General features: G+C 60.0%; 51 protein-coding genes and 2 pseudogenes (2 of these 53 cut by a window edge). 27 read left to right on the top strand and 26 right to left on the bottom strand.

Features of this window, described 5'->3' with window-relative positions; genetic code table 11:
- The 3 genes from AB4M76_RS05000 to AB4M76_RS04990 form a co-directional block, all read right to left on the bottom strand.
- On the bottom strand, window positions 1-505 hold the 5' portion of the coding sequence (locus tag AB4M76_RS05000; protein ID WP_368440705.1) for a LysR family transcriptional regulator. Its footprint begins 374 nt before the window's first position; 505 of the gene's 879 nt are visible here — the first part of the coding sequence; its start codon is at window positions 503-505; its stop codon lies off the left edge, out of view.
- A gap of 765 nt (window positions 506-1270) precedes the next feature.
- Window positions 1271-1888, bottom strand: a complete 618-nt coding sequence (locus tag AB4M76_RS04995; protein ID WP_368440704.1) for a glutathione S-transferase — start codon at window positions 1886-1888, stop codon at window positions 1271-1273.
- A gap of 17 nt (window positions 1889-1905) precedes the next feature.
- Entirely contained in the window at window positions 1906-2667 is a 762-nt protein-coding gene (locus AB4M76_RS04990; RefSeq protein ID WP_368440703.1) for a GntR family transcriptional regulator, read from the bottom strand.
- Window positions 2668-2796: 129 nt separating this feature from the next.
- Between AB4M76_RS04990 and AB4M76_RS04985 the strand changes: the two genes are divergently transcribed.
- The 8 genes and pseudogenes from AB4M76_RS04985 to AB4M76_RS04950 form a co-directional block, all read left to right on the top strand.
- Window positions 2797-3555, top strand: a complete 759-nt coding sequence (locus AB4M76_RS04985; RefSeq protein WP_368440702.1) for an SDR family NAD(P)-dependent oxidoreductase — start codon at window positions 2797-2799, stop codon at window positions 3553-3555.
- The gene (locus AB4M76_RS04980) at window positions 3552-4064 is read left to right on the top strand and encodes a TRAP transporter small permease subunit (RefSeq protein ID WP_368440701.1); all 513 of its coding nucleotides are present in this window, start codon (window positions 3552-3554) and stop codon (window positions 4062-4064) included. Before AB4M76_RS04985 ends, AB4M76_RS04980 begins: the two co-directional genes overlap by 4 nt.
- Before the next feature lie 12 nt (window positions 4065-4076).
- The gene (locus AB4M76_RS04975) at window positions 4077-5378 is read left to right on the top strand and encodes a TRAP transporter large permease (RefSeq protein WP_368440700.1); all 1302 of its coding nucleotides are present in this window, start codon (window positions 4077-4079) and stop codon (window positions 5376-5378) included.
- 53 nt (window positions 5379-5431) lie between these two features.
- A complete protein-coding gene (locus AB4M76_RS04970) occupies window positions 5432-6550 on the top strand; it encodes a C4-dicarboxylate TRAP transporter substrate-binding protein (RefSeq protein ID WP_368440699.1) in 1119 nt (372 codons plus the stop codon).
- 61 nt (window positions 6551-6611) lie between these two features.
- Window positions 6612-7346, top strand: coding sequence for an SDR family NAD(P)-dependent oxidoreductase (locus AB4M76_RS04965; protein WP_368440698.1), 735 nt, complete (start codon window positions 6612-6614; stop codon window positions 7344-7346).
- 9 nt (window positions 7347-7355) lie between these two features.
- Complete coding sequence (locus AB4M76_RS04960) at window positions 7356-8114, top strand: SDR family NAD(P)-dependent oxidoreductase (protein WP_368440697.1); 759 nt, start codon at window positions 7356-7358, stop codon at window positions 8112-8114.
- A complete protein-coding gene (locus AB4M76_RS04955) occupies window positions 8111-9808 on the top strand; it encodes an FAD-dependent oxidoreductase (RefSeq protein ID WP_368440696.1) in 1698 nt (565 codons plus the stop codon). Before AB4M76_RS04960 ends, AB4M76_RS04955 begins: the two co-directional genes overlap by 4 nt.
- Before the next feature lie 153 nt (window positions 9809-9961).
- A pseudogene (locus tag AB4M76_RS04950) lies at window positions 9962-10088 on the top strand (transposase); the annotation flags it as partial.
- A 156-nt stretch (window positions 10089-10244) separates the two neighbouring features.
- Here AB4M76_RS04950 and AB4M76_RS04945 read toward each other — a convergent pair.
- Both AB4M76_RS04945 and AB4M76_RS04940 read right to left on the bottom strand, forming a co-directional pair.
- The gene (locus AB4M76_RS04945; RefSeq protein WP_368440695.1) at window positions 10245-11576 is read right to left on the bottom strand and encodes a cytochrome P450; all 1332 of its coding nucleotides are present in this window, start codon (window positions 11574-11576) and stop codon (window positions 10245-10247) included.
- Window positions 11577-11628: 52 nt separating this feature from the next.
- The gene (locus tag AB4M76_RS04940) at window positions 11629-12000 is read right to left on the bottom strand and encodes a hypothetical protein (protein WP_368440694.1); all 372 of its coding nucleotides are present in this window, start codon (window positions 11998-12000) and stop codon (window positions 11629-11631) included.
- 393 nt (window positions 12001-12393) lie between these two features.
- Between AB4M76_RS04940 and AB4M76_RS04935 the strand changes: the two genes are divergently transcribed.
- The 4 genes from AB4M76_RS04935 to AB4M76_RS04920 all read left to right on the top strand — a co-directional run bounded on the left by AB4M76_RS04935 (window position 12394) and on the right by AB4M76_RS04920 (window position 15313).
- Window positions 12394-13482: a LuxR C-terminal-related transcriptional regulator gene (locus AB4M76_RS04935; RefSeq protein ID WP_368440693.1), complete on the top strand. Its 1089-nt coding sequence runs from the start codon at window positions 12394-12396 to the stop codon at window positions 13480-13482.
- 183 nt (window positions 13483-13665) lie between these two features.
- A complete protein-coding gene (locus AB4M76_RS04930; RefSeq protein WP_368440692.1) occupies window positions 13666-14460 on the top strand; it encodes an alpha/beta fold hydrolase in 795 nt (264 codons plus the stop codon).
- Window positions 14461-14673: 213 nt separating this feature from the next.
- Window positions 14674-14931, top strand: coding sequence for a hypothetical protein (locus tag AB4M76_RS04925; protein WP_368440691.1), 258 nt, complete (start codon window positions 14674-14676; stop codon window positions 14929-14931).
- Complete coding sequence (locus AB4M76_RS04920; RefSeq protein WP_368440690.1) at window positions 14921-15313, top strand: hypothetical protein; 393 nt, start codon at window positions 14921-14923, stop codon at window positions 15311-15313. The genes AB4M76_RS04925 and AB4M76_RS04920 overlap by 11 nt, the downstream gene beginning before the upstream one ends.
- Before the next feature lie 414 nt (window positions 15314-15727).
- On the opposite strand, the gene AB4M76_RS04915 is transcribed toward AB4M76_RS04920, so the two are convergent.
- The 4 genes from AB4M76_RS04915 to AB4M76_RS04900 all read right to left on the bottom strand — a co-directional run bounded on the left by AB4M76_RS04915 (window position 15728) and on the right by AB4M76_RS04900 (window position 21496).
- Window positions 15728-17653: a TniQ family protein gene (locus AB4M76_RS04915; RefSeq protein WP_368440689.1), complete on the bottom strand. Its 1926-nt coding sequence runs from the start codon at window positions 17651-17653 to the stop codon at window positions 15728-15730.
- Between the two features lies 1 nt (window position 17654).
- Window positions 17655-18515, bottom strand: coding sequence for a TniB family NTP-binding protein (locus tag AB4M76_RS04910; RefSeq protein ID WP_368442382.1), 861 nt, complete (start codon window positions 18513-18515; stop codon window positions 17655-17657).
- 131 nt (window positions 18516-18646) lie between these two features.
- Window positions 18647-20707, bottom strand: coding sequence for a Mu transposase C-terminal domain-containing protein (locus AB4M76_RS04905; RefSeq protein ID WP_368440688.1), 2061 nt, complete (start codon window positions 20705-20707; stop codon window positions 18647-18649).
- 111 nt (window positions 20708-20818) lie between these two features.
- The gene (locus tag AB4M76_RS04900; protein ID WP_368440687.1) at window positions 20819-21496 is read right to left on the bottom strand and encodes a hypothetical protein; all 678 of its coding nucleotides are present in this window, start codon (window positions 21494-21496) and stop codon (window positions 20819-20821) included.
- 931 nt (window positions 21497-22427) lie between these two features.
- Between AB4M76_RS04900 and AB4M76_RS04895 the strand changes: the two genes are divergently transcribed.
- Window positions 22428-23243: a thymidylate synthase gene (locus AB4M76_RS04895; RefSeq protein ID WP_368440686.1), complete on the top strand. Its 816-nt coding sequence runs from the start codon at window positions 22428-22430 to the stop codon at window positions 23241-23243.
- Window positions 23233-24177 (top strand): hypothetical protein, encoded by a 945-nt coding sequence (locus AB4M76_RS04890; RefSeq protein WP_368440685.1) that lies wholly within the window; start codon window positions 23233-23235, stop codon window positions 24175-24177. Before AB4M76_RS04895 ends, AB4M76_RS04890 begins: the two co-directional genes overlap by 11 nt.
- Window positions 24178-24382: 205 nt before the next feature.
- On the opposite strand, the gene istB is transcribed toward AB4M76_RS04890, so the two are convergent.
- The 4 genes from istB to AB4M76_RS04870 form a co-directional block, all read right to left on the bottom strand.
- Window positions 24383-25111, bottom strand: coding sequence for an IS21-like element ISPkr1 family helper ATPase IstB (gene istB, locus AB4M76_RS04885; protein ID WP_317388941.1), 729 nt, complete (start codon window positions 25109-25111; stop codon window positions 24383-24385).
- The gene (gene istA / locus AB4M76_RS04880) at window positions 25041-26609 is read right to left on the bottom strand and encodes an IS21 family transposase (protein ID WP_368440053.1); all 1569 of its coding nucleotides are present in this window, start codon (window positions 26607-26609) and stop codon (window positions 25041-25043) included. The genes istB and istA overlap by 71 nt, the downstream gene beginning before the upstream one ends.
- A 73-nt stretch (window positions 26610-26682) precedes the next feature.
- The gene (locus AB4M76_RS04875; protein ID WP_368440684.1) at window positions 26683-26997 is read right to left on the bottom strand and encodes an ImmA/IrrE family metallo-endopeptidase; all 315 of its coding nucleotides are present in this window, start codon (window positions 26995-26997) and stop codon (window positions 26683-26685) included.
- A 243-nt stretch (window positions 26998-27240) separates the two neighbouring features.
- A complete protein-coding gene (locus AB4M76_RS04870; protein ID WP_368440683.1) occupies window positions 27241-27723 on the bottom strand; it encodes a hypothetical protein in 483 nt (160 codons plus the stop codon).
- 529 nt (window positions 27724-28252) lie between these two features.
- On the opposite strand from AB4M76_RS04870, the gene AB4M76_RS04865 reads away from it, so the two are divergent.
- Complete coding sequence (locus AB4M76_RS04865; RefSeq protein WP_368440682.1) at window positions 28253-28504, top strand: hypothetical protein; 252 nt, start codon at window positions 28253-28255, stop codon at window positions 28502-28504.
- A gap of 144 nt (window positions 28505-28648) precedes the next feature.
- Window positions 28649-30007 (top strand): hypothetical protein, encoded by a 1359-nt coding sequence (locus tag AB4M76_RS04860; RefSeq protein ID WP_368440681.1) that lies wholly within the window; start codon window positions 28649-28651, stop codon window positions 30005-30007.
- Between the two features lie 132 nt (window positions 30008-30139).
- On the opposite strand, the gene AB4M76_RS04855 is transcribed toward AB4M76_RS04860, so the two are convergent.
- Window positions 30140-30478 (bottom strand): hypothetical protein, encoded by a 339-nt coding sequence (locus AB4M76_RS04855; RefSeq protein ID WP_368440680.1) that lies wholly within the window; start codon window positions 30476-30478, stop codon window positions 30140-30142.
- Between AB4M76_RS04855 and AB4M76_RS04850 the strand changes: the two genes are divergently transcribed.
- The 6 genes and pseudogenes from AB4M76_RS04850 (at window position 30471) to AB4M76_RS04825 (ending at window position 34707) form a co-directional block, all read left to right on the top strand.
- On the top strand, window positions 30471-30806 hold the full coding sequence (locus tag AB4M76_RS04850) for a hypothetical protein (protein WP_368440679.1): 336 nt from the start codon (window positions 30471-30473) through the stop codon (window positions 30804-30806). The two genes, AB4M76_RS04855 and AB4M76_RS04850, sit on opposite strands and share 8 nt — an antisense overlap.
- Window positions 30807-30832: 26 nt before the next feature.
- Complete coding sequence (locus tag AB4M76_RS04845) at window positions 30833-31393, top strand: hypothetical protein (RefSeq protein WP_368440678.1); 561 nt, start codon at window positions 30833-30835, stop codon at window positions 31391-31393.
- Entirely contained in the window at window positions 31390-32442 is a 1053-nt protein-coding gene (locus AB4M76_RS04840) for a hypothetical protein (protein ID WP_368440677.1), read from the top strand. The genes AB4M76_RS04845 and AB4M76_RS04840 overlap by 4 nt, the downstream gene beginning before the upstream one ends.
- Before the next feature lie 63 nt (window positions 32443-32505).
- A pseudogene (locus AB4M76_RS04835) lies at window positions 32506-33695 on the top strand (IS256 family transposase).
- A 214-nt stretch (window positions 33696-33909) separates the two neighbouring features.
- Window positions 33910-34239 (top strand): hypothetical protein, encoded by a 330-nt coding sequence (locus AB4M76_RS04830; RefSeq protein WP_368440676.1) that lies wholly within the window; start codon window positions 33910-33912, stop codon window positions 34237-34239.
- A 72-nt stretch (window positions 34240-34311) separates the two neighbouring features.
- Window positions 34312-34707 carry a hypothetical protein gene (locus AB4M76_RS04825; RefSeq protein WP_368440675.1) on the top strand — a complete coding sequence of 132 codons (396 nt, stop codon included), beginning with the start codon at window positions 34312-34314 and terminating at the stop codon, window positions 34705-34707.
- Between the two features lie 492 nt (window positions 34708-35199).
- Here the strand turns inward: AB4M76_RS04825 and AB4M76_RS04820 are convergent, their stop codons facing one another.
- Entirely contained in the window at window positions 35200-37479 is a 2280-nt protein-coding gene (locus AB4M76_RS04820) for an adenosylcobalamin-dependent ribonucleoside-diphosphate reductase (protein WP_368440674.1), read from the bottom strand.
- A 157-nt stretch (window positions 37480-37636) separates the two neighbouring features.
- Between AB4M76_RS04820 and AB4M76_RS04815 the strand changes: the two genes are divergently transcribed.
- Window positions 37637-38068, top strand: a complete 432-nt coding sequence (locus AB4M76_RS04815; RefSeq protein WP_368440673.1) for a DUF1489 family protein — start codon at window positions 37637-37639, stop codon at window positions 38066-38068.
- 6 nt (window positions 38069-38074) lie between these two features.
- Here AB4M76_RS04815 and AB4M76_RS04810 read toward each other — a convergent pair whose 3' ends face one another.
- The 9 genes from AB4M76_RS04810 to hisS all read right to left on the bottom strand — a co-directional run bounded on the left by AB4M76_RS04810 (window position 38075) and on the right by hisS (window position 48515).
- Window positions 38075-39892, bottom strand: coding sequence for a long-chain fatty acid--CoA ligase (locus AB4M76_RS04810; RefSeq protein WP_368440672.1), 1818 nt, complete (start codon window positions 39890-39892; stop codon window positions 38075-38077).
- Between the two features lie 10 nt (window positions 39893-39902).
- On the bottom strand, window positions 39903-40697 hold the full coding sequence (locus AB4M76_RS04805; protein WP_368440671.1) for an ABC transporter ATP-binding protein: 795 nt from the start codon (window positions 40695-40697) through the stop codon (window positions 39903-39905).
- A 73-nt stretch (window positions 40698-40770) separates the two neighbouring features.
- Window positions 40771-41979 (bottom strand): ABC transporter substrate-binding protein, encoded by a 1209-nt coding sequence (locus AB4M76_RS04800; protein ID WP_368440670.1) that lies wholly within the window; start codon window positions 41977-41979, stop codon window positions 40771-40773.
- A gap of 33 nt (window positions 41980-42012) precedes the next feature.
- Window positions 42013-43083, bottom strand: a complete 1071-nt coding sequence (locus tag AB4M76_RS04795) for a branched-chain amino acid ABC transporter permease (RefSeq protein ID WP_368440669.1) — start codon at window positions 43081-43083, stop codon at window positions 42013-42015.
- Window positions 43080-44072, bottom strand: coding sequence for a branched-chain amino acid ABC transporter permease (locus tag AB4M76_RS04790; protein WP_368440668.1), 993 nt, complete (start codon window positions 44070-44072; stop codon window positions 43080-43082). Before AB4M76_RS04790 ends, AB4M76_RS04795 begins: the two co-directional genes overlap by 4 nt.
- An 82-nt stretch (window positions 44073-44154) precedes the next feature.
- Complete coding sequence (locus tag AB4M76_RS04785) at window positions 44155-44970, bottom strand: ABC transporter ATP-binding protein (RefSeq protein WP_368440667.1); 816 nt, start codon at window positions 44968-44970, stop codon at window positions 44155-44157.
- A 211-nt stretch (window positions 44971-45181) separates the two neighbouring features.
- A complete protein-coding gene (gene hisG / locus AB4M76_RS04780) occupies window positions 45182-45871 on the bottom strand; it encodes an ATP phosphoribosyltransferase (protein ID WP_067260848.1) in 690 nt (229 codons plus the stop codon).
- Complete coding sequence (locus tag AB4M76_RS04775; protein ID WP_368440666.1) at window positions 45868-46950, bottom strand: ATP phosphoribosyltransferase regulatory subunit; 1083 nt, start codon at window positions 46948-46950, stop codon at window positions 45868-45870. The genes hisG and AB4M76_RS04775 overlap by 4 nt, the downstream gene beginning before the upstream one ends.
- Window positions 46950-48515, bottom strand: a complete 1566-nt coding sequence (hisS, locus tag AB4M76_RS04770) for a histidine--tRNA ligase (protein ID WP_368440665.1) — start codon at window positions 48513-48515, stop codon at window positions 46950-46952. The genes AB4M76_RS04775 and hisS overlap by 1 nt, the downstream gene beginning before the upstream one ends.
- Before the next feature lie 166 nt (window positions 48516-48681).
- Between hisS and AB4M76_RS04765 the strand changes: the two genes are divergently transcribed.
- Entirely contained in the window at window positions 48682-48888 is a 207-nt protein-coding gene (locus AB4M76_RS04765) for a SlyX family protein (protein ID WP_368440664.1), read from the top strand.
- Window positions 48889-48897: 9 nt separating this feature from the next.
- Here AB4M76_RS04765 and AB4M76_RS04760 read toward each other — a convergent pair whose 3' ends face one another.
- Both AB4M76_RS04760 and dnaE read right to left on the bottom strand, forming a co-directional pair.
- Complete coding sequence (locus tag AB4M76_RS04760; RefSeq protein WP_368440663.1) at window positions 48898-49482, bottom strand: hypothetical protein; 585 nt, start codon at window positions 49480-49482, stop codon at window positions 48898-48900.
- A 66-nt stretch (window positions 49483-49548) separates the two neighbouring features.
- Window positions 49549-53085, bottom strand: coding sequence for a DNA polymerase III subunit alpha (dnaE, locus tag AB4M76_RS04755; RefSeq protein WP_368440662.1), 3537 nt, complete (start codon window positions 53083-53085; stop codon window positions 49549-49551).
- A 215-nt stretch (window positions 53086-53300) separates the two neighbouring features.
- Here dnaE and xdhA point away from each other — a divergent pair, with 215 nt between their 5' ends.
- The 3 genes in view from xdhA to xdhC are tightly spaced (each overlapping or abutting the next) and all read left to right on the top strand, a layout consistent with a single transcriptional unit that may run on beyond the window.
- Window positions 53301-54692, top strand: a complete 1392-nt coding sequence (gene xdhA / locus AB4M76_RS04750; RefSeq protein WP_368440661.1) for a xanthine dehydrogenase small subunit — start codon at window positions 53301-53303, stop codon at window positions 54690-54692.
- The gene (gene xdhB, locus AB4M76_RS04745) at window positions 54689-57103 is read left to right on the top strand and encodes a xanthine dehydrogenase molybdopterin binding subunit (RefSeq protein WP_368440660.1); all 2415 of its coding nucleotides are present in this window, start codon (window positions 54689-54691) and stop codon (window positions 57101-57103) included. The genes xdhA and xdhB overlap by 4 nt, the downstream gene beginning before the upstream one ends.
- Window positions 57100-57391: the beginning of a xanthine dehydrogenase accessory protein XdhC gene (gene xdhC, locus AB4M76_RS04740; protein WP_368440659.1), read on the top strand. 464 nt of this gene lie beyond the right edge of the window; the window shows 292 of its 756 coding nt (coding positions 1-292); the start codon lies at window positions 57100-57102; its stop codon lies beyond the right edge, outside the window. The genes xdhB and xdhC overlap by 4 nt, the downstream gene beginning before the upstream one ends.

The following is a 57391-nucleotide window of genomic DNA, read 5'->3' as shown; positions in this document are numbered from 1 at the left end:
GGCCGAACCAACCCATCGCCAGCGGCGGAAGCTCGGCACAGACACAGGTCTCATCGTGACGGTCATCGGTGGTCAGCAGCATATCCAGCCCGCCACGTTCAAAGGCTGCGGCGATGTTGGGCGTCGGTTCTACGGTCAGTTCCAACTCCAGCCGGGGATAGCAGCGCGCCACCTCCTCAATCAGATCGCACAGCCAAGTGTGCACCACCGAGGACACCAGCCCAAGCCGCACCCGCCCGACCGGCGTGGCCGGGTCCGACAGGGTCTCGCGCAGATTGCGCTCGGTCGCGAGTATGTCCTGCGCCTTGTCCAAAATCATCGCCCCCGCCGCGGTGATACGGGTGACGTGGAACTCGCGGTCAAAAAGGTGAACCTGCAACTCCGTTTCCAACGAGGAAATCCGGCTCGATACGGTAGCTTGGCTTACATTCAACTGCTGCGCGGCGGCGCGAAAACTGCCCAGATTGGCAACCATGACGAAGGTTTCCAAGAACCGTGTGTTCATAAGGATCTACTCTCATTCAGCTTTCGTGGGAAAATAGGCTTGGGGGCTTGGCTTGGCCTACCCTGCCCCTCCATAAGGCGTCATCTCGACCGGCGTGAAGCCCCTATGCGTCCAAGGCGGTTTGCTGTGCTGGGGGGATCGGCCCCCTCCCCCGGCCCGTTGAGCACCGACAAATGCTTCCGACCGACTATCGCGCGATATGATAAGGGCTGCAAGCGCGGTAGAGGGAGCTGAACGAGCCGAACCTTTCAACACTACGTGTTTTCACGAACGTGACAGGCACCCGGTATCCCACGGGGCGCGTCACAGTAGCGTGCAAAAAATTTTCGATGGCCCGCTGCGGTGGAGTGGGTTGGTACGGAAGATAGGCTCTAAAGCGTTCGCGAAGCCCTAACAGAAAAGGCTGCTCGAACCCCGTGAAAACTTGATCGATTGACGCTGGAGTTTTCGGCTAAGCTTTTTGGGCTGGGCAAGGAGCGGAAACGTGAAGGCGTCGAAAATTTGGAAGCGCAGAAAGCGTTCATCCTGAAGCGAGGCACGCCGTCGGTCGCGGAGCCATATCTAAACAGATCTGGCCCCCTAACGCTTCGAGCCGACCTCAACGTCTTGCACAATGCGCGCTATCCCGGGCCATTAGCGCCCGGGAGATCTTTGGGCCTCATCGTCCGAAGCCCCCTGGTGTCATGTCGACGCACTCTACCACGACCACCTCCGTGCAAAATTGTCACGTGATCTCAGTACGATGCAAGCGGGGGCCGTGTTGAACTATTCGGGCATCGTTGCGACCATCGATGGGCGCGTTACAAATTTGTCGTACCAGGCTGCGAGTTTCGTCCTTCCGTTCCGCCAGTCTTTATCAGCAAAGCGGAAGTTGAGATAGCCGAGCGCACAGCCGATCGTAATCGTACCGATGGAGACCGGACCGTTTAATGTCTCTATCCAGCGGTCTTCCAGATCGTCGAGCGCGCTGCCGATCTTTTCCATCTGGCTCTCATGCCACAAATCCCAGTAAAATTCCGACGGACGCAGCACGCTTTCATAACGACATAGTAGGGCCGCGCCCATCAACGTATCGCCGAGCGCCTCCAGCGTCATCGCGGCGAAACGGGCTTTGGCCTCGGCAGGAAGCAAAGGCGCGTTGTCGCTCATCGTGTCAACATAGGCACAGATCACCCGGCTGTCGAACAGCGGCGAACCGTCCTCCAGGATCGCGGAGGGCACCTGCCCCGAAGGGTTCTCGCGCACAATTTCTGGATCGCGTTTCACCGGCCAGGCTTTGGACGCCAGAAGTTCGACGTCACTTTCCACACCCTTTTCATGAGCGCAGACTAGCACCTTTCGCACGAAGGGAGAGGCCGCAGAATGGAACAGTTTGATCGTCATAATAATGGTTTCCTTGTTTATTTTCCGCCTGAAGCGGCGTTCGAAAGCAAATGTTGCAATGCCCCTTCGGGATCTTGGCGCAGCCGCTCGATCAGCAGATCGCCGGCAAAATTAACATGTTCATTCATAATCGCGGCGGCGCGCTCGCCCTCACCAGCTCGCAGGGCGCGGGCGATGCGGTGATGGTCATCGTGGGACCGGTGGATGATGGTATAGTCATCCCAAAGGATTACCCGGTCCGACACCATGGGCACGTTATGGGTGCGCGCGACAAATTCGCCCAATAGCGGATTGTTGGTCTCCCGCATGATCGCGTCGTGAAACTTCACATTCATTTGGCGCCAGGCTGGCAGGGCTGCGGGGTCAAGCTCGCCTGAGGCCAAGATATCATCGCCCGTCTGTAAAAGCGCATCCAGCTCATCAAGCATGGCATTAGAGCATCCAATCCGCGCCGCAATGCGACAGGCTTGGGCTTCGAGCACCGAACGGATCTCAAACACGCTGCGGATTGTATCCACGGAAAATTCCCGAACCCGGTATCCGCGGTTGGATTCGTAATCCAGCAGCCCGTCATTCGCGAGCGTGGCCAACGCGGTGCGGAGCGGCGTTCGCGACAGGCCCAAAAGCTCTGCCAGGTGGTCCTGATGCACCCGCTCGCCGGGACGAAGCGCGCCGGACAAGATCATTTCCCTTAGCGCATTGGTAGCCCCGTCCGCCACGGTGATTCCGTTCACGATCATCGCACACTCCTTGCCTCTCGCGGTCGGATTGTCACCCAATTACAAATCTACCGCAAGTGGCCAAGCCGCTGATTTTATCCAATGCAGCGATTTATAGGATAAATATGTTGACTTCGCTGCGAGATTGTATCCATTTTGCGGAGAGGAATTAACCGAAGGGACATAAGCGTGAGCAGATTCGCATTAGTTACCGGCGCCAGCGGCGGAATTGGCAAAGCCGTATGTGAGCGCTTGGCCTTAGACGGCTTTAGTGTCATCGCGACCGATCTGTCGGCAGAGGACGCGCAGCGGGTAGCGGCAGGTTTGCCGGGCGAAGGCCATTGCGGCTACGCTTTGGATGTCTCTGACGAAAAAGGCGTTGGGGATTTAATGAAACAGATTGAGGCCGCGCATGGCGCCCTCAGTGTGCTTGTGGCAGCCGCGGGGATTTTGATCCTTGATGACAGTGGCCAGCGCCGCGCGATCACGGAAACCTCAATCGAGGAATGGTCCGTGACCCAACAGGTCAATAGCACGGGTACCTTTCTGCTTCTGCGTGAATTTCTGCGCGCGCGCCGCGCGCATAAGATCAAAGGCGCCCGGTTCATCGGTTTTTCATCCGTCGCGGCACAATTGGGCGGCTACCGTTCCAGCTCGGCCTACATTGCCAGCAAATCTGCGGTTCTGGGCCTCATTCGCGCCGGAGCGCGCGAGGGCGCGGCCCTCGATGTGGCCGTCAATGGCGTGGCCCCCGGCCTGATTGACGCGCCGATGTTGCGCTTGTCGCTCAACCCATCACAGGACGCCGAGATCGCTCAATCGATCCCGCAGGGACGCATCGGCTCGCCTGAAGATGTGGCAGGCGCAGTGGCCTTTTTGGCCGGTCCTGACAGCGCCTATATCACAGGAAGCATCATTGACGTGAACGGCGGATACCGGATGCAATGATCACACGCATTTCCCATTTCCTCGCGCATATTCTTGTCATGATAGCAGCCTTCGCGCTGTTGTTGATGATGGTGCATGTCACGGCGGATGTAATCGGCAAATATGTCTTCAATGCCCCAATACCCGGCACTGCCGAAGTGGTCGCGAGCTATTATATGGTCGCGGCGGTGTTTCTGCCGCTGGCTTGGGTGGAGGTCACCGAAGGCTCCATCGTTGTCGAGCTTCTTTACAATATGTTCGGCCGCCGCGCGAAAACCTTGGCGCTGCTGAGCGGAACGGCCTTGTCAGCTCTATTTTATGGCGGGCTGGCCTGGCTGTCATGGTCGCCTGCGATTAAGGCCTGGCGCATCGGCGAGATCGTCGAAGGCACTTGGCGGGTGGTGATCTGGCCGACGAAATTTCTGCTGCCTTTAGGTCTCGTGCTGGCCTGTCTCATTATGGTTTTGCGACTGATCGAGATCGCCGCGAACCGCCACCACCCCGACCCTCATCCCGCAGATCCCAGCTGATAGGACCCCAACATGGAACGTCTCGAAATAGGTTTGTTCGGCGTCATCGTCATGCTGCTGGCCATTGTGCTGCGGGTGCCAATTGCGGTGGCCATGGGGCTGACATCCTTTGGAGGCATCTGGCTAATGATGGGCCCAATGCCCGCGATCGGAATTTCCAAAGCGATACCCTATGAAATGATTGGCAACTGGAACCTGTCGGCGGTGCCGATGTTCCTTCTGATGGGCTATCTTGCCTCTGGCGCAGGATTGACCGCGGGCCTGTTCAACGCCGCTCGTGTATTCTTGAACCGGGTACCTGGCGGGTTGGCCACAGCCTCGGTCGCGTCCTCCGCGCTGTTTGCCTCAGCGAGCGGCTCTAGCGTCGCAACCGCGGCGGCGTTTTCGCGGATCGCCATCCCGGAAATGCTAAAAGCAGGCTATGCTCCGTCACTGGCCACAGGTTCTGTCGCGGCGGCAGGCACGCTTGGCTCACTGATTCCGCCATCGGTGCTACTGATCATCTACGGTCTGATGATGGATGTCTCCATCGCCACGCTGTTTCTCGCGGCGGTCATCCCCGGCATCCTATCCGGTGTCGTCTTTGCCGCCATGATCACGATCCGCTGCGCATTGAACCCGTCACTCGCGCCACGCCTAAACGAAGTGAATACTTGGCGCGAAAAACTGGCGCTTCTGCGCGAGACATGGCCGCTGCCGCTGTTGATCGCCGGTGTTCTGGGGGGGATATTTTCCGGCATTTTTACCGCGACTGAAGCCGGCGCAGTCGGTGCCTTCCTTGCGGGGATCATTGCCCTGACCCGCGGCACGCTGACCTATAAGATGATGCGCTGTGCGCTGATCGACACAGCGGTGAGCACTGCGGCGATCTTTATTATCGTCGTGGCGGCGGCACTGTTTTCGCGCTTTATTGCGCTGTCCACCCTGCCGGTCTGGGTGACCGGACAATTTGCCGGATTGGATACGATCTGGGTCATCATCCTGATCTGTCTGCTCTATCTGGTGCTGGGCTGCTTTTTGGAAAGCATCTCTATCATCCTGTTGACCGTGCCGGTGCTAGCGCCGCTTTTGCACAACCTCGACATCAACCTGATCTGGTTCGGGGTGCTGGCGGTCAAATTGCTGGAGACTGGGCTGATCACGCCGCCCGTCGGGATGAACGTCTATGTCATCAAATCCAGCCTCGGAAGCAAAGTCTCGCTCGGCACGATCTTCAAAGGCGTGTCGTGGTTCATCCTCGCAGATGCATTCACGATTACACTGATTGTCGCCTTTCCGCTCATCACGCTCTGGCTGCCCGGGCTGACCGGCTAGTCAATAACAATAAAGGCTGCGGGATGGTCCCGCGGCACATCAAGGAGGAAAAAATGAAACATCTTAGCCTTTCCGCTCTGGCCCTTACCGGCCTGATCGCGGCCCCCGCGGTGGCGGACAATTATATCGCGTCCAACTGGCTGGCCCCGGTTCATATTCTGAATGAACAGCCCTACCAGAAGCTTGCGGAGGAACTGAAAAATGACCCGAACGCAAACCTGACTTTCGAAGTCTATTCCAGCGGCTCGCTGGTGCCGGCGAAATCAACGATGCAGGGTATTCGCGACAATGTGGCACAACTCGGCGTTGTCTATCCGGGCTACTCCCCGTCAGAGCTTCCCATCAACAACGTGCTGAACGATCTGGTCTTTACAGCGGATAACGCGCTGGCGGCGGCCCTGGCTTATACCGAAGTCGGCATCACCAACGCGTCGGTACAGGAAGAATGGAACAACAACGGCGGCGTCTTTTTGGGCGGATATTCCACGCCGGTCTATAACTTTATTTGCATGGAGCCGATCCGTACTCCCGAAGACGCAAAGGGCAAGAAAATCCGCACCGCCGGCGGCGCTCAGACCAATTGGGTCGAAGCCCTAGGCGGGGTGCCGGTTTCGGTGCCAATCGGTGACGTCTATTCCGGGCTTAGCCGCGGCTCGCTTGACTGCACGATGTCCGATCCCACCAATCTCGACAAAGGCAACAAGTTTTGGGAAGTCGCCAAAAGCGTGACAACCTTGCCGATGGGCGTGGTCATGGGTGCGACCTATGTTGCCAATACCGATTTCTGGCAGGGGCTTGACGCGGACCAGCGCAGCGCGCTTCTCGACCGCATGGCCCTGGGTCTGGCCCGCACGCAGATCGTTTACGCAGCCGATGTCGAAGCTGCCTTTGCCGGTTCGCGCGAACGCGGCCTTGAGATCGTCGCGCCTGATGCCAGCCTCACGGAACAACTGGCTTCCTTCCAATCCGACTTCGTAGTGAACCTGCCCAAAAAATCCGCCGATGAACGTGGGATCGCAGACCCCTCTGCCCTGATCGCAGAGTTCCAATCCGCCGAAGCGGCATGGAAAGAGCGCCTGTCCGGAATCGACAGCAACGATCCCGAAGCGGTGGCGCAGCTGATCCGCGACGAGATCTACGGCAAAGCTGATATGGCAGCCCTGGGCCAGTAACCCTGACGCAGGGGCCGCCTTTACACGGCCCCTGCCTTTTTTTCGATGAAGGGCGATTCAAATGGCTCAGGCTGAAAATTCAATTGTAACCGGCGGCGGCGCCGGCATCGGGCGCGCGATTGCCCTGCGACTGGCCGCGGCGGGCGACAATGTCATCATTGCCGATCTGGATGCAGCGCGAGCCGAGGAAACCGCTCGGCTAATCCAAGATGCTGGCGGGCGTGGTCGTGCCGCGGTTCTGGATGTGACCGACATGGGCGCAGCCGAGGCGCTGATCGCAGAGACCGGCACCCTGCGCTGCCTTGTGAACAACGCCGGGGTCTTCAATGTCAAAGCTTTCGACACACTAACCTCCGATGATTTTCGGTCCATGTACGAGGTCAATGTCGTGGCCATGTTCGGGCTTTCTCAAAGAGCCGCGCGCGCCATGCCAGCTGGTGGCGCCATCGTTAATATCGCTTCCCGGGCGATGCTGGGCGCCGCGCAATACATTCACTACGCCACATCCAAGGCCGCGGTCAGCGGGCTCACACGCTCCTTGGCGCTGGAACTGGCGCAAAAGCAGATCACCGTGAACGCCGTTGCCCCCGGTGTCATCGAAACAGAAATGTTGCGCGCGCGGTCCGACACCAATCTTGATGCGCTGCGCGCCATGCAGCCGGGCGGCAGCCTCGGCGCCCCCGAAGACATCGCTGCCGCGGTGGCCTTTTTGGCCTCCGCCCAGGCACGGTTCATCACCGGTCAGGTGCTGTTGGTCGACGGCGGACGCTCCTTGGGCGGTTCATTAGGGATTTAAGGGATAGTCATGACATTGAACAACAAAATAGCCGTCATCACCGGGGCAGCCGCCGGGATCGGCCGTGCGACCGCTGAGGTGTTTGCAAGCCGCGGTGCCTGCGTCATCGCAGTGGACCGGGACGCCGAAAGGTTAAAACCACTGGCAGAAGCCGGCATGGTCCCCCTTTGCGGCGATATGACCGACCCGGACTTGCCAGAGGCGGTGATGGAGGCGGTTGAGGGCCTCGGCGGTCCACTGGCCGTGCTCATCAACAACGCCGGGATCGGCGGCGGCGGGCGAATGGAAGACACCACCGACGACGAATTACGCCGTTATCTCGAAGTCAATGTCGTTGGGCTCTTTCGTCTGGCACGCTTTGCCGTTGAGCAGATGCAGGCGGCAGGCGGCGGAAGCATCGTCAACGTAGCTTCGATCTATGCTGAGATCGGCGCGCAGAAATCGTCAGGCTATTCCGCCTCCAAAGGGGCCGTCGCCGCGCTGACGCGGCAGATGGCTACGGATTATGGACCGGTCGGCATTCGGGTCAACGCCGTCGCACCCGGGCTGATTGAAACACCGCTGACGCTTGAACGCATCCGCACCGAGAAATGGCGGCATCAGATCTTTGTCGAACAAAGCCCTCTCAAACGGGTGGGCCAGCCCGGTGATGTAGCCCGCGCCATCGCCTATCTGGCCAGCGATGAGGCGTCTTTTGTCACCGGTGAAATCTTGCGAGTCGATGGTGGCTGGGCCATCGGGCGCTACCCGCGCGAGGGGGAAATATGACCAACTTGACCTATCCCTCTGAGACCTATGACCTGATCGTCGTCGGCTCGGGAGCGGCCGGCATGGCCGCAGCCCTGACCGCGCGCATCTCCGGTCTGGAGGTCGCGGTTTTTGAGAAAGACCAATATTTCGGCGGTTCCACCGCCGTGTCCGGGGGTGCGATCTGGGTGCCAAACAACCCGCTGATGCGCGCTGCCGGGATGGACGACGATGCCGAGGCGGCATTTGAATATCTTTCGGGCGAGGTTGGCAACCTGATTGATACGGATCTGGTCCATGCCTTCATTGAGACCGGCCCAGAGATGGTGCGGTTCTTTCAGGATAATACCGAACTGCAGTTCGAATACCGCGATTTTTCGCCGGATTATCACCCCGACCGCCCCGGCGCATCAATGGGCGGTCGCGTGCTTGACGCGCAAACCTTTGACGGCCGCCGTCTGGGAGATGAGTTCAAGCGTCTGAAACCGCCAATTGACGATTTCACCTTGTTTGGCGGTATGATGCTGAACCGGTTCGACATCGGGCATTTCATGAACATGACGCGGAAGCCTGCTTCGGCAATTCATGCCACACGGCTGTTGGCGCGCCAAGCCCGCGACCGGCTCAGCCATCCGCGCGGCACACGGCTCACCCTCGGGCAAGCGGTTGCCGGACGCCTTGCGCTGTCAGCGATCCAGCGCAAGATTCCCATCTTCACCAATCTCGCGCTGAAACGCCTGGTGATGGACGGTAACCGCGTGTCAGGTATCGAAACTGAAAAGGGCATACAGATCAGGGCGCGACGCGGTGTCATTCTGGCGACGGGCGGGTTCCCCGCCAACGCAAAGCTGCGCAAGCAGGTTATGCCCCATGTAGCACGTGGAGCTCCGCACCATTCTATGTCTCCCAAACCCGCCACCGGCGCGGCGATCACTGCAGCGCAGGACGTCGGAGCAAATTTCATCACCAGCAACCGAAACGCCGGCTTTTGGGCACCGGTCTCGCTGATCCCCGAACCAAACGGCGGCAGCCGTCCTTTCCCGCATCTTTTTCTCGACCGAGCCAAGCCGGGCGTTATCGCCGTCTCTCCGGAGGGCAAGCGATTTGTGAATGAGGCCGTTTCCTATCACGATTTCGTCTCTGCCATGCACGACGCGAACCTCTCCGAGGCCTGGCTGATCTGTGACCACCGCGCACTGCGACGTTACGGTCTTGGACCTGTGCGCCCCGCGCCGGCACCCTACCGGCACCACCTCCGGTCAGGCTATTTGAAAAGGGCAGGTTCCCCGGCCGAACTAGCCGCATTGATCGGGGTCCCGGAGGCGGTACTTGTTCAAACTATTGACCGCTTTAATGCCGATGCAGCACGGGGCCACGATTTAGAATTTGGCAAGGGGTCGACGGCCTACCAGACCTACCTCGGCGATGCCGAAAACAAGCCGAACCCATGTTTGCGTCCTCTCGATAGGATGCCCTTATACGCGATCCGTATTTATCCCGGGGACATCGGCACTTCGATGGGCCTGGCAGTAGATGTTAATGCACGTGTCCTACGCCAGGATCGCTCGGTAATAGAGGGGCTGTATGCTTGTGGCAACGACATGAATTCGATCATGGCTGGCACTTACCCCGGGGCGGGGATAACCCTTGGTCCCGCGCTCACCTTTGGATATATCGCTGGATTGCACGCGTCGGGACAAGACGACAAGCCGTAACACAGATTGGGTTTGCTGGCGAACCATAGCCCGCAGGGAAACAAGCCTTGCAGACTATACGAGATACTCGTACCACCTTCCTCTTTTAGTTGACCAGCTTGCGAATAGAAAGAAGTAAATGCGGATACCCAGCGATAAATAGTAAGACAGACGATCAAGAGATGCCGTTTCAGCGAAGAACAGATCATTGGCAACCTGAAGGAGCATCAGGCTGGGCTCGGTGCGAAGGAGGCGTGCCGGAAGCACGGCATCGGCGATAAGACCATTTTATGAATGGTGCTGAATGTATGGCGGCATAGAGGTATCTGAAGGACTTACCCTGCGGAAGTATCATTAGAGATCAATAGAGGACCAAAACCTGAACGGAGCGAACTAAGATCCGAGGACTCTTCGGGGAGCAAGTCAGTCTGGTTACCTACCATCTCCGCCAAAGCACCTAATGCCCCCTGATCCCATGCACCTTCACAAGAAGCCCGCCCTTCGGTTTCGGGATGGGCAGCCGCTGCCAATCCGTCACAGACGAACGGACTAATTCAACCCTTCGTTCACGCAGCAAAGTTACGAAGAATATCTTCGCCTGCAAGCTAGCGAAATGCATGCCGATGCATTTGTGAGCGCCGCCACCAAATGGCGCCCATGCGAACTTATGAGCCTGATCTTCGGCACGGTCGGGGGCAAAGCGCGCAGGATCGAATTTTTCCGGTTCGCTGTAGAATTCAGGCGACAGCATCGTCACGCCCGGGTTCAAGGTGATCGTCGTGCCGGCGGGAAAGTCAAATCCATTCCAGCTGAAACTTGATATCGCGCGACGTGGAATGAAGGGAACCGGCGGCACCAAGCGCAGCGCCTCTTTGAACACCTGCTCTGTCTGCGTCATTCGGGAAAGACCATCGCTGGTAAATACGGCATCACCGATCTCTTCGTATTCCGCGGCGAGCACCTCCTGCCATTCGGGATGCGCGCCAAGGGCCCAGATCATGGTCGTAAGCGCGGTCGCTGTCGTATCATGGGCAGCCATCATCAGAAAATTAAACTGATCAAGGATTTCATCTTCGCTCCAGCCCTTGCCATCTTCATCCGTGGAAAGGCACATCTGCGAAAAGAAATCATTCCCCGGTGCGGCGCGCCGTTCCTCGATCATCTGACGAAAGGTGTTACGCAGAAATGCGCGGCCGCGGACGCCATGCCACATGGGCGTGAAGGGCACAGGATAGCGGACGACAGAGAGCGCGGCCCGTATTTCGGCGATTAGGGCGCTGTTCACCTCGCTTGCCAGCTCGTCGTCTGGGGGCAGGCCCATGAAGACCGCGCAGCCCAGCCGGAGCGTCAGTTCCTTTATGGCGTCGTAAAAGCGAAACTCCTGGTCGAGAGGCCATGCCCGGACAAGCGATTGCATCGCTTTCGCCATCTGCTCGGTATACTCCTGTAGCGCAGACGCCCGAAAGGCCTGTTGCATGATCCGCCGGTTCTGGCGATGCTCCGCGAAATCCTGCAACATCAGGCCCCCGGGGAAAAGCCGGGCAAGCGACTGCCACCCCATCTTCGATGAAAACATCTGCTGTTTGTCCAACAGCACCATCTCCATTGCATCCGCGCCGCACAGGTTGACGCGCCAGATCCCGAGCAATTTGACTTTGTAGACGGGGCCGTAGCTGGCGATGCATTCTTGCTGAAATCCATATGAATCGCGCAGGATCTGGAGTGTATGGCCAAGCACCGGGGGTTCGGATGGTCCTGGAATAAGGCAGAGTTCTGACTTTGTTGCCATGCCCGAGATCTCCTTTGCGAATGACGACTGCACGCGCAGCAGATTTTCGATTTCAGTCCAGAATGTGGAACAGGCCGCTCTCTCCCCGACCCTGATCTCGAATGAATTCAGCCTGGTTGCCGCTTATTCCGATCTCTTGGCAATCGGTCCCCTGCTCGGGGCGCTTTCCAACCCGAACATTTCGGCACCAGAACCGGCCTTGCCAGTTCCAGGCGCCCACCAATTTCTCGCTGCCGACTTGGCCTGAAATCTTACCGTCGGAATGAATGACGATAGCCCCCCAGTCGGTAACCAGTTTTCTATCGGCCACCAGTTGCAGGAATTTACCCTTCGAGTCTATTCGGCTGAACGTATTGGCTGCGGTCCCCGTAGGGATTGAAAGAACGCCGATGACACAAGCGGCCATCGCATGTTTCATGTTCATCTCCGACTCCTCCCGTTTGGTATGAATCCGGTTTGGTTGCGGCTGCCTTCAAGCGTATTCACGGCGGCCCCCAAATAAGACTATGCAAATGCAGAAGGGTCGCGTTCGTCAAACGCCGGGGATCAAGGTACATTAGAAAGGGGGTTTGACGCCGACAAATCCCCGAACGCGCTGTTGCCAAAGCATTAGAGCCTGTCTTGATCGCAGGGGCACCCCCCATCCGGGGGAGCTATCGAGAAGAACTCTTCCGGCTCAACTGCCCGAAATCCGCTCATCCCGTGATTTTCTCCCCCCGGCAGGGCTTTTGGGGCTATTATTTGCTGTATGGACGTATCGCAGAAAATAAGAGCGATTTACGATATGGCCTACTCCAGTCGCAGATGGAGCGACGGATTGGGCGCTTTGCTGCGGGGCACGCAAGCCCAGCACATGCTTGTGTATGACACGGGTGACCGCAGGGCGATCAACTATAGCGTTCAGGCAGCGGATGTTGTGCTTTCGAACCAGCCATCGACGTTATCCGACTATAATGACCTTATCCGGCAGCGCGGGGAACAAAGTTTGGACGCTCAGGGGTCACCGGTGATACATGCACAGCCCCCCTTTGCGCCTATCCTGGATGAGGATTTATGGCAGATTGACGCGGCGCATGAACAACGCCCCGAAATTCAATTCACGATTGACCGGCTTAACGTTTTCAGGCGGTTTTACGTGAATCTTTCAGAAGATCCTCAAAGCTACGCGGCCTTGATCACCCTATATCCCGACAGCATGCGCGGCAGCCCCCCACGGGGCGACCTGAATGCCGTCGCAGCCCTTGCACCGCATCTGGGAAAAGCGATGGAGATCTTTCGCACCCTCTATGGTTTGCGGCAAAAATATCAGGCCGTTCTCACTGTGCTGGACATGATTGCCGTGCCGATCTGCATCGTGGACAGGCGGGGGCATGTGCTTTTGCAAAACCGCTGCGCTGTCGAATTGCTCGGGTCCAAAGATGGACTTTGGGCCGATGCCAAAGGGCGTCTTGCCTGTGGATCGGACCGCGCACATCGCGAATTGCATGACGCAATCCGCCGAATAAGTGACACCTCCCGGGGCGAACGCGATGAACGATCGAGAGAGTTGGTCATTCCACGCTCCGGCGCAAAGGTCCCGATCTATGCGATCGCAAGCCCGCTTCGAGACGCCGATATCGAATTGGAAGCAGGGCTGACCGGTGCGCTTTTGACCCTTATCGATGGCACACGTCCGGTAGAGGGTAACATCGAGCTTGTCGCCGCAGCATATGGTTTGACACCCGCCGAAACGCAGGTTGCCGGGCTTATGGCATCCGGGCTTTCTAATCCGGAGATTTCAGACCGGCTTAATATCAGCCCCGAGACGGTAAAGACCCATGTTGCGTCGAGCTTGTTGAAGACGCAGTGCCGGAACCGCCTCGCATTCACCTGGCGGGTCATCCAGTTCTCGCCTCCGATCCTTTGACCCCCAAGCTCGGCCAATGCTCCCCCATTCGGGGGACGCGCAAAAAGGGGCATCGCGCTAGCCTCGCGTGGCCTGCGTCGATTGAAAGCCTCAAGGTATCCTTCGCTCGTGCCTCATGACCGAGTTCTAAGGATGTAAGTTGTATGGTGGAACGAGATCATCTTTCGTAACGGGGGCACGGCTATGGACATCCATGAGACAGATTTCATTGAAGCGGGAAGTGGTGAAAAGGTCATCCTGATCCATTCGAGCGTTGCCGGTGCCAAGCAGTGGCGAAGCTTGATGGAAGCGCTCGCTGGCGATTTCCACGTCATTGCGATCAATCTATTCGGCTATGGAAAAACGCGCGCTTGGGAGGGGAATGGCAGGTTACAACGGTTGGAGGATCAGGCCAGATTGATCGAACCATTCCTGCCCCCGGCTGGGCAACAAGTCTCGATCGTCGGGCATTCATTTGGCGGGAGTGTCGCAATGAAGGCCGCTGCCTTGTTCAAGGGTCAAGTGAGACGGCTGGTGCTCATAGAGCCAAACCCTTTCTACCTGCTAAAGGAGCATCGCCGCGCCGCTGCTTACGAAGAGGCCGTCGCGCTGCGCGATCTGATCAAGACGCACGGCAAGACGGGATCATGGGAGGTCGCGGCGGAGAGATTTGTCGATTATTGGAACGGTGCGGGCAGCTGGAGCAGCATGCCCGACGACCGGAAGCAGAAGTTCTGTCATGCCTTGCAGCCAAATTTTTATGAATGGGATGCGGTGATGCAGGAAGGAACGACCTTGCGCGAGTGGGAAAGAGATTTACCCGCAGACACGACGGTTCTTGCCGCTGCCGATACAGTCAGAACCATTGATGAGATATACGAACTGCTCAAAGAAAACGTTTCCGGGTGGGGGTTTCAGCGGATCGAGAGGGGTGGCCACATGGCGATCATGAGCAGCCCGGGGCAGGTCAATCCGATGGTGATGGCCGCGTTGAGCTGAATAGGCGGCGGGGCGATGAGCTGCGGTTCGTTATATAAGCTCTGGAGGTCGGCTTTGGGTCGTTTGCGGCAGGCTCCAACCCATGGAGGGCGTGCGGGATGCGATGAGTTCAGCCGGCATGGGATTGCACCTGCACTGCGATGTCATACAGGAAGGTTTCGAACGCATAGGTGCCGCGACCGAAAGACATCCGCCTCGGAATGGTGCCGGTCTGTGCGATTTTTCGCGACGCTCGACGATCCGGCAGGCTTCGAGGCGTTATGCCGTCTGCATAGCGCATTCAGCAATCCTTTCCCGGACGCGGATGCCGTCGAAGACGCGGTGCACGACATCAGCCGCTTTCTTGCGGATCAGTCGCCATCCTCGCTCGACCGGATAGGGGCCGAGCGCAACTTTGCTGAGTCCGATATGGCGCGGTGGCATGGGGCCAGGATCAGCCAAATCTACGGCAAGTTTCGTTATGCCCGATGATCTGCGTTGTGTGTTGCAGATCATCAAGGAAAAGCGTCTGAGGGATTACCCTGACACGTTTGGGCCAGAGCAAGACATTTGCGATGTCACGCTCTGGCTGAACCAAAAGTTTACCGTATCAAAGGCGCGCCTGCTGGTAGATCGGCTTTATACCCAACGTAGCCGCGAAATCGTTGGCCTTTCGGTCACCGAAATGGCCTCACAATCCTTGTCGATGACCCCAATCGCCTTGGAGGCGTTCCTGGCTTTGGGATATTCGATCCAGGAGGCGAGCGGAGATAGCTATCGATGCCCCTCGTGTTTTGGGCATCACTCAAATCATGAAGCAATCAAAGCCTTCGCACGCAACGAAAGCGCGCTACGCGCTCAGCGATCACGGTAGAAACACTGGAAAATGGTATCAAAGGGCGGCGCGAGCCGCCCTTTTTTGTTGAAACACGGGGACTGGGTTCAGGGCGCAATCTCTGGGCATGGTGATGTTCTGAAGCTCCTTGGGATACTCCGCAGAGCTTTCACCAAGCACTCGCCATAGATTGATCTGTCTGGCTGTGCAGCCACATATTCGGATAGCTGTGGTAGACGTGAAACTGAAAAATTGTTTTTGGTCGCCCAAGCACAGCTCTATATCCCCGCTAACAGGCGCGCCCCCCATTTAGCCCATAAGGGGGCCTGAAACGCGAGAATCGGGCGTTTCCGCCCGATTGACTTATTTTGCTTGCGAAATGGCCATTTCAGCACGGCCGCTGGCTATTTATTGGTGGTCAGATCAACTGTAAGGTTAAGCATATAAAGTCCACTACCCCCCGTAACCTGTTGATTTTCCGTGCGCGCCTTTGCCGAACGCCGTTAGTTTTGTCCACTCTGATACCATATGCTGGCCATAAAACAGGCGGAAATGCTGTTCCGCCTCAGACACTTTTGCTATGTCGGAAACCAAGTAGATATCCGCGCCTACCGCTCCCCAAGGAAGCACGGGCTTCAGGGAGACCTTCATCAGCGACCGCTTCAGTTCCTTCACCCCTGACCCATGTATTTCTGCGGCACGAGCCAGCGTAGTGAACCCCCTGTCGAAATCTGCGATTGCCTCAGGGAGAAATCGCGAAATCGCGCGGTCTCCACGATTGCCGACAATCTTGTGCGGTTCCAGAGACACCTCTTCAGGATAGCGAGCTACGAGTTCCCACCCAGCGTCCTTAGTAAGCTTGAGTGCCGCAAACGCCTCTGACGCAGTCATGCCGCGCAGTGCTGACCGCGCCACAGACTTTACCTCGAACGGGCAGACCCGCAGCCCTTTGATGCCAGAGACGTCATCGATGCGGGCGACGTTTCGCAAAAGACCTGCGAGGATCAGTTGCACTACGCATACGGCCGGGATCTTGGCTTTTTCCGCGGCTTTCGCGATCGGAACCTGGCTCGGCCGCGCTTCGTTCGAGGTAACTTTGGCGGAAAGCGCGGCAGCAATGGCCACACACTCATCACCATTCACTCCTTTTTGGAGCTTACCGTTGATGCCCGGCGTTCCGTAATAGACCGGCGTCAAGATACGCTCGTCACAAAGTTGTTCGACCATCGGCCGGGTGCAATTTAGAACCTGGCTCAGTTCAGTCATCTTTACAATCCGCTGCACACTTGCGGCGAAAGCGCGCCCGACACCTACCGGAATGGCGAAGTGCGAGGCAGCTCCGGGAGGAACAACCCCCGCGCCGACCAGCAGGTTATACAAGCGCCGCGTGTCGTGGCCCGTTTCTTGTGCCAGTGACCCGACTGTATGAAGGCGACGCTCGGGCAGTTCCTGACCGAGCACCTTTGTCCCCCCTGGCATCGCGATCCGATCCCAGATGAACTCGCGCAGAATGCGCGCTACATCGCCTGGGTCCTTCAGTGATTTCGAGTATGCCAGCGCCTTATAGAAGCACCCAAAGATCTTCTGCGCGCCGGGCGTGCCCCTCGAGGATGCGAACCCATCAAATTGCCTTTGCAGCGCATCAAGGATGCCAGCCTCGCCTACGGCGGTGAACGTAAAGCCCGTGCGCCCTGCCCGGTCCCAATCGTCCGGGGTTAGCTCCGGCAAACTCTGCTCCGAACCAAATTCGAGAAGCACACCGAGCAATTCCGTCGTGCGGACCGCCTGCTCCAAGCTCTGAGCATCAAGCCATTCGGGACCCTTTCGACCCTCGAGGCGGTCGAGAACGTAATTCTGGAGCGCGGAGGGATCACGCCGGGTCCGAGACGCTACGATGGCTTGCAATGCCTCGCCTCGTTCCGGAACAAGGTGCTCGAGGGGCTGGAGACGATCATTCCAGCTGGTTGCTGTTTGGTGCTGAAGAGCGTCTCCATGCCGCGGACATGTCCGCACCACCGCCAGCCCCCATGACCAATGCACACGGCGTCCGCCGCGTTGATCGTCCTCAAGAAGACAGGCCGGACAAAACACAATGTGCGGGCTGGACAGAAACTCCGCACTGACGATTTCGCCTCGCAGATTATACTTGCGGTGATCCAGCGGGATCGGCGTATTGCGACGCAACGCCTCGATTGAGACGCCGCTGACTTGAGCAATCCGCTCCAACGCCTTGGGTTTGTGCGCGACCATGTCGTTTTGCAGGACGTCGATATCTTTGAGGACCTCGGGAAACGGGCGTCCGGCGTGAAATTCGCTCATCCGGTTCCCGTAAGAAATCGGCATTTCAGCGGTATCAAAGGGCAAATGGGGGAAAAGCATGTCAGCGGCCCCCCTTGGGATTAGCCTTGCTGCTGGCGCTCAGGTTTATTTGCGCCCAGTTAGCGGCGAGAAAGACGTTCTTCCCGGACTCGCAACCCTCTTTCTGTTCCCATGCAGATGCAAAATGCCGGGTATCGAGCTCGCTCGCTCCGTCGCGTGCTGCGACTTCCAGCGCAGCCAGAACGTTCTCAATGAACCGGCCGAACCGTCCTCGGCTCGCATGAACGATGCGACCGATCAGGTCGGGTCGGGCGGGAGCCTTTACTCCGACTTCAGCGCAAAGAGCTCGCAAGATGAGTTTCAACAGCTTCTCATCTGCCACCGCCGAGATCGAAGCGAGCGGCATCTTGGCATAGCGGCGGTTGACCTGCTCGTCGCAGGAAGTCAGAGCCCAAAGAGTGTCGATCCCACTCAGGATCACGCTGACCGCCCCTGGGCCTTGCATAAGGTTCTTGAGCGCCTTCTGCGTTTCCTCAATCTGCCCCTGCTTACCATCGCAGAACAGGTCGTGCGCCTCATCAATCCAGAGGAAGACGACACCCAGCAACTGAAGGAGATGCCGCACGATCTTCCAGATTTCCTGCTCGGAGTTCTTCCGAGAGACTTTTTTGTATCCGCTCGTGTCCAGGATCTCGATGCCGAGGCTCTTGGTGGTCGCCGGGCTGGGCGCGAGAACCTGCAACCATGGACGGTGGTCACCATGTTTCGGCTGGAGAAGCGGGTGTCGAGAAAGGCCGCGCTCGATGAGCGAGGACTTACCGCCGCCCGCCGCTTCGATCACAGCAAGGCCTTTCGCATCACCTGTCGCGGCATCCTTCCGGGGAGAGGCGATAGAATGGCCTGTTTCGTCTCGGGCGAACAGCCGTTCCAGCTGCTGCTAAAACCGCAGATCCCGTTCAGTAGGAATGTATTTGCTTGCGGCCCGGTCCACGGCTGCGAGAGCCTGTGCCGGGGTCGATGTCATCATGGTCATAAGTTACTTGTCCCAAAGTGTCAGAAGTTCCCATCATCTTCACCGGAGTCAGACGGGTCAGATTGATGCTCGACGGGAAATTGGAACGTCTCCCCCCGGCCGGAAGCAATTTCTTCCAGATCGTGCATTTTCTCGCTCGGGTCAGATGCGAGGTCACTCGCAGTTGGCAGGACTTCTCCCCAAAGCCCTTCGTTCGCAGTCTCCGGTAGTTCATCGTCGCCATCCGCAACCCGAAAGCCAGTGAACATCGCTTGTTCTTCCCGCTCGATGCGCTCGGTGGACCAGTCTTCCTGAACCAATCCGACAAGTTTCATGGCAGCGTTGTTTTGCTCCGCGATGAAGTCGAGAGCTTTTTGGACGATCGGCGCTTTCACTTGCGCGTCATGTGCGTGCTTATTGCGTAGCTGGCGCCGTGCGATAAGCCACTGGTTGGCGGATGTTCCATGGAAGCAATTTTGGACAGCGTTCACCGGACACCATGCCTCGCCGATCTTTACCCAAATCGCGCCGATGTCTTCGGGATACCAACGAATTTCCATATCTGTATCCGGGCTGTGCATCATATGCTGCGCCAGCTGCTTCGAGTGGTAGCGCACACCCATCACCGTGACCCCATCCTTTTGAAGCACACGTTTGATCTCCTGGCCAAAGATGAGCCGTCGGCGAGGCAACGAAGGCGGCGGCGTAACGCCGTAATCATTTGTCAGGCGCTGCCAGCAGTTCCGGGGAGTTTCACCGTCCAGCCCCTCGTGCGGGGTATTGTGGTAAACATCGACGATCCAGCGCACCAGGACCGCAGAAAGTTGCTCGCAAGTGATGGCAGCTTTTTTCTCAGGGTCACTTGTGCCGCGACGCAGAATATCTCCGAACGTGCAACCGGACAGCCGCGGCATCAAACGAGTCGAAAAGGTGCGAAACACGCGCTCAATGTAGGGTTTTAGCCATGGGGCGGCCGCGGGCGTATGAAGCACACTCACACCCAAATCATGCATCCGTGCCCGGAACTCGTGGCTGACGAATTGCTTGCCGCAATCTGTAACAAGGGTGCCGATCATCCCGGCTTCGGCCCAAGGGTCGAGAGCTCCTGCGGCATCGGCCCATACACCCTTGTCCCGCAGAGCCATCTCCACAGTCTTGAGCGCGCTTCGAGAGGTGGGTGTGCGCGAGAGGGTCAGACCTACGATACAACGGGTCCGAACGCACAGGGCGACGGTGATCCACCACCGAGCACGTTCGCCATCCAAACCGAGCTCCAGTTTTTCTTGGTGGGTTAGGAGATTGAGAAGCCCCGAATCTCCCATTAGCGAAATTAGGTCGATCTTTTGCTCGTCCATCTCGATGCGCTGCATCGGGCGTTCGACTTCGATCCCGGCGCCTACAGGCGTATATGCGCGCCGGGCAGCATCCTTGCCTTCCCGCGCCAGCTTCACCCGATGCGGGTCAAGCGAGGCAATGGCTTGCCGGATAGTGATCCGAGAGGGGCAAGCAAGCTCGGGCTCGCCTTTCGCTTTACGGGCTTCGTTCTCCGCGGTGAAGGCAGAGTTGACGTCAGTAATGATGTTTGCGGGGGTTTTCCTCAGATCGCTAAGGTATCCTAAAACCGTCTTATACATCAGCAAGCGTTCATCATCCGTGAGAACGCGATCATAGTTCCCGCGTTCGCAGACACGGTCATAGAGCCCTGGTAGTCCATGATACTCGTAGGCCTTCAACCACCGCCGAACAGAACGTGCGCTAATTTTCTCTGGAATCTCTCGCTTTCCCAGGAGTTTCGGTGAGTTTTTTGTCTCCATGATTTCGCCCGCACGAAGACAAAGCGCCCCCATGTTTTCGGTAATGGAGTGATCCGTGCGCTTTACCGTTTTCGCTTTATAGCCCTCGAGAAACGCGAAAACGAAGGCCTCTCGAAATTCGGCCCGCTCTTTTTCCGCCGCACTGAAAAAGCTAAGCATCTGTGGTGGGATCGAGGCAAGAGGCTCGTAAGCTTGGACAGGCTTGTGCTCAAATTTCCCCTTCTCCAGCCAACGTGCGATTTGACTGTTGTTGAACGACTGAAGACCGCCATTCTCGTCGGCAGGCATGAACGAATGTTCATTTCCCCGAGTTTCGAAATACTGATACTGACGCCCGTCGATGAAAATCTTATCGCTCGGGCTGAATGCGTATCGGGCGCATGCGGGCTCAGTTTGATTTCAAGCGTCATGTTTGCTCCGGGAAACTTTAGCGTCGGGGGAAATTTTGACTCCGGTCGGAATCGTGAGATAACGATTACGGATCAAGCGAACGACGGCCCGAAAACCTTGTCCCCCGTGCCCAATCGCCTCCACCAGGTCCCTGATCCGCACTGCACCGACGATTGACTGGATGACCCGAAGAGCCGCACTATCCACTGCTGGATCGGGCCGACGCATTTCGTGCATCATCTCCGCATTATAGAATTCGGCGGGAGAGACATTCTTCTCGGTCATGACCACTACCCGGTCAGCGAAGTCGGCATTGACCTGACTTGCGACCAAACGCAATGCCTGGGAGACCTTCGACGAACGAAAACGGTAGTCAGACTTTACCATAATCGCGTGGCGGGCCCCATCGACGAGCGTTGCACGAAAATCGAAAAAGTGCTTTGCAGGCTTGCCGTCGGCGTTCACGTAGGTGAAAGGCACTTGGTTTTCGACATGCGCCACTTCGGGCCGAGCAAGCAGCGTCAGGACAACCTGGAACTCCGTATAGCTTTCGATGTCCATGCACGTGCCCTCGTCGGGTCCGACATTCTGCTGCCCGATAAAGTGCTCCCGACGGCCCTTGGCGACCTTCCGGGGGACAATCGAAGGCCGTGGAAGGCAGATGCTGCCATCCGGCAATTCAAACATGTGATGCTCCTTCTCGACGGAGCGCGACCGCGCTCCCTGGTAGGGTGAGCCGAGACGCCTCTACGCACCCGGTGTATCGAGAAGATTGGCTCTTTTTCAGAATGCAGAAGAAATTCGAGGGCGCGAGGTAACACGCTGGATTTATTTACAAATAGCAGACGGGCCATCGGGGACGCAGCCAGCCTCGACCGAAGCCCTTCATCTAACGAGCGCTGATCAGTGGACTGGAGGATGGCCATCGCAGGCGAGGTGGGCATACTTCGCGGATGGCCTGCTCGTAAGCGCTGAAGGTAGAGCCAAGGTCTCTTCGCTACCGGCGTAGTGCTGCGGCTCGTTCCCGCGGGGGCAGCCAGTTCGGGAAGATCCGCCATACCAGATGAAGCAAGCGACGCTGCCACCAAGGCCGCGAGCGGAAGACTGCGAGCTCGGGTCGGGCCGCATGCAACTTGGCGCGGAAGCTATCAGCATTGTGGTCCATCCGGTGAACATAGCATGAATCGAGACGCACGTCTCTCCTCCACCAGGTCGTCTCGGTTTGAAATTTCGCCAAACCACGGCGGCGCAGGACCTTTCAGCTACCAGGCTTGCGCTACACGTTTAACGAGCTACTCTGGCGCAAATTTCCAGTCGTAGGCTACCATGGATGAACGACTTCTTTTCGAGAGCAATACTTACCACAAACTTATTCGCCAGGCGTTGACGAAGATGAGAGACGCCCGATCAGACATTCAGGAAGGACTAACGCCTTGAGTTACGTAGGCGCCAACAATCTCGATGACTTAATGAGAAAAGTCTTCGAACTCCTTCTGGATGGGAAGAAACGCGTTGTTGCGACAAAGGGAGCAAGCTACGAGGAATTCGGCGTGATCCGCGGCCTAAGAAAACCCACGCTTCAGATTAAGTCGAGCCGAGGCAGATATTAGTGTCATGCTTGGGTGAATTGCTTTGGTATCTCAGTGGCAAAGACGATTTAGCGTTCATACAACATTACCTGAAAAGATATGATGAATCCGCTGAACCGAACGGAAAAATCCACGGCGCCTACGGGCCAAGACTATTCAACAGCCAGGGCATCAACCAAGTTGAGCAAGTCATCTCTCTCCTGAAAAGGAAATCCTCATCAAGAAGAGCCGCGATTCAGATATTTGAGGCGAGGGACCTGACATCCGATTACAAAGACATCCCCTGCACATGCACATTGCAATTCACGATCAGAAACAGCCGCCTCAATATGATTGTATTTATGCGATCGAACGATGCATACCGAGGCCTTCCTCACGACATTTTCGCATTCACAATGTTGCAGGAAATCATCGCTCGTAGTCTTGGAGTCGAGCTGGGAACTTACAAGCATTCAGTTGGTAGCCTCCACCTATACGACTATGACGCCAAGAAAGCTCAAAGATATCTGGATGAAGGATTTCAAGACGCACGTCCGATGCCGAGGATGCCAGACGGTGACCCATGGCCAGCAATCAGAAAAGTTCAAGAACTGGAAGAACAAATTCGTCTCGAAAAAGCTGGCCCACTCCTATTGGAGGATCTGCCAGAGTTCTGGACAGATCTAGTCAGAATCCCAAAAATATATGCCTTGGGCGAGAATGGAGCTGAAAAGAGGGAGATCGTTGCCCTAAAAAAGGCGATGTCCACTGACGTCTACGACTCCTACGCTCGGAAATTTGAACGCAGGGCCACAATCAAGCCCACACAACAAGAACTACCATTGGAGGGCAATAATGAGCGGTAAGTTCCGCAACAGAATGCAAGATTTTGAGAGGAGAATTGCGAACTTTCAATATAGAAACTCCCCAGCTCTCGGAGTGCAAACCCCTGCAAGACAGCATACCCTTGCGCGACAAATCATCGATAGCCTACGTCGAACTGATTTCGTAAAAACGATATCGAGAATGCCAGTCAGCGCCCAACGGTGCGATCCAGGTAGCCGTCTCTTCGACCCTCTCAAGGCCTCTATACACTATCGGAATCGTGGCCTCTTTGACGAAGCACACTGGATCACCTTTCTCGGCACGCACTTTGGGAAGCATGAGTCTCAGGGATGGAACCTCGCCGCAAAAGTATACGGCGGCCTTCAGAATCGACCATTCTGGACTTGGTCGAGAGCTTCTCAAGACCCCGATGGGATTACCAATTGGCTGCATGCAAACAGGGGCTACTTTCTTGATCCGCAGAATAACTTGAAATTCAGTAACCACAGAAAATATGAGGCTCTCGACACGCAAAGCCAAAATCATACAGGCGAAGTAGCTGCGTCATATATTCGCTGGGTGCTCCAGCATGGTGACCACCGAACACTGATCAACAACATCCAAGCGGAGGCTGGTCAGAATCCGCATGCAGTCTTTGATGGCATTTACTCGGAAATGAAGAAGAATGTGGTGCGCTTTGGACGTCTTGGCGCCTTTGACCACGTCTGCATGATAGGCAAACTTGACTTGGCTCCTGTAGAGCCCGGTAGCGCTTACATTGGAACTGCGACAGGGCCGAGACGGGGCGCGGATTTGCTGCTCCTTAATGATGTAGACGCGAAAACTCCGGCTCGGGAGCTTGAGCGTGCGCTGATTGACTTTGGGCAGCAAATGGGAATCGGAATGCAGGAAGTAGAAGATTCTCTCTGCAATTGGCAGAAAAGCCCGGACGACTACAGATTTTTCAGACGCTGAAAATCAACCCCATTTGTAGTGCCTCTTGAGGAAATTCATACTCGCATGTGGGATCAACCCCATGTGCTGCATTTTGTCAATCGGCAGGCAATCTTGACCCCCTATCGGCATCCAAAAATGACCCCCCATCGGAGCGCTCGGGTAGCTGGCCCGATGCGGTGTAGCCTTTATACAGCGCAGCCGTATCGGGCCAGCGGGGTTTAGGTCATTCGCGGGTCTTGAAGCGCCAGCTCTCGTTGCCGGTTTCGACGATGTCGCAGTGGTGTGTAAGGCGATCGAGCAGTGCTGTCGTCATCTTGGCGTCTCCGAAGACTGATGGCCACTCACCGAAGTCGAGGTTGGTCGTTACGATGATGGACGTGCGCTCGTAGAGGCGACTGACGAGGTGGAACAGCAGCTGACCGCCAGTCTGGGCGAAGGGGAGATAGCCGAGCTCGTCGAGGATCAGGAAGTCGAGGCGGCACAAGAGATCCGCAGTGCGCCCCTGGCGATCAGCCCGGGCTTCTGCGTCGAGTTTGTTCACAAGGTCGACGATGTTGAAGAAGCGGCCGCGTTTACCACGGCGGATGCAGGCCCTGGCGATGCTCACGGCAAGATGGGATTTGCCGGTCCCGGTGCCGCCGATCAGCACGACGTTGCGTTGATGTTCAAGGAACTCTCCGGAGGCCAGATCGCGCACCAGCGTCTCGTTGACCGGCGTGTTCTCGAAGCTGAACTCATCGACCTCCTTGGCCAGTGGTAGTTTGGCAATCCTCATCTGGTATCTGATCGAACGCGCCTGCTTTTCGCTGATCTCGGCGTGCAGGAGGTCGCCGACGATCTGTTGCGGTTCGTGCTGACGCTTCACTGCTGTCGTGATGATCTCATCGTAGGCGGCCTTCATGCCGTAGAGCTTCAGCTGGCTCATCGCATCCAGCACTTGTGATCTTTCCATGGTTGGGTCTCCTGAGGCTGTCGTAACGTTGGCAATCGGCCACGGGCTGGCAAGTCAGCCGCAACGCGTCCGGCGTATCGATGGTCAACGGCGGCGGCGGCTCACGATGCCGGGCCAAGATGTTAATGATGACGGAGGCGGCGTGAGCCCCTTCATTCAGGGCTTCGGCACAAGCGGCATCCACGGCATCCAGCCCGTCGGTTGGGATCATGCTCAGGATCTGAACCATCTGGCGGTCGCCGTTCGGCACCTTACCAAGCTTGCGCTGCACACGCCTGATTGCTGGCGGCAGCTCCCAGTCCTTGAAGGGCGCACCATTCCTGAGCGCGCCCGGTTTGCGAGCCAGAACAGGGATGTAGTGCAGCGGGTTGTAAATCGACTTATCGCGGCCGAAGGCTCGGTCGTGCTGCCCCACAATCTTACCGTCCTGCCAGAACTCGACTCGCTCGGCATAAGCACGGATCTCAACTGGGCGTCCGACGGCTCGACCATCCACCGAGTAGCGGTTCTTATCGAACCGAACGAGGCAGGTTTTGGACACCGAGGCAGGCAGCGCGTGGAAGCCATTGAAGGGGCCGACATACGGCACCAAGCTGGCTCGTTCTTGCTTGAACACCTCCCAAGTTGTCCGATCCCGGAGCTCGGGGTGCGGGTTGGACTGAGCCCAGGCAACGCACCGGTCTTCAAGCCAAGCGTTCAGTTCGGCATAGCTTTTAAACTTCGGTCGCGGCACGAAGAACCGCCGCCGGACAACGCCGACCTGGTTCTCGACCTGTCCCTTCTCCCAGCCCGAGGCGGGGGTGCAGGCGACCGGATCGACCAAGTAATGTCCGCACATCTGCTGGAACCGGCGATTATAGGCGCGGTCGCGACCGACAAAGATCGTATCCACCGCCGTCTTCATGTTGTCGTAAATCCCCCGAGCACAGGCTCCGCCGAAGAAGGCAAAAGCTTTGTCGTGGGCGTCAAAGACCATCTCCTGTGACTCGCGCGGGTAGGCTCGTACGAACAGCATTCGGCTATGGCAAAGGCGGACGTGCGCCACCTTCACTGTCGTCGTCGCGCCATCGATCACCACGATCTCATGGCTCCAATCAAACTGATAGGCCTCACCGGGATCGAAGGTCAGCGGCACATAGGCAGCGGCTGATGCCCCCTGTTCCTCCTTGGACCATGAGGCCGCGTAGCGCCGGACAGCATCGTAGCCGCCGTCATATCCGAGGGCTCTGAGTTCTTCGAAGACCCTAATCCGGGTCAGCCTCTCACGCTTGGGCTTGCGCGCGTTCACTGACAGCATCTCGTCGAGCTTGTCTTTCCAGGGCCCAATCTTCGGCTGCGGCTGGACCGTCCGCTCGTAGGTGAGCTCCGTCACACCGGATCGGATTACCTTGCGCACCGTGTTCCGCGATACCCGTAACTCCCGGCAAATCTGCTTAATCGGCTTCTTGTCCTGAAAATACGCCCGCCGGATCTTCGCAATCGTCTCCACAACCAACATCCCACACTGTGCTCCCCGATAGCCTCGGGGGCATTATCCACATCAGTGTAAGGGGGTCATTTTTGGACGCCGATCACCCCTCTACGGGGTCAAAATTGCATGCTTGTTCACACTGCATTTGACCAACCAAGATGCCAGGAGACATTCCTATCTCAAACGCAGACCTCATGATATCACGCTTGCCCTTCGGTATCGAAGCGAGCCTTTCCCTATACTTTGCAGGGATCAGGATTTCGGATGAGAAAGAATTTGCCTCTATTTCCGCTTGATCCCTCTCAACAAAATCGCCCTCCAAGAACATCTCGCTATCCCGATGCAGAACTAAATGGCCAATCTCATGAAAGAAGGTAAACCAAAAATGGTCATCTGAGAGGTATCTAAAGCTCATCTGGAGGGTAGCCTGTCCGCCTCTACAAATTCTGGTTGCACCACTGGCACGGCAGCCTTTCGGCGACCTCACGACAACGAACCGAACTCCAACCTCGGAGAGGATCTGGCGAACGTTCGACAGGAATACATTCGGCGACGCCTTTCGGCACTGCCCTCGCAGCTGCGGTAGTCGGCTTCGAAGCCGGTCCGGATCGAACTCGCTTGCATCGATTTTTTCTGCGAGGATGTCACCCATTCTCAACTAAGAAAGAGTCGCGCTCGCATCGTTCTGGAAGGAAAAAGAAGTGCGAAATGCTACTCTCTCAAGTGTCTGCCCGTAAATATTTCGCCATTCCCTCAGATTATCGCATTCGAAAAAGTCATAGAGATTGTTTAACTTTTCATTGAAATTTCGTGTTTTGGGAAGCCATCCGAGATTCGCAATATCAGCATAGGGTATTTCTCTTACCCATTCGGTCTCTGTTTCAGCGCTCGATTCCGCCTTCGCCTTTTGAAAAGCGGCATCGCGACGCAGCCAAAATCCTCTGCTACCGCCGAGCCGTTCTTCAAGGGAACTTGCCAAATGAGGAGAGATTCTTTTCCCATGCCGCACAACATCCATGAACTCTGGACCGAGTTCTTCGAACAGTGCCGTCAGGATTTCCCCTTGACTCTTCGCTAACGAGACGATGGTTGCCCCTGGGCTTTGAGGCCAGTCCGTTTGGTAATCAGTTACGGCTTTCATCACTGCTCTCCGACCGACAAGACCTTGAGGCGCAGAACCTCTGCCCAGTCGATCCGACCGTAGGAGTTTCGCGGCGCCGTCAAGTGCCCCTGTTCAGCGCTTAGCACGAGTGAGGCTCCGGAAGAAGATGTCACAGCACCAGTATCGTCATCGAGAGCAAATATACCAGGGAGTAGCTGTAGCTCGCCACCATTGTCGACAGCGGCAATATCAGCAAGACGCTCGTGAAGCAGCTGGGCAGTTTGGGCGCCAAGTTTTTTTATCGCCAAGTTCCTGTTCTTACAGATACGCCTCACGGCACTTGATGAATACGTCAAATCCGAATTGCCCACCTCAGCTTCAATTTTCTGCAATGCTACAGGCCCGCCCTAAGGAGTGAAAGTAGGTGTCTGCCGTAGGCCGCCCCACTTCGCGACAGGTTTGATCACCTGCTCTACGGCCTTTCGAAACACAATCAGACCGCGAGGTTTCGGAACAGGTGACGGCCTTTTGCTCGACCTGTGATGGGCGCGCCCGGCTTCTCTTCACGATGAATCTGGTGACGCCCTCCTGTCCAGACCCGGAGGATCTGCCCCTGAAGGGCATCGGGACCACGCTCGACGGCAAGCGATACCTGGTCGGACGAAGTGATCTCAAGCTGCGCTACGGCGATGGGAAGTTCTTCGTGACCGCGCTCGTGGACGGCTCGAAGTCACTGATATCGGATGTGGAGGAAATATCATTCCGCCTCGACGCGGCTCGTGTCATGGGGCGGCTTTCGCGAAGGCAACAGCTTGGATGAGACCGCCCGGAAATCACTCAAATTGGCATGGAGGAATTGCATTTGACCGAGCAGCGTTGTCGCGCTGCCTTCTCGCCCCCACGCAGACGTTGAATCGAAAGCTCGGTTGGGGGTAGGCTTGTTAGAATTTGAAGAGGGACAATAATGGTTGATTTACCTGATTTCGTAGTGAGCGGTGACGAGGCTCGGCTGTTTCCGATCCTCGCGGAGACCAGTAAGGAAAAACGTGCCGCAACCATTTTTCTCGCGGTGATGACGCAGATCCCGGCAATGTCGGAGGAGGTGCTGGGCACCGTGGGCGTGCGCGTCGGTAAAAGGACTCGGGTTCGGGCCTTCACCGAGGTGGTTCTGAAAGAGACGGTTGCGGACGGCTGTCGGCCGGATGGGCTTATCTTCGTCGATACCGGCCGAACCCAATGGTCAGCGCTGATCGAGGCCAAGATCGGGCGCAATGAGCTCACGCAGGAGCAGGTCCAGAAGTATCTCGAGCTTGCCAAGGCGAACGGGATCGACGCAGTGGTCACCGTCTCGAACGAGTTCGTGGCGCGGGCGGATCATTCGCCGGTCGCGGTGTCAAAAACGCTCCTACGAAAGGTTGATCTCTTCCACTGGTCATGGTCCTGGCTGGCGACGGTATGCGAGATTCTCGAATACCAAGAGGCGGTAACCGACACCGAGCAAGATTACTTGCTGCGGCAGTTGAACCACTTCCTGGCCCATCCGGCAACCGGCGTGGAATGCTTCACGCAGATGGCGCCGACCTGGAAGGACGTGACCCAATCGGTGCTGAACGACGAGGCACTCAAGAAGAGCGCCCCGGAGGTTGAGGCGTTCGCGGCAAGTTGGATCGCCGAGGAGCGTGATCTTTGTCTGCACATGTCGAGCCATGTCGGCCAGGAGGTCGCGGCAAAGATCGAACGCAAGCTCGCAGGAGATCCCGCCCAGCGCCTCAAATCGATGATCGATACCCTGGTGTCGAGCCAGACACTGACCTCGGTGGTGCGCGTTCCCAACTGCGCTTCGGACATGGATATCTGCGTGGATCTTGCACGCCGGACGGTGGCGGTTTCCATGTCGCTCAAGGCACCTCTCGACAAGAAGTCGACTAAGGCCCGGGTGAACTGGCTGCTGCGCATGCTGCCCGATGATGATGACCGGCTGCTACTGCGCGCTCACTGGCCGGGCCGCAGCGCGCCGACCACCAAGGATCTCAAGAGCCTGCGCGAGGACCCTGCGGCGATCCAGAATGACAATCCGGATACGACACCGCATAGCTTCGAGGTGCTGCTCGTCGAAAATCTCGGAAAGCGCTTCTCGGGTCGGCGGACCTTCATCGAGGATGTCGAACGGATCGTGCCGATTTTCTACGACCTGGTTGGTGTCAACCTGAAGGCGTGGCAGGCGCCGCCGCCCAAACCGGTTAAGTCACGCACTGAACCAGACCCCGGAGAACTTACCCATGCCGACCTGGAGCCTGCCGGGGCGCTCCCCGAGGAGGAATAGGCCGGCCACAGCTCGCGCGGGAAACGCGATCCGATGAGCATACCAAGACTTTTCTCTTACCCGGAGCGACCATCTGGTGCTTTGTTTTCAGGCGGCGCCTTCCAGGGAGCAGCTCGGCCGGCGCGGTTGCCTTCAAAAGGCCACCAGCATGTCGGCCGGCACGCCAAAAGCGAGGCTGCCTTCACGAATGACCCGAACATCTTTCGTGATCTCCCCCAGATCGAGGGCAAGCCTGAGGGCTCGAGTGAAATCCCGCGGCAGGAAACCGATCCGTGCAGGCTCCGCGGCACCGTCAAACCAGACCTTGATGGCCAGCGGGTCATAGGGGTTGTCTGAGACCAACTCAATCCGCGGGGCGGTATCGAAAGCGATCTCTTCGGCGACGCGGTCGTAGTCAGCGAAAGGCAGGCCCACGACGGGCACGCAGGCTTCGGGATCGGGGCCGCTCTTGACGGCAAGGGTGATGTCCATTGGGGTCCTTGTGGTTCGAGACCCGAAGAAAACGGGCCCCGCCAGGCCGGGCTACCAAGACGGATGCGGCCTTGTCGAAAAAGACAAGTGGGCCTCGAAAGAACTATTTTCTGTTTTGACTTGGCGCATTCTGGCAAAGGTTCATTGTATGGATCTGCGCTCGACATATCTCGCTTTCGTGTTTTTCGCCGCCACCCTGTTGGGGTGGCGTGGTTTTTACGGGGTGGGAGAATTTCCGGGCCTGGGGCTCGGCTGTCTCGGCCTGCTTGGCATTCTTTCCCTTGTTGGCGGCTATCGCGTGGCCCTGCGGCCAGGCGCGCGCTTCTGAGCGCCGCGATCGAGCCGGAGTCGCCTTTGGCAAGCGTTCTGACCGGCAAAATGGGATCAACCATGGCCGCGGTCATGGGCACGGCGGGCACATTGCCCATTGCCGCATATTTTGCCATCACGGCGTCTGGGCCGGAGATCCTGCTGGCCGGCGTTGCCGGGGCTTGGGTTCTTTTGGTGAGCCTCGTGGCGGAGCGCGCAAGCTGGGTGCATTTGCGCCCGCACTTTCGACTGAGTGTTGTCGGGCCTGCGACCCTTGGGGTGGCGGTGCTGCCAATCATCGGATTGGCCATGGGTTTTGCCTTCTGGGTCCTGCCGGTTCCGGCCTATGCGCAGACGCCTGCCCTCTCGGGGGCGATATCCGCAGCCCTGGAGGGATTGCCGCGTCATCACGCGCTGGCGTTTGAGGTCCTCTCGGTGCTGCGGATTGCCGACGCTTTCATCTATTGGCTCCTTGCCCAGGATGGGTTCCGAGCCGGATTGCCGGTTCTTTTGTTCCTTTTCAAGGGAGCCGTCATCTATCTGAGCATTGCCAAGCTGACTTTCGATTGTCGCGTGGCCCTGATGCGGAGCGAGGAGGCGACATGAGTGTCGAGACGGAGCTTCAGCCAAAACCCCGCCGCCCGACGACGGCATGGCGGGCTTTCGTGCTGACAATCGTGGTATTGCTCGGGCTGATGCTCGCACTTGTCTTCGCGGCCTATCATGGCGTCCAGATCTCATTGAGAGAACTCGAAGAGACACATGTGGAGGTGTCGGTCGAGGCGCCGGAGCCCCCGGTCCTCGACGTTCCTGAAGGCGTGATTGAAGGATGGGCCAGGCGTGCCTCCGAGGCGGCAGTGGACGCCGCGACGGTGGAGCTGCGGGCGCGGCTGGACGATGTCTTCATGCCGGTGCATGAGGCCGTTCCGGCCTATGCCGATTTCCATTATTCCGTGCTGGGTGAATATGTCGAACTGACCGAGGCGGCATTCCGCGCGGTCTCGAGCTCGATGCAGGACCGGCTGTTCTCAGGGTTTAACCCGCGGCTCGAGAATGCCCTGGGCGACGTGGGGGATGTCTATGAGCGCACCTTCCGCGATGAGATCGAAGAGGAGGTCGAGGCCGGGCGTCTGACGCTGGGGCAAGAGGCGATCATCAGCGAAGCGACGCGACTTGCGATCGACGATACCATTTCGCGCGCCGGCATTGGTCTGCCGTCCGAGATCATGGCTGCCGGTGTGGGGGCGATCGGCGCCAAGGCGGCTGCGGCCGCGCTCGGCAAGGTGCTCGTGAAGGGACTTGCAAAGGTGGCAGCAAAGACTGCGGCCAAGCCCCTCGGTGCGGGCGGCGCAGCCGCGGCGGGGGCGGCTGTCGGCAGTATCGGAGGTCCGCCGGGAGCGGCAGTCGGTGGTGTGGTAGGAGCGGTCGTCGGCTGGTTCTCGATGGACTACGCCATCGTCAAGATCGACGAACTCATGAACCGGGATCAGTTCGAGGCCGACCTGCATCTGATGATTGATGCGGAGAAGGAACTGCTGGCCCTCAGGATCGAAGACATCATCTCTGAGCGTGCGTCGCGCACGCCGACAGGAACGATCAGCGAGGCTCGGCGCGGCGATCCAATGTCGAACACGCCCGCGAATGCCGTTGAATAGATCGGATTTCCCGTCCGGGTGATCGGGGCCTCATTTCTGCGAGATAGCCATATCGGCGGGCTGATGGCCCACAGAAAGGACACTCGATGCAGAAAATTGGCGCCCGGCGAGGCCGGACTGATGAAAGAGCTGAAGATCAAGCTCATGAAGCGGATGCTCGGCGCCGAGTTGACGGCGCAGCTTGGCTATGAAGAGGGCAAAGAAGCTCCACCGGGTCAGAGCAATCGCCGGAATGGCGTCTCGACCAAGGTGCTGAAGGGGCAGGACGGCAAGATGCCGGTGGCGGTGCCTCGCGACCGCGACAGGAGCTTCGAGCCGGAACTGGTGAAGAAGGGCCAGACCCGGATCGACGCGATGGATGACAAGATCACCGGGCTCTAGGCAGCCGGGCTGACGGTCCGGGACATCCAGGCCCATCTGCTCGACTTCTATGGCCTGAAGGTCTCACCCAACTTGATCAGCCGTGTCTCCGACGTCGTTCTGGACGAGGTTCGGCAATGGCATAGCCGGGCGCTGGAGCGTATGTATCCGATCGTGATCTTCGACGCGCTGCGCGTGAAGATTCGCGATGCCGCCAGCCGGGCAGTGAAGAACAAGGCGGTATATGTCGCCCTCGGTGTCACCCGCGAGGGCCAGCGCGACGTTCTTGGCCTCTGGGTCGCCGCGAACGAGGGAACCAAATTCTGGCTCTCGGTGATGAACGAGCTGAAGAACCGGGGCACGCATGACATCCTGATCGCCGTCGAGGACGGGCTCAAGGGCTTTCACAAGGCCATCACTGCCCCTTTCCGGATGCCACGTTCCAGGCCTGCATCGTGCATCTGGTGCGCCACAGCCTGAATTTCTGCTCCTGGAAAGACCGCAAAGTCTTGGCCGTCGACCTGCGCCGAATTTACAGCGCCTTGACCGCCGATTTGGCCGAGGCCGAGCTTGATGCCCTCGCGGAGAGATGGGCCGGGAAATACGCTTCGATCGCGCCGGCCTGGCGTCGGGCATGGCAGGTGGTGATCCCGTTCTTTGCCTTCGATCCGGCGATCCGCAAGATCATCTACACCACGAACGCCATAGAGAGCCTGAACCGCGTGATCCGGAAATCCATCAAGACGCGTGGGACCTTCCCGCCGGATGAGGCTGCGACCAAGCTGATCTATCTGGCCATCCGCAACTTTGAGAAGGATGGCAGAAATGTTCGGGAATGGTTTGCGGCCCGCAATCACTTCGCCATAATGTTCGGCGAGCGCTTCGACGCTTGAGTATCCCAAACCGCATAGACCGGCCCGGATACACAAAGTTCAGGACACACCCACGCTCTGCTGGACATTGCCGGGAATGTCTCGGTTTTAGCAAATCCACTTGCCGCATTTCGTCTCAACACAAAATAGCCAATCTCCTTGTTGAAGCGCCGGATGAGGTGCCGCGGGTCTTGACGCTGGCCACTTTGGGCCAGCACCCAAAAGGAGATGGCCAATGCCTCGTGACTTTCTTTCCACTCCCTTCCCTGCCGCCTTCGTTCTGTCCAACGCCGCCGCCCTTTGCTCGGCTGCACGGCTCTTAGGCGGCCGCGAGGCTGAAGCGCGCGTGCAGCGCCTTATCGACGACATGTGTGTTTCACCGTGCACCACCACTCATATGCGTCGTGGACTGGACGCCATGGAGAGCCTTCTCGGGCTTGAGCATGTTCATGACCTCGATCGGATCGAGGCCGAACGGTTCGCTGAGATCGATCCTATGAGCCCTGTCATCGAGGAAATTTGCCTATTGCTCGAAGGCCTCCGGGAGGCGCGCGCCTGGCTATAGGAGCGACTGGCGCATTCTGTGCGCCAGCTTGACGTGCCGAAACCGACTGGCACCGTTTACAGGAGAACACTCGTGAACTCGAATACCATTCATATCGACGTGGAACTATCCGCTGCCCGAGCGATCGCATGCCAGCGCAAATTGCGCAACGCAATCCACTCCGTGCGCGACGCTCTGCCTCTGTCGCTCCGCTTTGCGATCGATGCTACTTGCAAGTTGTCTGTCGAAGACCTCTTCACGCCGCACAAACTCGATACTGCGCAAGACGTGTTGGAGCGCCTCAATACCTTCATCAAGGATGTGGGTGGCGTGCCTGTGGTCCACCACACAGAAGAAGGCCACCCCTACGAGATCGGCGGCTCTGAATTGGGACGCAAGATAGGAATCCTGTTCAATCACCTCAACGAGATGCAGCGCCACGCGTGGCTCGTCAGTGATCATCTCGCGGCCCGGGCTGTTCTCGAATGACGTAGGTGGGCCACCCTTCGGAAGGTCGGCGCGGAGGCCCGTTCCCGGTGCCAGCGGCATGGCCGCGCTTGCTTCACTTGGGGTCTTGCGGAGCGCCGGGGATAACAGAGTTAACTGAGCAGGCAGAACAAGGGGGCCATGGCATAGCCGTGGCTCCTTCCAATTTGGCTCGGGGAACGCTCTGAGGCTGGCTGCGCGCAGCCCAATGAGCCCGAGAGGCGAGGGCAACGCGTTCCGGTTATTATAAGCTCATCTTATTAGCCTGGGGCAGCTAAGGTTCGGCGGACCTTTGCGACGATACCCCCTTCAATCTCGTTTCTTTGAGTTTCGATTTTGATAACTCGCTCGCCGGACCCACATTCCCTCTGAAACCAAAAAGACCACCGAGAAACATCCCGGTGGTCAATAAGTGCTTTCATAATGGTCAAAACTTCAGGCGTAATGGACTGGAATTGCTTTCAGTCACAGAATCTAACTGAACTTAGCGATTCATTAAGAACACTTACTATGCCCACAACTCCCACAAGTCATACACCCCTCAACCATCCGCATGTCAAACTGGCCGCAGGACGGGCAGGACTTCCCGCGCGGCGCATCCAAGCCAACAACTTTCGCCTGTGGGTCGGTCTTCAGCCCCATGCCTTCGCCCGCGATAAAGCCGGTGGCGATCATGTGGCGCTCGATCACGCCGCCGATGGCCGCGAGGATGGAGGGGATGTATTTGCCCTGCATCCAGGCCCCGCCGCGCGGGTCGAAGACGGCTTTCAGCTCTTCCACGACGAAGGACACATCGCCGCCCCGCCGGAACACGGCGGAGACCATGCGTGTCAGCGCCACGGTCCAGGCGAAATGCTCCATATTCTTGGAGTTAATGAAGACCTCGAAGGGGCGACGGTGGCCGTTCAGCACGATGTCGTTGATCGTGATGTAAAGCGCGTGCTCGCTGTCGGGCCATTTGACCTTATAGGTGTTGCCCTCCAGTTCCGCCGGGCGGTCCAGCGGGTCGGACATATAGACGATCTCGCCGCCTTCGCTGACCTGATCGGGGCTGTCGGCGGGGGCCTTGTCGGTCTTCTCCGAGGATACGCTCAGCACCGAGCCGGTCACATCGTTCGGGCGGTAGGTGGTGCAGCCTTTGCAACCCAGATCCCAAGCCTGCATATAGACGTCCTTGAAGGCGTCGAAGGAGATATCCTCGGGGCAGTTGATGGTCTTGGAGATCGAACTGTCGATCCATTTCTGCGCCGCGGCCTGCATCTTGACGTGGTCGGCGGGCGGCAGGGTCTGGGCGTTGACGAAATAGTCGGGCAGCGGTGCGTCGCCTTTCAGCTCGCGCCACATCTGCACGGCGTAGTCGACGACCTCTTCCTCGGTCCGGCTGCCGTCTTTCTGCAGCACCTTGCGGGTATAGGCATAGGCGAAGACCGGCTCGATCCCCGAGGACACGTTGCCCGCATAGAGGCTGATCGTGCCGGTGGGCGCGATGGAGGTCAGCAGCGCGTTGCGTATGCCATGTTCGCGGATCGCCTCGCGTACGTCATCGTCCATCTGCATCATGGTGCCGGAGGCGAGGAACTTCTCCGCGTCGAAGAGCGGGAAAGCGCCCTTCTCTTTGGCCAGATCCACCGACGCGAGATAGGCCGCGCGGGCGATTGCCTTGAGCCAAGCCTCGGTCTGCGCCGCCGCCTCGTCGGAGCCATAACGCAGGCCGACCATCAAGAGCGCATCGGCCAGACCGGTGACGCCCAGACCGATGCGGCGCTTGTTCTGCGCCTCGGCGGCCTGTTCGGGCAGCGGGAAGTTCGACACGTCGACGACGTTGTCCATCATGCGGACGGCGGTGGCGACCAACTCGCTCATCGCGTCTTGGTCCAGATGGGCATCGTCCTCGAAAGGCTGTGCGACAAGCCGCGCGAGGTTGATCGAGCCCAGCAGACAGGCGCCATAGGGCGGCAGCGGCTGTTCGCCGCAGGGGTTGGTGGCGGCGATGGTCTCGCAATAGTTCAGGTTGTTGGCGGCGTTGATGCGGTCGATAAAGATCACGCCCGGCTCGGCGTAATCATAGGTCGCCTGCATGATCTTGTTCCACAGATCACGCGCCTGCACGGTCTTGTAGACCTTATCGCCAAAGACGAGGTCCCAGGACCCGTCGGCCTTCACAGCCTCCATGAAGGGATCGGTGACCAGCACCGACATGTTGAACATCCGCAGCCGCGCCGGGTCGGATTTGGCGGAGATGAAGTCTTCGACATCCGGGTGATCGCAGCGCATCGTCGCCATCATTGCTCCCCGGCGCGAGCCTGCCGACATGATGGTGCGGCACATGGCGTCCCAGACGTCCATGAAGCTCAGTGGGCCGGAAGCATCCGCCGAGACGCCCAGCACATCCGCGCCGCGCGGGCGGATGGTGGAGAAGTCATAGCCGATCCCCCCGCCCTGCTGCATGGTCAGTGCGGCCTCTTTCAGCATGTCGAAAATGCCGGACATGCTGTCAGGCACGGTGCCCATCACAAAGCAGTTGAACAGCGTCACCCGGCGCGCGGTACCAGCCCCGGCGGTGATGCGGCCCGCGGGGAGGTATCTGAAATCCTCCAGCGCGCCAAAGAACCTGTCTTCCCAAAGATCGGCATCCGATTCGACCTGCGCGAGATCGCGCGCGATCCGGCGCCATGTGTCTTCCACCGTGGCGTCAGTGGGGGTGCCATCGGCCCCTTTAAAACGATATTTCATATCCCAGATTTGTTCGGCGATCGGGGCGGTAAAGCGGGACATGGGAAAACTCCTGAGGTCAGTGGCAGGGGCTCTTATTAGCTAGGCTCTGCCAGAAGGAAAACCGTAAATTTCACCTCTCACTATACAAGAATTTGCATGTGATTGAAATCCAACTACCTTATATCGTGTGGATCAATGGAATCGCTGGGGGGCGATAGTGACCGGAAAGATTAACCTTATAAAGCTGTCGGTTGGCACCGAAGGCGTCGACAGCCTCGCCAAATGGCAGGCGCGCAAGGATGTGCGGACCCACGACGGTCTGCCGCGTCATGTCACCCGCATGTGGCCCAAGCGGGAGGCGGAGATTCTCAATGGCGGGTCGATCTATTGGGTCATCAAAGGCGTCATTCAGGCCCGGCAGCGGATCATCCGACTGGAGGAAATCACCCGCGCCGATGGCATCCGCCGCTGCGCCATCGTGCTCGACCCCGAGATCATCCGGACCCAGAACAGCCTGCGCCGCGCCTTCCAGGGCTGGCGCTATCTCACCCCCGCGGATGCGCCCCCTGATCTGCCCGAAGGCCGCGAAGAAGAGGCCGATCTGCCGGTCGAGTTGAACCGCGCGCTGGCCGAGATCGGCGTGCTCTGACCCCGCTCAGCCGTAAAGCGCCTCGATCTCCCCGGCATAGGCTTCATAGACCTTGGCGCGGCGCACTTTCATTGTCGCCGTCACCTCGCCGTCGTCGTGGTCAAGCTCCTTGCGCATCAGCCAGACCTTCTTGACCTGCTCCACCCGCGCCAGATCGCGGTTGTGTTTGTCCACTTCGGCCTCGATCAATTCCTGCACCTTCGGATGTTCGGCGAGCGAGCGGAAGGTGGTATAGGCGATCCCCTGCCCCTCGGCCCAAAGCCGCACCGTGTCCATGTCGATCTGCACCAGCGCGGTGACATAGGGCCGCTTATCGGCCACCGCGACCACCTCCTTGATAAAGGGGCTGGCCTTGATGACGTTTTCGATATGCGCGGGCGCGAGGTTCTTGCCAGCGGCATTGATCATGATGTCTTTCTTGCGGTCCACCAGGGTGATCGAACCATCGGCCTCCTGCCGGCCAACATCGCCCGTGTGCAGCCAGCCGTTCCGAATGGCCTCGGCCGTGGCCGCGGGGTTCTTGTAGTAGCCTTTGAAGATCGTCCCGCCCGCAAAGAGCACCTCCCCATCTTCGGCGATCTTGGTCCGCACCCCGGTCACAGGGAAGCCGATGCGCCCGTCACATTGCCCCCAAGAGCGCTGGATCGTGCCCACGCCGGAGGTCTCGGACATGCCCCAAGCCTCGCGGATATTGACCCCGATGCCGCGCATGAACCCCAGCAGTTCAGCGCTGATGGGGGCGGCGGCAGAGATCGCAAAGCTCGTGCGCCCCAACCCCAGATAGCTGCGGATATGGCGGTAGATCAGCGCATCCCAAAAGGCGTTCGCGATCCGGTCCTGCGTGCGCCACCTGTCGCGCCGCAGCATCCCCCGCCGCTGCGCGCCTTTGAGCGCCATCAAGGTCAGCGGCCCCTTGAGCCGCCCTGCCGTCTGCGCCTGCACCAAGACCCCCGCCTGCATCTTCTCCCAGATCCGCGGCACGCCGAAAAACACCTGCGGCGCCACTTCGCGCAGATCAAGGGTGATGGTCCGCAGGCTCTCGCCAAAGTTCATCACGAACTGCTGCGCCAACCCGTTGATCACCGTCACCGCTTGTTCGGCAATATGGCACAGCGGCAGATAGCTCAGCACATCCGTCCCCGGTGGATACTCCCCGAAAACATCCCGCGCCACGGCCACGCCTGCATGAATGTTGCCATAGGAAATTTCCGCCGCCTTGGGTGGCCCGGTGGAGCCGGAGGTGAAGACCATCATCGCCGTGTCCTCCGGCTTGATCCCCGCCTGCCGCGCGTGCAGATCACCCGCCAGACCCGCGATCCGCGCCCGGCCCCGGGCCAGCAGATCGTCAAAGCTGATCAGCCCCATCAGGTCTTCGCCGGTCGTGCCCTTGGGGTTGAAAATCACCAATTGCCGCAGCTGCGGCACCCGCCCCTCCAATTCCTTGATCTTATCCAACTGCTCCTGGTCTTCGATAAAGAGCACCGTGGTGTCAGAGGCATTCACCAGATGCTCCAACTCCGCCGCCGGGCTGGTCGGATACATCCCCACCACAACCCCCGCCGCCGCGTTGATGCCAAACTGCGCCTGCACCCATTCACTGCGGTTCTCGCTCAGGATGCCAACATGCCCCCCCGGGGTCAGCCCCAGATCGACCAGCCCCGCCGCCGTGGCCTGCATGATCTCCTGCAGGCCCGCCCAGGTGATCTCATTCCAGATGCCGAATTCCTTTTGCCGCATCGCCACGCCGGTGGGGCGGTTGTTGGCGTGGTTATGCACCATGCGCACCAGCGGCGCGAAATCGCCCTTGAACTCATCAAATGCCATGGCGGTCTCCCTAGCTGAGCCAGCGTTTGCGGCGTTTGTAATGTTTCACATCGCGGAAAGACTGCCGGGCGCCGCCCTCTTCGCCCATGCCAAGGTAGAAAGACTGGATGTCCTTGTCGCCGCGCAGCTTTTCCACATCGCCCTCCATCACGATCTGGCCGCTTTCCATGATGTAACCGTAGTCGGCCACCGAGAAGGCCACCCCCGCGTTCTGCTCCACCAGCAGGATCGCGGTGCCGTCCTCGGCATTGAGCCGTTTGATCGTGTCGAAAATCTCAGCCACCACCTTGGGCGCGAGGCCCAGTGACGGCTCATCCATCAAGATCAACTCAGGCCGCGCGATCATCGCCCGGCCAAAGGCCAGCATCTGCTGCTCTCCGCCCGACAGATAGCCTGCGATCTGACGCCGCCGCTCCTTCAGCCTCGGAAAGAAGGCATAGACCTTGTCGTAGTCCGGCTTGGCCTGCCGCCGATCCAGCGCATAGGAGGCGGCGATCAGATTGTCCTCCACCGTCATCTCGCTGAAAATCCGCCGCCCTTCACGCACGTGGAACAACCCCTGCTGCACCAGACGATCAGGCTGGACCGTCATGATCGACCGCCCCTTGAAGGAAATCCGCCCCTCGCCCACCTCGCCATTCTCCAGCGCCAGCAGGTTGCTTGCGGCTTTCAGCGTGGTGGTCTTGCCCGCGCCATTGGTGCCCAGCAGTGTCACGATCTTGCCGTCCGGCACCTCCAAAGACAGCCCGCGCAACGCCTGCACCGTGTGATGATAGGTCACTTCGATGTTCTCGATGGTCAGCACGCCGCGCGCCCTCTCTCTTTTTGGCCAGAAATATTTCGAGGGTCCGGGGGCCGCGCCCCCGAACCTGTCGCGCTCAAACGGTGAACCAGTCCGATTTCGGGGTGAACAACCCATCTTCGGGGTTGTAGCCATAGACCCGCCCCGTCCCGATCGCATTGTTCTCCATGCTCACCGGCCCGCCGAAGAAACCGCCCGTGTCCCAGTCGGAGATCCCGGCGAGGGTCTCGGCAATATTGTCGGCGGTCAGTTCCTGCCCCGCCTCTGCCGTGTCGCGAAAGGCTTTCATGGCGATTTCCAGGCCGCACATGGTCTGGATCGCCCAGGTCGACATGTAGTTTTCCAGCGGCGTGCCGGCGAACATCTCCTTGCTCAGCGCCGCATATTGCTGATAGCGCGGCGCGTCTTCACGGTCATAGAAATAGCGGTAGGGCATGACCCCCTCATAGCCGGCAAGGAAGGGCCCCGCCTCGGCGGTGATCCGGTCGGCGATGAGTTTCTCCATCCCCCAGAACGTCCCCTTGAATTGTACCGGCAGGCCAAACTGCCGCGCGCCGCCGATAAGCTGCGGCCAGACGCCGGTGACATAGCCCTGCAAAATGCAATGATCCGCCCCCGACTGCGCCAGTTTGGTGACATGGGTCGGGATGTCCGCACCCTCGGCCTTGGTGCTTTCCTCCAGCACGACCTCAAGGCCCAGCTCCTCGGCGGTCTTGCGGCCATGTTCGATCGGGTCGCGGCCAAATTCCGTGTTGGAGAAGATGAAGGCCACCTTCTGCCCGCCCTGGTTCTTGATGTTCTGCAACAGGATATCAAACTGGCTCTGATAGGTCGGGCCGCTCAGATACTGATAGGGGTGCGTCGCGGGGTCCGCCAGTTCAGAGGCGAAAGAGGTCGAGCCCATGATCCGCGCATTCTCGCCCTTGAGCTCTGGCGCGATCAGCTTCATCGCCCCGGTGCTGTCCGCGAAATAGCCGATCATGTTCTTGCCTTCCGAAGCCAGCGCGCGCTGGTAGTTGTTCAGCGCGTTCTGCGGCACATAGCCCGAATCTTCGGTCACGAAACGAATGGGCGTGCCCGCCACCCCGCCCTCATCGTTGAAAAGCTTCGCGGCCATGGCAAAGACCGGGGCAACCAATTGGCCTGCGGTGGCGAATGGCCCGGTCAGGGGCAGGGATGCGCCGAGCACATATTCTTTGGGCTGCGCGCGCAGGATCATCGGCGTGCCGGTGATCGCCGTGGCTGCGGCACTGGTGGCGAGGAAAGATCGGCGGTTCATGGTCATCTGGTCTTCTCCCTAAAGTGGCCTTCGGTGGTCTTATCCGCGCGCAAAGGGCCATCTGTTTGCGGCGCGTAGGATACGGTCGACGATCTGGTTGATGCCCAAGGGCTCTTTCAGCAGGAAGAGCACCAGCAGGACGCCAAAGGCGATCTGCTGTAGCGGCGCGCGGAGCTGGCCTGCCCCGCCGCTATCGCCCGCCAGCGCCCCGAAGAGCACTTTGATCACCTCGGGCACCATCACGACGATGATCACGCCAAAGACCGGCCCCATGGTGCGCCCCATCCCGCCGATGATCAGCGCGGCGACAAGGTTGAGCGACAGCGCCAGCTCAAACTGTTCGGGCAGGATACGGGCATAGAAATAGGCAAAAAGCGCCCCCGCCAGACCGCAGTATGCGGCGGAAAGCGCAAAGCTCATCAGCTTGTAGCGCAAGAGCGAAATGCCGAGGATCTCGGCGGAGTAGTCCCGGTCCCGGATCGCGATGAAAGCCCGCCCGATCCGCGTGCGGATCAGGTTCTGCGCCGCCAGAAGCGAGACCAGCCCCACCACCGCAATTAGCCCGAACATCTCGCGCTTGGTCTCCAGCTCCCAGCCCAGCAGGTTCGGCACATGGGTGTTGATCCCCACCATGCCGCCGGTCCAGGGTGCAAAGAGGTCCTCTTCGATCAAGAAGATCACGATGAAATTCGCCGCCAGCGTCGCCACGGCAAGGTAAAGCCCCTTGACCCGCAGGCTCGGCAGCCCGACCAGCACGCCAACCAGCGCCGCCAGCGTCACGGCCAGCGGCACCGAGATAAAGGGCATCAGCCCCGCCGGGATCACCCCCGCGCCGAGGTTGCCAAAGATCGTCACCGCATAGGCGCCAATGGCGACGAAAGCCCCATGTCCCAGCGAGACCAGCCCGGTGTAGCCGGTCAGGATATTGATCCCCACCACCGCGATCAGCAGGATGCCCATCTGGCTTGCAATGAGGATCAGGTAGTCATTGCCAAACAGGGTAAACAGCGCCAGCGCCGCAATCGTCGCATAGACGAAGGCCTGTTTGTAGCGGTTGTTCAGCACCCGCTCATCGGCGGCATAGGTCGATTTGAGGTTCGCGTTGATCATATCCGCTCCACCTCTTTTTGGCCCATCAGCCCATGCGGCCGCCAGACCAGCACGATCAGCACGGTGACATAGGGCACGATCTCGGCCCAGCCGCCGCCCATCTTCCATTGGGTCATGGCCTCAAGCACGCCAACCACCATCGCCGCGATCAAGACGCCCACATAGCTGTCGAGCCCGCCCATCAGCACGATGGCCAGTACCGAAAAGCCGAAGAGCCCAAGGCTTGGGGAAATCCCGTTGCGCGTGGCGAGGATCGCGCCCGCGATGGCGCCTGTCGTGCTGGCCAATACCCAAGCGCGGGAGAAAACCTTGGGCACCGAAATGCCCATCGAATAGGCCGTTGACTGGTCCTCAGCCGTGGCGCGAATGGCGATGCCGCCTTTGGTGAATTTCACGAAGGCCACGATCCCGCCGAACAGAAGCAGCGCCACGGCCATGTTCACCAGATCGGTACCGAAAAGAAAGATCATCGTACCGAAGAGCTCAAAGCGGATCGGCATATTGGGCGCGATATAGGGCACGGAGGCGGCATCCGCCGTCCAGATCAGCTGCGCGGCGCCCGAGAGGATGGAGATCAGCCCCACCGTCACCATGATCATCGCAAAGATCGACTGCCCCATCAGCGGCCGCATCAACACCCGCTCGATGATCCGCCCCAGTATGGCGTTGCAGATGAGCGCGCCCAGAAGCCCCAGCAGGATACGCGGCAGGTTCGCCACCCAATCCAGCACCGCCGCCACGGGTGAAAACATCGGCAACTCGCCCCGCATCTCAACCATCCAAGCGGGTTGCCACGACGCCAGCCACGCGGGCGCCCAGGGCTGGCCCGGGACGATTACCGCGAAGGTGAAATAGAAATAGGCCCCGAACATGATCAGATAGCCATGCGCGAAGTTCACCACTTTGGTCGCCTTATAGACGCTCACGATCCCCACGGCGATCAGCGCGTAAATCGCCCCGGCCATCAGACCGTTAATGGCAAATTGCACGAACTGCCCCATCAAAGCGCCTCCCTTTCCACAGCCCTGGAACTTTTTGAAAATTCCGGCCCGATTTCTTTAAAAGAAATCGTCATGCCGCGGCCCCCAGATAGGCTTCGATCACCGCCGGGTTGTTCGAGACCTCCTCCGGCGTGCCGCTGGCGATCTGCTGGCCAAAGTTCAACACGACGATGCGGCTGCAAATATCCATCACCATATGCATGTCATGTTCGACCAGCAGGATCGTCGTGCCGAACTGCTCCTGCACATCAAGAATGAAACGCGCCATATCCGCCGTCTCTTCCCGGTTCATCCCAGCCACCGGCTCATCGAGCAGCAACACCCGCGGCCGCATCGCCAGCGCACGGCCCAGCTCGACCCGCTTTTGCAAGCCGTAGGGCAACATTGTGATCGGGTATTTGCGGATATGGTCGATCTCAAGAAAATCGATCACCCGCTCTTCAATCTCGCGGCGCAGTTCCAGTTCCGCCTTCTGCGCCGCCCCGAAATAGCGCAGCGCCTGCCAGACGCTGGTATTGAGCCGCGTGTGGCCACCGAGCTTGATATTGTCGAGCACGGTCATGCCGCGAAACAGCGCGATATTCTGAAACGTCCGCGCCAGCCCGAGGCCTGCGCGCCTGTCGGGGCTGAGCGTCGTGATATCGCGCCCCTCAAAGGAGACCCGCCCCCGGTCTGGCTTGTAGAACCCTGATATCGCGTTGAAAAGTGAGGTCTTGCCCGCCCCGTTCGGGCCGATAACGCCGGTGATCTCGCCCGCGTTTGCTTCGAAATTCACACCCTGTAGCGCTTTGATCCCGCCAAAGGACAGATGCAGATCTTCGATTTTCAGCAATCGCCCACTCCCATGCGGCGACAGCTTCGGCCCCTCCCACGGGGCAGACGACATCCGATCATCGACGGATCCTCCCTATGTCCCGCGCTGCACCCCTTTTGGCGGGGCTTCAGCATAGGGCCTGTTGATCCCTTCACCCTATCCGAAGCGCGCCATCCCGCAAGTCTCTTGATGGGTCGCAGGGCAAAGCGCTCCCGAGCCGGGGAGGCTCGGAAGGTGCAATCATATGGAAGGGAAGGGAAAAACCTGCCGCTATGACGCTACGTCAGGTCAGCTGCGCGATCAGGGTTTTCAACGCTTTACGGCTGTGATCTTCCAAAGGCGCCATGCGCGAGCGCCAAAGCGTCGCCTGCGATTGCAGGATCAGCCCGTCGCTGAGGATCTTGAGGTGATTGGCCCGCAATGTCTCCCCGCTTGACGTGATATCGGCAATCGCCTCGGCGGTCTCATTGAGCACCGTGCCCTCCGTGGCGCCCTGGCTGTCGACCAGCGCATAATCCGCCACACCATGGGTCCGCAGGAACTCCCGCACCAGCCGGTGGTATTTGGTGGCAATGCGCAGGCGAAACCCATGTTCCGCGCGAAAGGCTGCCGCGGCGGCGTCGAGGTCGTCGAGCGTGTCGACATCGACCCAAGCCTGCGGCACCGCGATGATCAGATCGGCATGGCCAAAGTTCAACTCTTCCACCGGCTCGACCAGCTGGTCCCAAAGCGCCAGTTTCTCCTGCACCAGATCGGTGCCCGTAACCCCCAGATGTATCCGCCCCGCCGACAGTTCGCGCGGGATTTCCCCGGCCGAAAGCAGCACCAGCGACACGTCTTCGATGCCCTCGACCTTGCCCGCATATTCACGGTCGGACCCGGTGCGCTGCAAGCTCACACCGCGCGCGCCGAACCATTCAAAGGTCTTTTCCATCAGCCGCCCCTTGGAGGGCACCCCGAGCTTCAGCGTCATTGTCCGGCCTCCAGTTCCAGCATCAAGCCGGGGCGCATCACGCCGCCCACCGCCGGGATCTCATCGCCCTGCCCGAGCCGCCGGGTCAGCGCGTCATAGCGTCCGCCGCTGGCGATATTGGGCAGATCGGGCCGCGCCTCGGCCCGGAAGCCAAAGACAAAACCGTCGTAATATTCCATCGAAGAGCGCCCGTGGCTGGCCTCGAAAATCAGCGCATCCGTGTCGATCCCCCGGGCGCGCATCGCCTCGGCCCGCCGGGCCACGCCAGAGACCGCATTGGCAATGGCGGGCATGTCCACCATCAGATCGCGCAGGCGGCTCAATGCATGGGGCAGGGTCTCGCGCACTTCCAGCAGGGCATCGAACAGATCGACCTGCTGTTCCGAGATCGGGGCGGTCTTGGCATCCTCATGCAGGGCCGCAACCCGGGCGTCGATCTCGGCGCGGGTCCGCAGGCCCACCATCGGCGCATCGCAATCCGCGCCCCCTTCGGCCAGCAAGGCCTGGCGTGAGGCGGGCACCGGGCTGCGCCCGGCATAGCGGTCCAGCAGGGCGCGAAAGCGCCGGGGCCGCCAGATGTGCCGCATCAGTGCCTGTTTGCGCGCGGGCGAGGTCTCAAGCCCCTGTACCGCCGCCATCAGCACACCGATATCACCGGTCACTGGGCGCACCGGCAGCCCCTGCAATGCCTCTGCAATCAGGGCGAAAACCTCGGCATCCGCCGCCGCCGGGTCGACCCGGTCAAAGACCTCATAGCCGACCTGAATATATTCATTGGGCCGGTTCGGGTCATGTTCCTGCCGGCGAAACACCTCGCCCGAATAGGTATAGCGCGCCGGCTCCGCCCCATGCGCCATATGCATCTGCACCACCGGCACGGTATAATCGGGCCGCAGCATCTGCTCGCCGCGCAGCGCGTCCGAGGTGACATAGGCGCGCGCGCGGATGTCCTCGCCATAGAGGTCCAGCAAAGTATCCGCAGGTTGCAAGATCGGCGGCTCGACCAAAGCCGCCCCCTGTGCTTCAAAGATCGCGCGCAGGCTGGCCGCCCGGGCCAGCGTCTCGGAACGTGTCGGCATCAGCTTGTCCGGTCCAGAATATCGCGCACCGCCTGCACCAGATCGCCGCGCGCCACCTCATATTGGTTCTTGCGCTCTTTCCATTCGTCATGGCTGGCGTCCTGCGCCATCTGCGCGCCCAGCACCATGTCCTTGATCTGCACCACGCCGCGGTCTTGCTCGTCACCCCCTTCGATGACGACGACCGGGCTTTGGCGCTTATCGGCATATTTCATCTGGTTGCCGAAGTTCTTGGGATTGCCAAGGTAGACCTCCGCCCGGATGCCCGCCTGCCGCAGCTCGGCCACCATGGCCTGATAATCGGCCATGCGGTCGCGGTCCATCACGGTGACGACGACCGGCCCGGTGGCCTCACCCGCCAGACGCCCTTTTGCGGCCAGTGCGGCCAGCAGCCGGTCGACGCCGATCGAGACACCGGTCGCGGGCACTTCCTGCCCGGTGAACCGCTTGACCAGATCGTCATAACGCCCGCCCCCCGCGACCGAGCCAAAGTTCCGCGCGCGGCCCTTTTCGTCTTTGATCTCGAAGGTCAGTTCGGCCTCGAACACCGGGCCGGTGTAATAGCCAAGACCGCGTACGACCGACGGGTCGATTTCCACCCGGTCAGGCCCATAGCCACCCGCCGCCAGCAGGTCCGAAATCAGTTCCAGTTCATCGACGCCAACATTACCAATTTCCGACCCCGCAACAGCCTTCCTCAAATTGGCAATAGTATCCGCATTTGAACTTCCTTTCGCTGTCAGGAAGTTCAAAACGAGACGCGCATCGTTTTCAGGCAATCCGACACCATCAATAAATGCGCCAGACTGGTCCTTCCGTCCTGAGGTAAGAAGCTCGAATACGCCTTGGATGCCAACTTTGTCGAATTTGTCGATCGTCCTCAGCACATCATCCGCGTTAATTGCTCGATTAAGGGCTTGGTTCATTACTTGCGAGTATGCCGCCTCGACAGTGCCCCGAAGATTGTTGTCCGCCGGATACTCCTTATTCAAACCGACCATCTCCAGCACCCCATTGAGCACCTTGCGGTTGTTCACCCGCACCACATAATCGCCGCGTGCGATGCCGACCTCTTCCAGACAATCGGCCAACATGGCGCAAATCTCAGCATCCGCCGCCACCGAAGGCGCGCCCACCGTATCCGCATCACATTGATAGAACTGCCGAAACCGTCCCGGCCCGGGCTTTTCGTTGCGCCAGACCGGCCCCATGGCATAGCGGCGGTAGGGCATCGGCAGGTCGTTGCGATGCTGCGCATAGACCCGCGCCAAGGGCGCCGTCAGATCATAGCGCAGCGCCAGCCAGTCACCGGGCTTGTCGCCCTCCGCATCCTCTTGCCACGCAAAGACCCCCTCATTCGGGCGGTCCACATCGGGCAGAAACTTGCCAAGCGCCTCCACCGTCTCCACGGCTGAGCTTTCCAATGCATCGAACCCATAACGCTGATAGACCGCCGCGATCTTCGAGAGCATCTCGGCCCGATGGGTCACCTCGGCCCCGAAGTAATCGCGAAACCCTTTTGGGGTCTGCGCCTTGGGACGGGGGGTTTTCTTGGGCTTTGCCATAGCAAGGATCCTCGGTGCATCAATTGGCCTCGCGTCTAGCCCAAGCCCCCCGTGAGGGCAAGTAACGCCGCCGCTTCGCTCAATCCCGCCGGAGATACCTTGGGGAAGCAGCGCCCCCTGTCCCGGCCTGCCAAGCCATGCTAAGCCCGAGAAAAAGGATGCCCCCATGTCAGACATCACCGACCGCCTCGAAGAACAGATCGCCCATCTGACCCGCAGTGTCGAAGACCTCTCGGAAGTCGTGGCACGGCAGGAAGAAGAGATCGTCACCCTGAACCGCCGGGTCCATATGCTGATGCAGCGCGAGGGCGAGCGCGATGCCTCAAGCGGCGGGGCGGTGGTGCTGGGCAATGAACGTCCGCCGCATTACTAACCTCACGCTTTACGGCGCGGATTTCACCGCCACCGCCATGACGTCCCCGTCGTGAACCAAGACCTCTGACCAGCGCGATGTCTCGCCAAACCGCTCATAGGCGCTGACGAAAAAGGTGGTCCTGTCCAATGTCGCGATGCGCTTGCCGCAGGGCTGCCCGCGCCGGGCGCCGCAGACCTCTGTCTTGATCTGCTCATAGGTGGCATCGGTCGCGCCATAGGGCAGGTCTTCGCCCGCGGGGCCAAAGCGGAATTGCTCATAGTCAGAGGCCCCGGCCAGCAGGACATTCGCCGCGGTCAGCTGGCGCGGGCAGCCGTCGGAAAAGCCGGTGATATAATAGCTGCGCGCGCCTGACGTGCCGGGCTGGGAATCATACAGACGGTAGCCCCGCACCGCCGTCTCATTCACCTGCTGCCCCAGATCGCGCCCCTTGGCATCACAGACCCGCGCCACTTCGCCAAAATGCAACAGCGCGCCGAAATCCGCATCCCGCACATCGGCCGAGCCTTTACCCGAATAGCTGCCCCCGCCCGGCAAAGCGGCACAGCCACCCAAGATTGCCAAAAGGCTGATAAGGCTCGCTGCTCGCTTCATGGTCCGCTCCCGTAGTTTTGGGCGGAGGTAGCGCAAGGGGGGTGCATCGTCCACCCGGACCGCGGCTCAGATTTCCTCGACCTCCATCACCCCATCAAGCGAGCGGATCGCGCCCTTGATCTGCGGCGTCACCGGAAATTCGCGGCCCAGATCGACCTCGACCTCGCCGGGCAGATCGGGGTGCATGAGGCAGAATTGCACCGGCCCCTTGCCCGCCGCCTTGACCGCCTGGCGCGCGCCGTCGAGCACATTGGCGACGGCCTGAATGGCGCCCGGCCCGTCGATAAAGACCCGCAGCCCCATGCTGCCCGCATCCGCCACCGCCGCGTCGATCGGCGCGACCGAACGGCCCAGCAGCTTGAGCTGGTCACTCTCCATCGTCGCCTCGACGGTGATCACGATCTTCGAGCCGACCTCAAGATGCTCCCGCGCCAGTTCCAGCGTGTCGGAAAACAGCGTCACCTCATAGCCGCCCGTGGTGTCCGACAATTGCGCAAAGGCAAAGCGGTTGCCGCGCGCCGATTTGCGCTCCTGCCGCCCCGCGACCACCCCCGCGAGCCGCGCGTTCATGGCACCCCGGGTCGAGACCTTCTCGGTCAACTCATCAAGCGTCAGGAACGGCAACCCGGTCTCCCGCGCCCATTTGCGGCGCAGAGGGGCCATATAGTCATCAAGCGGGTGGCCGGAGAGGTAGAAACCCACCGCCTTGAACTCCTCGGCCAGCCGCTCCGCCGACTGCCAATCGTCACAGGGCAGCATCCGCGGCTCGGGCAGATCGTCGCCCGCCTCGCCAAAGAGCGAGACCTGATTGCTGGCCTTCTGCTCATGGATCGCCGCCGAATAGCTCACCAGCCCGTCGAGCGATTGGAACACCCGGCGCCGGTTGCTGTCGAGCTGGTCGAAAGCGCCCGAGCGCACCAGCATCTCCAAGGGCCGTTTGCCGACGCGTTTCAGATCCACCCGCCGGGCGAGGTCGTAAAGCGTGGCGAAAGGCTTGTCGACGCCGTCGACCTTGCGCCCCTCGGTCACCAGTTTCATCGCTTCAAGACCGACGTTTTTCAGCGCGCCGAGGGCGTAGACCAGCGCCCCGTCGACCACTTTGAAGGTCGCATCCGAGCGGTTCACGCAGGGCGGCACCCAAGGCAGTTCGAGCCGTTTGCGCACCTCTTCAAAGTACACCGCCAGTTTGTCGGTGAGGTGAATATCGCAGTTCATCACCCCGGCCATGAATTCGACCGGGTGGTTCGCCTTCAGCCAGGCGGTCTGGTAGCTGACCACCGCATAGGCCGCGGCGTGGGATTTGTTGAAACCGTAGTTGGCGAATTTCTCCAGAAGGTCGAAGACCTCCGCCGCCTTTTTCTTGTCGACCCCATTGGCCATCGCGCCCTTTTCGAACTTGGGGCGTTCCTTGGCCATCTCCTCGGCGATCTTCTTACCCATGGCACGGCGCAACAGGTCCGCGCCGCCAAGCGAATAGCCCGCCATGACCTGCGCGATCTGCATCACCTGTTCCTGATAGACGATGATGCCTTGGGTCTCTTCGAGAATGTAATCGATCGACGGGTGCACCGATTCCAGCTCGCGCTGGCCGTTCTTGACCTCGCAATAGACCGGGATGTTCTCCATCGGGCCGGGACGGTAGAGCGCCACGAGGGCGACGATGTCCTCGATACAGGTGGGCTTCATGCGCTTCAGCGCATCCATCATGCCGCTGGATTCCACCTGGAACACCGCGACCGTCTTGGCGCTGGAATAGAGCTTGTAGGTCGCCTTGTCGTCGAGCGGGATCGTCGCCACGTCGTCGACATGGCCCTCGGGCGGCTCGTAGATCTGGCGGCCATCGGCGGCGATATGCAGATGGCGCCCGCCCGCCTTGATCTGATCCACCGCGTTTTGGATGACGGTGAGGGTCTTCAGGCCCAGAAAGTCGAATTTCACCAGCCCGGCCTGTTCGACCCATTTCATATTGAACTGCGTCGCCGGCATGTCCGACCGCGGATCTTGGTAGAGCGGCACCAGCTGATCGAGCGGCCGATCCCCGATCACCACCCCCGCCGCGTGGGTCGAGGCGTTTCGCAAGAGCCCTTCGACCTGCTGGCCATAGGTCAGAAGCCGGTCCACGACCTCTTCGTTCTTGGCCTCTTCCCGCAGCCGCGGCTCATCCGCCAGCGCCTTTTCGATGGAGACGGGTTTGACCCCCTCCACCGGGATCATCTTCGACAGGCGGTCGACCTGCCCATAGGGCATCTGCAGGACGCGGCCGATGTCGCGCACCGCCGCCTTCGACAGCAGCGCGCCGAAGGTGATGATCTGCCCCACTTTGTCGCGGCCATATTTCTCCTGCACATAGCGGATCACCTCTTCGCGGCGGTCCATGCAGAAGTCGATGTCAAAGTCGGGCATCGAAACCCGTTCGGGGTTGAGGAAGCGCTCAAACAGCAGCGAATAGCGCAGCGGATCGAGGTCCGTGACCGTCAGCGCATAGGCCACAAGCGAGCCCGCACCCGAGCCCCGCCCCGGCCCCACCGGGATATTGTTATCCTTGGCCCATTGGATAAAGTCGGCAACGATCAGGAAGTAGCCGGGAAAGCCCATGCCTTCGATGATGCCCAGTTCGAAATCGAGCCGTTTCTGGTATTCCTCAACACTCACCGCATGGGGGATCACCGCCAGACGCGCCTGCAAGCCCTCATTGGCCATGCGGCGCAGCTCGGCGACCTCGTCATCGGCGAATTTCGGCAGGATCGGGTCGCGGCGGTAGGCCATGAAGGCGCAGCGTTTGGCGATCTCGACCGTGTTGCTCAGCGCCTCGGGCAGATCGGCGAAAAGCGTCGCCATCTCGGCCTGCGACTTGAAGTAATGCTGCGCGGTCAACCGGCGGCGCGGCTGGCTTTGGTCGACATAGGCGCCTTCGGAAATACAGATCAGCGCGTCATGGGCTTCATACATGTCGGGCTTGGGGAAATAGACGTCATTGGTCGCGACCAGCGGGATGTCCATCGCATAGGCCATTTCGACAAAGCCGCGCTCGGTCAGGCGCTCAGGCTCCGGCTGGCCGCCGTCCTCCGGATGGCGCTGCAATTCGACGTAAAGCCGGTCGCCAAAGGCGCGGTGCAGCCGCTGCATCAGCGCTTCCGCCGCCGGGCGCTGCCCGCCCTGCAGGAGCATCCCCACCGGCCCCATCGGGCCACCGGTCAGGCAAATGATATCGGCGCTCAGCGCCTCCAACTCATCCAGCGTCACCTCGGCCACCGCCCCGCCCTTGTCGAGGTACAGGCAGGAGTTCAGCTTCATCAGGTTCTCATAACCCAACTCGCTCTGCGCCAGCAGCACCACCGGCGCGGGCGGGCGCGGTTTCTCACCGGGTTGCACCTCGACATAGGCCACGTCGACCTGACAGCCGATGATCGGCTGCACCCCCGCACCGGCCATGGCGACAGAGAACTCAAGCGCGGCGAACATGTTGTTGGTATCGGTCAGCGCCAGCGCGGGCATGCCCGCGTCGCGGCACATGCCGGGCAGCTTTTTCAGCCGCAGCGCGCCCTCCAGCAGGGAATACTCGGAATGGCTGCGCAGGTGAATGAATCGGGGATCATTGGACATGGCTGCAAGTTACGCCAGCCATTCCGAAGGCACCAGCGCCGGAACGCCCCCTGCGCCGTTTTACCCCCAACGCATTTCCCCCCCAACGCATTTTTTCTTGCCAAGCGCCCCTTCCCCCCGCTAGCCTGACCTCCACCCTCGCCCGCGCCCGGTTCTACGCCGCATCGAACCCGCGCATCTTTTGGGCCACCTAGTACCGCGGCGGATGAAAACCGATGGACATCACTTTTCTTCTTAACGGAGAAGTCGTGTCGCTCTCCAACGTATCCCCGACGACGACACTGCTGGACTGGCTGCGCGAAGAGCGTGGTCTGACGGGGACCAAAGAGGGCTGCAACGAGGGCGACTGCGGGGCCTGTTCGGTCATGATCACGGACCCGCAAGGCAGCCGGGCGCTCAATGGCTGCATTCTGTTTCTGCCCCAGGTGAACGGCAAAGCGGTCACCACGGTCGAAGGCATGGCAGGCCCCGACGGCAGGCTGCACCCGGTGCAGGAAACCATGGTCGCGCATCACGGCAGCCAATGTGGCTTTTGCACGCCCGGTTTTGTTGTCTCCATGGCCACGGCACATCTCAACGGCGCCACGGATCACGATGTGCAACTGTCGGGCAACCTCTGCCGTTGCACCGGCTATGCGCCGATCATCCGCGCGGCGGAAGCGGCAGAAGACAAGCCCGTGCCCGCGCATCTGCTGGGCCTCAAGGGCAAGCTGGCGCAGGACATCCCTGCCCCCGCCAAGGCCGAAGGCGCGCCGCATGTGCAGCCCGCAAGCAGCGACGCATTGGCGGCATGGTATCTCGACAACCCCGAGGCCACGCTGATCGCCGGAGCGACGGATGTGGGCCTCTGGGTCACCAAGGGTTTCCGCGATCTTGGCCCCGTGGCCTTTCTCAACCACTGCGACGATCTGCGCGGCATTACCGAGGATGAGACCGGCCTGCGCATTGGCGCGATGACCACGTTGACAGAAGTCGAGGCGAAACTCAGCCCGCTGCATCCGAGCCTCGGCGCGATGCTGCGGCGCTATGGCTCGACCCAAGTGCGCAACGCCGCCACGCTGGGCGGCAATATCGCCAATGGCTCGCCCATCGGCGACGGCCCGCCCGCGCTGATCGCGCTTGGCGCCACCCTGCATCTGCGGCGGGGCGACACCCGGCGCGAGATCGCGCTGGAGGACTTCTTCCTCGACTACGGCAAGCAGGACCGCGCGCCGGGGGAATTTGTCGAAGCCATCACCGTGCCGCGCCAGCATGACACGCTGCGCTGCTACAAACTCTCGAAACGCTTTGATCAGGATATCTCGGCGGTCTGCGGCTGTATCTCGATCACCGGCAACGGCACCGAGATCCTCACCGCCCGTGTGGCATTCGGCGGCATGGCGGCCACCCCGAAACGTGCCGCGGCGGCAGAGGCGGCGCTGGTCAGCCAGCTTTGGAACGAAGACACCATCCGCGAGGCGATGCGTGCGATGCAAGACGACTTCACCCCGCTGTCGGACATGCGCGCCTCTGCCGCTTACCGGATGGAGGCGGCGCAGAACATGCTCATGCGTTACTTCCACGACGCCAACGGCGCATCCACCGATCTGCAGGAGGTCTCGGCATGAGCGTTGCAAAACCCCTTCCCCATGACGCCGCGACCCTCCATGTCACCGGGGCCGCGCGCTATGTCGATGACATCCCCAGCCCGCGCGGCACGCTGCATCTGGCCTTTGGCCTCAGCCCCGTGGCGGCGGGCGAGTTGACGGGGCTTGACCTTGACGCCGTGCGCGAAGCGACGGGGGTGGTCAAAGTGCTGACCGCCGCCGACCTCACGCATGATTGCGACACCTCGCCCTCGAACCATGACGAGCCGCTTTTGGCCACGGAACAGGTGCATTTCGCAGGCCAGCCGCTCTATCTGGTGGTGGCCACCAGCCATCTCGCCGCGCGGCGCGCCGCACAGCTGGGCAAGCCGCAGATCACCCCGCGCGACCCGATCCTGACCGTCGAACAGGCGCTCGCCGCCGACAGCCGGTTTGAAGACGGCCCGCGCATCTATCAGAAGGGCGACGCCGAGGCCGCGCTCGATAAAGCCCCGCGCCGCCTGTCTGGTCAGATGGAACTTGGCGGGCAGGAGCATTTCTACCTCGAAGGCCAAGCCGCCCTTGCCCTGCCGCAGGACAATGGCGACATGCTGGTGCATTCCTCGACCCAGCACCCGACCGAGGTTCAGCATAAAGTGGCCCATGCCATTGGCCGCCCGATGCATGCCGTGCGGGTTGAGACCCGGCGCATGGGCGGTGGTTTTGGCGGTAAGGAAAGCCAAGGCAACGCCTTGGCCGTGGCCTGTGCGGTGGCAGCAGCCATGACCGGCAAGCCCTGCAAGATGCGCTATGACCGCGATGACGATATGATCATCACCGGCAAGCGGCATGATTTCCGCATCAGCTATGACGTAGGTTTCGATGACGCGGGCCGCATCACCGCGCTGGATGTGACCCATTACACCCGCTGCGGCTGGTCGATGGACCTCAGCCTGCCGGTGGCTGACCGCGCCATGCTGCATGCCGATAACGCCTACCACCTGAATGACATCCGCATCACCTCGCACCGGCTGCGCACCAATATGGCCAGCGCCACCGCCTTTCGGGGGTTCGGCGGACCGCAGGGGATTGTCGGTATCGAACGGGTGATAGATCATATCGCCCATGAGTTGGGCCTTGACCCGCTCGCCGTGCGCCGGGTGAATTACTACAGCGACAATGCCCATCACGCGCCCGAGGTTGAGAACACCGGCACCGCCATCGACAACCGCACCCCGCCGGAGGCCGAGGCCGACCTGTCGTCGCGCGGCGCGCCGCCGGCGCCGGTTGCGGCGCAATCCGTCCCCACCGCCCCGCCGGATGTGCAGACCACACCGTACCACCAGCCGGTGACCGACTGTATCATCAACGCGGTGACCGACCGGTTGGCCGAGAATTGCGATTATCACGCGCGCCGCAAGGCGATTGCCGAGTGGAACGCGGCAAACCCGCTGCTCAAACGCGGCATCGCGATCACGCCGGTCAAGTTCGGCATCTCCTTCACCCTCACCCACCTCAACCAGGCGGGCGCGCTGGTGCATGTCTATCAGGACGGCTCGATCCACCTGAACCACGGTGGCACCGAGATGGGGCAAGGGCTGTTCCAGAAGGTCGCACAGGTCGCGGCCTCGCGCTTTGGCGTCTCGCCGGAACTGGTCAAGATCACCGCCACCGATACCGCCAAAGTGCCCAACACCTCGGCCACGGCGGCCTCTTCGGGGTCGGACCTTAACGGCATGGCGGCGCAGAACGCCTGCGACACGATCCGCGACCGCATGGCGGAACATCTGGCCGAACGCTACCAGACCACGCCCGATCAGGTGCGCTTCGCCGACGGCATGGTGCGCATCGGCAGCGAAGAGATCACCTTTGCCGCCGCCGCCGCCTCGGCCTATGAAAACCGCGTGAGCCTCTCGGCCACCGGCTATTACAAGACGCCCGACATCGAATGGGACCGCATCGCCGGGCGCGGGCGGCCGTTCTACTATTTCGCCTATGGCGCGGCCTGCACCGAGGTGGTGATCGACACGCTGACCGGGGAGAACCGCATCCTGCGCGCCGATCTGCTGCATGACGCCGGTGCCTCGCTGAACCCGGCGCTCGACATCGGCCAGATCGAAGGTGGCTATGTCCAGGGTGTCGGCTGGCTCACCACCGAGGAACTGGTCTGGGACGAGAGCGGCACCCTGCGCACCCATGCGCCGTCGACCTATAAAATCCCCGCCTGTTCGGACCGCCCGCCCGTGTTCAACGTGGCCCTCTGGGACCAGCCGAACCCGGCGCAGACGGTTTACCGCTCCAAAGCCGTGGGCGAGCCGCCCTTCATGCTGGGCATCTCGGCCTTTATGGCCTTGTCGAACGCGGTCTCGGCCTGTGGGCCGAACTACGGCGATCTGCAAGCCCCCGCCACCGCCGAAGCCGTGCTGGCCGCCGTGGGACGGGCGCGGAAATGAGCGCGATCTTCGTGGAGGTCACCGCCACGCGCGGCTCTGCCCCACGGGATGCGGGCACGGCGATGAAAGTCACGCCCGATACAACCGCGGGCACCATCGGCGGCGGCGCGCTGGAGCATCAAGCCATCGCCCATGCGCGCAGAATGCTGGCCGAAGGCCGCGCCGAAGACACCCAGACCCTGCCGCTCGGCCCCGGTCTGGGCCAATGCTGCGGCGGCGCGGTGAGCCTGCACTACAGCACCGCCCCGCGCCCGCTGGACAGCGCCGCCCCCCTGCCCCTGCCGGCTG

This window comes from Sulfitobacter sp. PS-8MA (genome assembly GCF_040933935.1).
Taxonomy (GTDB): Bacteria; Pseudomonadota; Alphaproteobacteria; order Rhodobacterales; family Rhodobacteraceae; genus Sulfitobacter.
This window is presented reverse-complemented; position numbering and strand designations above follow the sequence as displayed.

Excerpts from the sequence above, each read along its gene's own strand:
- AB4M76_RS04995 (WP_368440704.1), bottom strand. The coding sequence starts at position 1,888 with ATGACGATCAAACTGTTCCATTCTGCGGCCTCTCCCTTCGTGCGAAAG.
- AB4M76_RS04980 (WP_368440701.1), top strand. The coding sequence starts at position 3,552 with ATGATCACACGCATTTCCCATTTCCTCGCGCATATTCTTGTCATGATA.
- AB4M76_RS04975 (WP_368440700.1), top strand. The coding sequence starts at position 4,077 with ATGGAACGTCTCGAAATAGGTTTGTTCGGCGTCATCGTCATGCTGCTG.
- AB4M76_RS04970 (WP_368440699.1), top strand. The coding sequence starts at position 5,432 with ATGAAACATCTTAGCCTTTCCGCTCTGGCCCTTACCGGCCTGATCGCG.
- AB4M76_RS04965 (WP_368440698.1), top strand. The coding sequence starts at position 6,612 with ATGGCTCAGGCTGAAAATTCAATTGTAACCGGCGGCGGCGCCGGCATC.
- AB4M76_RS04960 (WP_368440697.1), top strand. The coding sequence starts at position 7,356 with ATGACATTGAACAACAAAATAGCCGTCATCACCGGGGCAGCCGCCGGG.
- AB4M76_RS04955 (WP_368440696.1), top strand. The coding sequence starts at position 8,111 with ATGACCAACTTGACCTATCCCTCTGAGACCTATGACCTGATCGTCGTC.
- AB4M76_RS04945 (WP_368440695.1), bottom strand. The coding sequence starts at position 11,576 with ATGGCAACAAAGTCAGAACTCTGCCTTATTCCAGGACCATCCGAACCC.
- AB4M76_RS04940 (WP_368440694.1), bottom strand. The coding sequence starts at position 12,000 with ATGAACATGAAACATGCGATGGCCGCTTGTGTCATCGGCGTTCTTTCA.
- AB4M76_RS04930 (WP_368440692.1), top strand. The coding sequence starts at position 13,666 with ATGGACATCCATGAGACAGATTTCATTGAAGCGGGAAGTGGTGAAAAG.
- AB4M76_RS04920 (WP_368440690.1), top strand. The coding sequence starts at position 14,921 with ATGCCCGATGATCTGCGTTGTGTGTTGCAGATCATCAAGGAAAAGCGT.
- AB4M76_RS04915 (WP_368440689.1), bottom strand. The coding sequence starts at position 17,653 with ATGCTTTTCCCCCATTTGCCCTTTGATACCGCTGAAATGCCGATTTCT.
- AB4M76_RS04905 (WP_368440688.1), bottom strand. The coding sequence starts at position 20,707 with ATGCCTGCCGACGAGAATGGCGGTCTTCAGTCGTTCAACAACAGTCAA.
- AB4M76_RS04900 (WP_368440687.1), bottom strand. The coding sequence starts at position 21,496 with ATGTTTGAATTGCCGGATGGCAGCATCTGCCTTCCACGGCCTTCGATT.
- AB4M76_RS04890 (WP_368440685.1), top strand. The coding sequence starts at position 23,233 with ATGAGCGGTAAGTTCCGCAACAGAATGCAAGATTTTGAGAGGAGAATT.
- istB (WP_317388941.1), bottom strand. The coding sequence starts at position 25,111 with ATGGAAAGATCACAAGTGCTGGATGCGATGAGCCAGCTGAAGCTCTAC.
- istA (WP_368440053.1), bottom strand. The coding sequence starts at position 26,609 with ATGTTGGTTGTGGAGACGATTGCGAAGATCCGGCGGGCGTATTTTCAG.
- AB4M76_RS04875 (WP_368440684.1), bottom strand. The coding sequence starts at position 26,997 with ATGAGCTTTAGATACCTCTCAGATGACCATTTTTGGTTTACCTTCTTT.
- AB4M76_RS04870 (WP_368440683.1), bottom strand. The coding sequence starts at position 27,723 with ATGAAAGCCGTAACTGATTACCAAACGGACTGGCCTCAAAGCCCAGGG.
- AB4M76_RS04865 (WP_368440682.1), top strand. The coding sequence starts at position 28,253 with ATGAATCTGGTGACGCCCTCCTGTCCAGACCCGGAGGATCTGCCCCTG.
- AB4M76_RS04860 (WP_368440681.1), top strand. The coding sequence starts at position 28,649 with ATGGTTGATTTACCTGATTTCGTAGTGAGCGGTGACGAGGCTCGGCTG.
- AB4M76_RS04850 (WP_368440679.1), top strand. The coding sequence starts at position 30,471 with ATGTCCATTGGGGTCCTTGTGGTTCGAGACCCGAAGAAAACGGGCCCC.
- AB4M76_RS04855 (WP_368440680.1), bottom strand. The coding sequence starts at position 30,478 with ATGGACATCACCCTTGCCGTCAAGAGCGGCCCCGATCCCGAAGCCTGC.
- AB4M76_RS04840 (WP_368440677.1), top strand. The coding sequence starts at position 31,390 with ATGAGTGTCGAGACGGAGCTTCAGCCAAAACCCCGCCGCCCGACGACG.
- AB4M76_RS04830 (WP_368440676.1), top strand. The coding sequence starts at position 33,910 with ATGCCTCGTGACTTTCTTTCCACTCCCTTCCCTGCCGCCTTCGTTCTG.
- AB4M76_RS04820 (WP_368440674.1), bottom strand. The coding sequence starts at position 37,479 with ATGTCCCGCTTTACCGCCCCGATCGCCGAACAAATCTGGGATATGAAA.
- AB4M76_RS04810 (WP_368440672.1), bottom strand. The coding sequence starts at position 39,892 with ATGGCATTTGATGAGTTCAAGGGCGATTTCGCGCCGCTGGTGCGCATG.
- AB4M76_RS04800 (WP_368440670.1), bottom strand. The coding sequence starts at position 41,979 with ATGACCATGAACCGCCGATCTTTCCTCGCCACCAGTGCCGCAGCCACG.
- AB4M76_RS04795 (WP_368440669.1), bottom strand. The coding sequence starts at position 43,083 with ATGATCAACGCGAACCTCAAATCGACCTATGCCGCCGATGAGCGGGTG.
- AB4M76_RS04785 (WP_368440667.1), bottom strand. The coding sequence starts at position 44,970 with ATGTCGTCTGCCCCGTGGGAGGGGCCGAAGCTGTCGCCGCATGGGAGT.
- hisG (WP_067260848.1), bottom strand. The coding sequence starts at position 45,871 with ATGACGCTGAAGCTCGGGGTGCCCTCCAAGGGGCGGCTGATGGAAAAG.
- AB4M76_RS04775 (WP_368440666.1), bottom strand. The coding sequence starts at position 46,950 with ATGCCGACACGTTCCGAGACGCTGGCCCGGGCGGCCAGCCTGCGCGCG.
- hisS (WP_368440665.1), bottom strand. The coding sequence starts at position 48,515 with ATGGCAAAGCCCAAGAAAACCCCCCGTCCCAAGGCGCAGACCCCAAAA.
- AB4M76_RS04765 (WP_368440664.1), top strand. The coding sequence starts at position 48,682 with ATGTCAGACATCACCGACCGCCTCGAAGAACAGATCGCCCATCTGACC.
- AB4M76_RS04760 (WP_368440663.1), bottom strand. The coding sequence starts at position 49,482 with ATGAAGCGAGCAGCGAGCCTTATCAGCCTTTTGGCAATCTTGGGTGGC.
- dnaE (WP_368440662.1), bottom strand. The coding sequence starts at position 53,085 with ATGTCCAATGATCCCCGATTCATTCACCTGCGCAGCCATTCCGAGTAT.
- xdhA (WP_368440661.1), top strand. The coding sequence starts at position 53,301 with ATGGACATCACTTTTCTTCTTAACGGAGAAGTCGTGTCGCTCTCCAAC.
- xdhB (WP_368440660.1), top strand. The coding sequence starts at position 54,689 with ATGAGCGTTGCAAAACCCCTTCCCCATGACGCCGCGACCCTCCATGTC.